Below are 55,928 nucleotides of genomic sequence, written 5' to 3' on the forward strand. Positions count from 1 at the left end.
AGCGAGGCCGAGGCGAATTGCAGGATGCGGAAGGCGCGGTCGACCGCGAACGGCGTCGAGCGTACCGAGGCCCAGGACACGATCGCGACCAGGATCATCGCCAGCACCAGCCCGACCAGCGGCGACAGCACGATCGCGAGCACGGTCTTGGACAGGCCGCTCCACACGGTGGCCGAGATGCCGGCCTTGGCGACCCCTGCCCCGACCAGCCCGCCGATCAGCGCATGCGAGCTCGACGACGGAATGCCGGCGGCCCAGGTGACCAGGTTCCAGACGATGGCGCCGACCAGGGCAGCGAAGATCACCTGCGCGTCGACGATGGCGGGATCGATGATGCCGGTGCCGATGGTCTGGGCGACGTGGAGGCCGAACACGCCAAACGCCACGAAATTGAAGAATGCGGCCCAGAACACCGCATATTGCGGCCGCAGCACGCGGGTCGAAACGATGGTCGCGATCGAGTTGGCGGCGTCGTGCAGGCCGTTGAGGAAATCGAAGGCGAGTGCGACGGCGATGAGGCCGACCAGGATCGGAAGGCCGAGTTGAGCGTCCACGGCGCGGCCCTACCCTAGACCTGTTCGATCATGATCGAATTGATCTCGTTGGCGACGTCGTCGAAGCGGTCGGCGACCTTCTCCAGATGGTCATAGATCTCGGCGCCGACGATGAAATCCATCGTGTTGGCGTTGCGGTGCTTGAGGAACAGCTCCTTCAGCCCGATGTCGTGGAGATCGTCGACCCGTCCCTCGAGCTTGGTCATCTCCTCGGTGATCGCGGTGATCATCGGCACGTTCTGACCGATCGCCTGCAACAGCGGCAACGCCTTTCCGATCAGGTTGGCGCAGTCGACCAGCAAGGTGCCCATCTCGCGCATGGTCGGCTCGAACTCCTTGACCTCGAACAGCACCACGGCCTTGGCGGTCTGCTGCATCTGGTCGATGGCGTCGTCCATCGAGGTGATCAGGTTCTTGATGTCGCCGCGGTCGAATGGGGTGATGAAAGTGCGGCGGACAGCGGTCAGCACTTCGCGGGTGATGTTGTCGGCCTCGTTCTCGAGCTGGCTGACGCGCTGGCAATGCCTGAGGATGTCGTCGCCGCCCTGCAGCATGTCCTGCAGCGCATGGGCGCCTTGAATCACCACCTTGTTGTGGCGGGCGAACAAATCGAAAAACCGCTCCTCCCGCGGGAGGACGGCGCGAAACCAGTGCAGCATGGGACGAGATCCATCCATTCCGAAACGGGCCAGGGCCGGCCAGTCACAGAACTGTCATACTCCGGATCGCGCACCAGCAGAAGCGGTGGCCGGATCATCCACCGCTTTCTGCCCTTTCAACGATCTCTTTTCAGATCAATGACTTAGAGGGATCGCTTGAACAGATGGGCGATTTCCCCGACGACGCCGCGGCGGAAGGTGAGCACGCAGGCGACGAAGATCACGCCCTGGATCACCGTCACCCACTGGCCGAAGCCGGACAGATATTGCTGCATGCCGACGATCACGAACGCGCCCACGACGGGGCCGAACACGGTGCCGAGCCCACCGACCAGGGTCATGAGCACGATCTGGCCGGACATCCCGACCTCGACGTCGGTCAGCGAGGCATTCTGGGCGACGAACACCTTCAGCGCACCGGCGAGGCCCGCCAGCGTCCCCGACAGGATGAAGGCGAGCAGCTTGTAATGGTCGGTCTTGTAGCCCAGCGAGATCGCGCGCTGCTCGTTCTCACGGATCGATTTCAGCACCTCGCCGAACGGCGAGTTGATGGTGCGGAAGATCAGCAGGAAGCCGGCGAGGAAGCCGACCAGCACGACGTAATAGAGCACCGTCGGCTTGGACAGGTCGAGGATGCCGAACATCCGGCCCTGCGGAATGCCCTGGATGCCGTCCTCGCCATGGGTGAACGGCGCCTGCAGATAGATGAAGTACAGGAGCTGCGACAGCGCCAGGGTGATCATCGCGAAATAGATGCCCTGGCGTCGGATCGAGATGTAGCCGGTGATCACCGACAGGACGAACGATCCGGCGACGCCCGTCAGGATGCCGAGTTCGGGCGGCAGCCCCCACACCTTCAGCGCGTGGGCACTGCAATAGCCGGCCGTTCCCAGGAACATCGCATGGCCGAACGACAGCAGGCCGCCATAGCCGATCAGGAGGTTGAAGGCGCAGGCCAGCAGCGCGAAGCACAGCGCCTGCATGACGAAGAACGGGTACAGCCCGGTCCACGGCACGATCGCCAGCAGCGCTGTCATGATGACGAACACGATCATCTCGTCGCGCATGGCGCGCGGGGTGATCGGAAGGGTTGCGTCGGTGATGGATGTCATGTCAGGCCGCCCGTCCGGTCAGACCCGTCGGCTTCACCAGGAGCACCAGGACCATCAGAACGAAGACCACGGTGTTGGAAGCCTCGGGATAGAAATATTTGGTCAGTCCCTCAATCACGCCGAGCAGGAAGCCGGTGATGATCGAGCCCATGATCGAGCCCATGCCGCCGATCACGACCACCGCGAACACCACGATGATGATGTGCTCGCCCATCAGCGGCCGCACCTGGTTGATCGGCGCCGACAACACGCCGGCCAGCGCCGCGAGCCCGACGCCGAGGCCGTAGGTCAGCGTGATCATGCGCGGCACGTTGATGCCGAACGCCCGCACCAATGTCGGATTCTCGGTGGCGGCGCGCAGGTAGGCGCCGAGCCGGGTCCGCTCGATCAGGAACCAGGTCGCCAGACAGACGACCAGGGAGAATATGACGACCCAGCCGCGATAGACCGGCAGATACATGAAGCCGAGGTTCATGCCGCCGCGGAGCTGATCCGGGATCGCATAAGGCAGGCCGGACGAGCCGAAGAAGTTCTGGAACACGCCCTGGATGATCAGCGCCAATCCGAACGTCAGAAGCAGTCCGTAGAGATGGTCGAGCCCGGCAATCCATTGCAGCATGGTGCGCTCGAGGACCATGCCGAAGATGCCGACGATGATCGGCGCCAGGAGCAGCGCCCACCAATAATTGATGCCGCCGAGGTTCAGCAGGAAATAGGCGCAGAACGCGCCCATCATGTAGAGCGCGCCATGGGCGAAATTGATGATGTTGAGCATGCCGAAGATGACGGCAAGCCCGAGACTGAGCAGCGCGTAGAACGAGCCGTTGATCAGTCCGACCAGGAGCTGTGCGTAGAGGGCCTGCATCGTCTTGTTTCTGTTTTCTCTCGGCGTTTCCCAGAAGATGGCGGCCCCGGCGACGTTCAGCCGCCGGAGCCACAGCGGTTCATTTCTTCAACAAGGCGCACGCGCTCTTGTCGAGCGGCGTGAAGGCCTGGTCGCCCGGTACCGAGCCGACCAGCTTGTAGAGATCCCACGGGCCCTTGGACTCCGAGGGCTTCTTGACCTCGAACAGATAGGCGGTGTGGATGGTGCGGCCGTTCGGCTGGATCTCGCCCTTGCCGAACAGCGCATCGTCGGTCGGGATCGACTTCATCCTGTCGACGATCTTGACGCCGTCATGCGGGTTCTCGCCGAGCGCCTCCAGCGCCTTGAAGTAATGCATCAAGCCGGCATAGACGCCCGCCTGCACCATGGTCGGCGGCGCGCCGTTCTTCATGCGCTTGGCGAAGCGCTCGGAGAAGGCGCGGGTCTGGTCGTTCATGTCCCAGTAGAAGGTCTCGGTGAAGTTGAGGCCCTGCGCGATGTCGAGCCCGATCGACTTGACGTCGGTCAGGAACAGCAACAGCGCGGCAAGCTTCTGGCCGCCCTTATTGATGCCGAACTCGGCCGCCTGCTTGATCGTATTGGTGGTATCGCCGCCGGCATTGGCGAGGCCGATGACCTTGGCGTTCGACGACTGCGCCTGCAGCAGGAAGGACGAGAAGTCGGAGGTGTTGAGCGGATGCTTGACGCCGCCGATCACCTTGCCGCCATTGGCGGTCACGACCGCCGTGGTATCGCGCTCCAGCGCGGCGCCGAAGGCGTAGTCTGCCATCAGGAAGAACCAGGTCGAGCCGCCCGCCTTGACCAGCGCCTGGCCAGTGGTGTGCGCGAGCATGTAGGTGTCGTAGGTCCAGTGCACCGTGTTGGGCGAGCACTGCGCGTTGGTGAGATCCGAGGTCGCAGCGCCCGAATTGATGTAGACGCCGTTCTTTTCCTTGACGACGTTGTTCACCGCCAGCGCCACGCCCGAGTTCGGCACGTCGACGATGACGTCGACCTTGTCGACGTCGAACCACTGCCGCGCGATCGAGGTGCCAATATCCGGCTTGTTCTGGTGATCGCCGGAGATGACGTCGATCTTCCAGCCCTTCGCGGTGAGGCCGGAATCCTCGATCGCCAGCTGCGCTGCGAGCGTCGAGCCGGGACCGCCGAGATCGGCATAAAGACCCGACTGATCGGACAGCGCGCCGATCTTGACGGTCTTGTCGCCGGCCGAAGCGACGCTGCCAGCGGCGAGAGTGAGTGCCGTTCCCAGCAGCAGCGACGCGATGAATTTGCTCTTCATTTCCAACTTCCAGAACTTTCCAAGAAAACTGCCAAGAGAACTGCCAAGAGATTCTACCAAGAAAACCGCGAGAAAACCGCGGAAGGAACTGCCAGGTCAGCGCCGCTAGCGCTGGTCAGACGCCGAGATAAGTATGCAGCTTGTCCATGTTGGCCGACAGATCGGCATTGGCGAAGCCGTCGATGACCTTGCCGTGCTCGACGACGTAGTAGCGATCAGCGACCGTCGAGGCGAAACGGAAGTTCTGCTCGACGAGGAGAATCGTGAAGCCTTCCTTCTTCAGCCGCGCGATGGTGTGGCCGATCTGCTGGATGATCACGGGCGCGAGACCCTCGGTCGGCTCGTCCAGCATCAGGAAGCTGGCACCGGTGCGCAGGATGCGCGCGATCGCCAGCATCTGCTGCTCGCCGCCGGAAAGCTTGGTGCCCTGGCTCTTCAGCCGCTCCTTCAGATTCGGAAACAGCTCGAAGATCTGGTCGAGCGTCAGCCCGCCCGGCCGCACAACCGGCGGCAGCAGCAGGTTCTCGCGGACATCGAGGCTCGCAAAGATGCCGCGCTCCTCCGGGCACAGCGCGATGCCGAGCCGCGCGATCTTGTCGGAGGTCATGCGGATCAGCTGCTGGCCGTTGAACTGGACCGAGCCGGTGCGCTTGCCGATGATCCCCATGATCGACTTCAGGGTCGTGGTCTTACCGGCGCCGTTGCGCCCGAGCAGGGTGACGACCTCGCCGGCATTCACGTTGAAGTTCATGCCGTGGAGAATGTGGGATTCGCCGTACCAGCTCTCGAGGTTGTTGACGTCGAGAATGGTGCTGGTCGCAGCCGCCTGCCCTGGCTTCGTGGCCGTCATCACCTCAGGCATGTCCGGCTCCCAGATAGGCTTCCTTGACGCGCTCGTCCTTGGAGAGCTCAGAATACGGCCCTTCCGTCAGCACCTGCCCGCGCGTCAGCACGGTGATGGTGTCGGAGAGGTTGGCGACAACGCTGAGATTATGCTCGACCATCAGGATCGTGTATTTGGCGGAGATGCGCTTGATCAGCGCTGCGATCTTGTCGATGTCCTCATGGCCCATGCCGGCCATCGGCTCGTCCAGCAGCATCATCTCCGGATCGAGCGCCAGCGTGGTCGCGATCTCCAGCGCACGCTTGCGCCCATAGGGCATTTCGACTGCCGGAATATTGGCGAACTCGCTGAGGCCGACGTCGTCGAGCAGCTCGAGCGCCCGGCTGTTGAAGCGGTTCAGAACGCTCTTGGAGCGCCAGAAATCGAACGACGAGCCATGCTGGCGCTGCAGGGCGACGCGGACGTTCTCCAGCGCCGTCATATGCGGAAACACCGCCGAGATCTGGAACGAGCGGACCAGGCCAAGCCGCGCCACGTCGGCCGGCGCGGTCGCCGTAATGTCCTGACCCTTATAGAGAATCTTGCCGGCCGACGGCGTCAGGAACTTCGTCAGCAGGTTGAAGCACGTGGTCTTGCCGGCCCCGTTCGGGCCGATCAGCGCGTGAATGGTGCCCCGGCGGATCTTGAGCGAAACATCGCGAACGGCAAAAAATCCCGCGAATTCCTTCGTCAATCCGTGGGTCTCGAGAATGAACTCGTCAGCCAAAGATTCCCCCCAAGCCGGCGCCGTCAGCGCCTGGCCCTCGCTTCTTCCTGTACGGCGGCTCTGCCGGACGGCTGGACGATTCCTCGTCGCCACCCGCGACCGCTTCGCGCCGGAATATGCCGTCAATCGAGGGAGTTAGGCAAGGCGGAAAGCTGGGCAACGACGTCGCAAGGCGGCCGGCGGACCTTGCGTTGAAATCGGCCGGTATTTCCCGCTGACATAGAAAATCATACCACCGGCATTTTCATGCACGCGCGCGGCGATCGCGGCTCCAACTACTTCGCAGCCTTCACGTCCTTTGCGTAGAGATCCGGCTTGAAGCCCACCACGCGGCGGCCGCCGAGATCGAGCACCGGGCGTTTGATCATCGAAGGCTGCGCCAGCATGAGCGCGATCGCCTTGCTCTCGGTGAGTCCGTTCTTGTCCGCGTCGGGCAACTTCTTGAACGTCGTCCCGGCGCGATTGAGCAGCACCTCCCAGCCGAGCTCGTCGCTCCATGCCTTGAGTTTAGCTTTGTCGATTCCGGCGGTCTTGTAGTCGTGGAATTCGTAAGCGACGCCGTGATCGTCGAGCCAGGCCCGCGCCTTCTTCATCGTGTCGCAGTTCTTGATTCCGTAGATCGTGATGCTCATGCCACGCGTCCTCAAACAATCGTGTCCGACCGCGGCGGATGTCCCGCGTTGCGACAATCGGCCGTGCATTTTGCAGCGCGATTCACCCGCTTTTGATGCAGCCGATGCCGCACGTTCCGCGGTCGGAATTCACTCCGACCTTTGCCACGAAACTGTCGGCTGAGCATTACATTTTCTTCGCATCCCCGGCGTATCTGGCCCACGAACAGGAGACCGCGAATGGGCAAGATCATGGTCCGTTGTCCGCAGACCGGCCGCAGCATCGAGACAGGGATGGAAATGGACGCCGCGCGCTTTCAGCGCATGCCCGTGTTCTTCTCGCGCGCATACTGCCCGCACTGCCGCATCTACCATGAATGGTTCGCCGCCCATGCCTGGGTCGAGGAGACGCGCGAGCGCATTGCACTGGCGTGACCGCACAAGATAACGAATGCCACGCGCAACGCATCTCCACACGCCGTCAGGACAGCAGCGCGGCGATATCCTCCTCCGTCAGCGCCTTGCCGACATTGCCCCTCGCGATCGAACGGTGAATCGCCAGCGCCGGCTTGCGCTCACCGATCTTCTCCTCGATCGTCCCGGCGGCGACCAACCGATGGACGAAGACCGTCTTGTCCCGGCCGATGCGGTGGGCTCGATCGATCGCCTGAGCCTCCACTGCGGATTCCACCAGGGGTGGTAGATGATGACGGTGTCGGTCGCCGCAGGTTCAGCCCGCCGCCGCCGGCCTTGAGACTGATCAGGAATGCCGGGCTGTCGCCCTTCTGGAACGCCGTGATCGCACGCTTGCGATCGCGCATATCGCCTGTCAGCCCCCGTCCATCGGATCGCTCTTCAGCGGCTTGTCGGAATCCCCCGGCATCAGGCAGGGATAGAGTTCGCCGAACGTGAATTCCGCCCCGCCGTCGGCGCGATCGAACCGCAGCACCACATCGAAGCGTTTGCCGGACCAGTGGGTCGGTAACTGGCTTTCATTGCTCACCGGCAGCCGCGGCAGGATGTCGGAGATGATCGCCTTGTGCTCCCACGCCACCAGCACGGTGCCGGACAGCGATAGCAGGGCTTCGACCAGCGCCGCCTCCTGCCCCTTCGCAAAGGACGTGTTCGGCTTGTCGAGGCCGACGCGCGCAGCCAAATCGAGCACCGTCTCATAGGGCCGGCGGCTCGGGTCGGAGCCGTCCTCGGCGCTGTCGGGATCGGCGGCATAGACCGCCTGCGGTGTCGGGTAATCCGTGCCGCCCAGTCCGCTGCCGAACAGCGCCGTCCAGGCCCCTGCCCGCTCCCAGCCGAAGATCACCAGCGACTTCGAGTCCGGCTGGCCCTCGTGGGTCAGGCCCGGGCCTGTCGCGTCGCCGTCGGGCTTCTCGGCATGGCGGATGATCAGCAGCGTCAGCGCGTTCATCGGCAAACCTCTCAGGTGGCATCATACATCCATCACACGCATTTGCTACTTGAGATTGCAATCGCGAGACCGCATCATGGCGCTTTTCCAACCAGGATTCATTTCAGATGAGCATGGGATTGCGACAGACCCGCCGGACATTCCTGGCGACGGCCGCGATGGCGGCAGCCTCCACCGTCATCTTGCCGAGGCCGAGCCGCGCCGCCGCGAAATATCGCCGCTACAGCGTCACCAGTGCGGAAGGCCAGAAGATGCTGGCGAGCTACGCCAAAGGCGTCGCCGCCATGCTGCAGCTTCCCGCAAACCATCCGCAGAACTGGTTCCGCAACGCGTTCATCCACCTGATGGACTGCCCGCACGGCAATTGGTGGTTCTATGTCTGGCATCGCGGCTATCTCGGCTATTTCGAGCAATCGATCCGCGCCCTCAGTGGCGACGACAATTTCGCGCTGCCCTATTGGGACTGGACCGAGCTGCCGGAGATTCCCGCCGGCATGTTCGACGCCGTACTGACACCGACCGACCGGGCGTATCAGCCGTTCACCGGGACTCTCGCGGTCTTCACCGCGTTCATCAAGCCGGCGCTGACGGATTACTGGAACAGCCTGTCGAAGGATCAGCGCGGCCAGCTCGAGATCCGCGGCTACAAGTCGATCGACGATCTCTGGAACGACGTCACCGGCTTCTCGCCGTCCGCCAATGCCGGCATCTCCGGCAATGAGGCCTTCGCGACCACCTGCGCCTCACGCTATCTGTCACGCGACAATCCGAAGCTCGACGCCAAGACCACCTACGACGTCTCGCCCTTCGTGATCATGGCGGGCCTGCTGCCGACCGACTTCTACAACCCCGACAACTATCTGAGCTTCACCAGCTCGAAGACCGCCTCGCACAACACCCAGCCGAATGGCGCGACCAAGTTCTCGACCCTGGAAGGCCTGCCGCACAACAAGGTCCACAACTACATCGGCGGCGTCGGCCCGCTCGATCCCGGCCCCTACGGCAACATGACCAACTTCCTGTCGCCGGTCGATCCGATCTTCTTCCTGCACCATTCGAACATGGACCGGCTCTGGGATGTCTGGACGCGCAAGCAGCAGCGGCTCAAGCTGCCCTATCTGCCGCGGGGCGCTGACCTGAAGACGTTCTCCGACGAGCCGTTCCTGTTCTATGCCGACGGCAAGGGCGGCTATGTCGGCCCCAGCAAGGCCGGCGACTACATCTCGACCGACCGCTTCGACTACGACTATGCGCCAGGCTTCGGCGAGGACATCGTCAATCCGCCCGCGGTCGCCGCGGCACCGCAGGCCAAGCCGCAGCAGGGCTCGGTCAAGGCCAATGTGGGCACGGTGAGGATCCCTGGCGATGCGCTCGAAGCGCATCTGGCGGCAGCGCGGCCGCAGCCGCTGATGGCGCAGATCACGCTGCCTCGCCCGAGCGGCTATTCGACCGTGCGCGAATTCGACGTCCTGGTCAACGCGCCCGCCAACGTCAGCAAGGTCACGGCTGACAGCCCCTATTATGCAGGCACCATCGCCTTTTTCGGATCGATGATGCCGGGCATGGCCATGACCACCGATGCGAGTTTCGCGGTGCCGCTGCCGACGAAGCAGGAGGCCTTCTCCGCCCTGCGGGCCGCACCCAACCAGCCGCTGAGCATCCGCGTCGTGCCCTCGGGCGGCGTCGGCACCGCGCCGACGCTGAAAGCGCTCTCGGTCGGACCGCTGCGCCGATGAACGGCAGGCGCGCCGCGCTGCGGACCTGCGCCGTGCTGCTCTGTGCCGTGCTGCGGCCGACCTCGTCCTTGGCCGCGGAGCCGTTCAGAGCCGTCGATCTGGTCGTGCCGCGGCCACTGGATGCGAGCGAGGCTCCCGTCGTCGAGATCAGCCTGGGCGCACTGGGGCGAGGCCAGGAGGTGACGGTGACGACGGCGTCCGGGATGCCGCTCGGGACCATCTCGCCATTCGGCCTTCGCACTGGCGCGGAGGCCGGCACCTACGCGCTTCCGGTGCCGAAGGAGGCGATCAAGAGTGGACGCCTGTCGATCCGTCTCAGCATCAGCCAACCCGGCGGCAGCCGCGCGCCGACGCCGCAGGAGGTTCGCGGCATCACGCTCAGGCTTGCTCCGCGGCCATGATCCGTCGTCTGCGCCGCAAGCGCGCCGGACTCAGACCGTCCCGCTCCGTGCACGTTCTCCGCGCTGCTCGAACGGGCTCGCCATGCTGGGCTGTCCGATCCAGACGCGGTTGAGCAGCCGCGTGAACGGCGGACACGTCGTCCCCTCGATACGCGCCATCGCCTCCTGATAGGGGCCGACGGTACGCAATCTCTCCGGCAGCATCGCATAGGCGCGCGGCAGAAACCGCCTGGTGCGCGCCGCGCTGCGGCGTTCGCGCTCGCCATAGGGCAGCGCGAACGCAAGCCGCAGCCGCTCCGGCAGCATCTCGGCCGTCAACGCCGTGAACCAGCGCGGCGGTCCGATAAGGGTCGCCTCGCCGGAGAAGATACGCTGCGCGATCTCGCGCGCCGCCGGGCCGACCGTGAGCGTCTCCGACGCCATCATCTCGGCCGTATAGGCCTTGAACGACGCCCAGTCCGGCGGCATGGCCTCGTGTGGAATTCCGAACAGGCCCGCGAACCGCGTCGCCTCGCGCCAATATTGCTCGCGCTCGGCATCGTCGAGCGGGCGGCACAGCAAGCCGTAGGACATCATCGCAGTCTCGACCAGCGTGGCATGGACCCAGCGCAGCGCGTCGACTTCATTGGCGCGATAGCGCGAGCCGGCCGTAAACGGTCCAACCGTCTCTGGCATCACGCCGTCGACCGCGGCGTGCCGCCGATACAGCCGCCGCGCCACAGCGACCGCCTGCGCGCGCGTGCCGAACACCATGGTGTAGACGATGCTGAAGGTGCGGTGGAAACGGCCGAGCGGATCGGCGAACACCTTGGACTGCTCGGCAATGCCCGCCGCCACCCAGGGATGGGCGAGCTGCAACAGCAGCGCGCGGCCGGCGCCGAGAAACAGCGCGGCCTCGCGATGCACGCGCCACATCACGCTGTCGGACGGCAGCACGGCATCGCCCGGCGTGGCCGGCGCGGACAGCACCTCGGCCAAGCACCGTTCGAAATCGGCATCGCTGACGATCACGGCCGCTGCGGGATCTCCAGCCCGCGCTGTACCGCCGGCCGCGCCAGCCCGCGTTCGAGCCAGGCCGGCACGTGCTTGAGCTCATCAAAGGCGACGATGTCGCGCGCGCCGTAGAACCCGATCAGGTTGCGCACCCAGCCAAGCGTCGCGATGTCGGCAATCGTGTAGTCGGCGTCCATGATCCACTGCCGGCCATCGAGCCGCGCCTCGAGCACGCCGAGCAGCCGCCTGCTCTCCGCGACATAGCGCTGCAACGGCCGCTTGTCCTCGTACTCGCGGCCGGCGAATTTGTGGAAGAAGCCGAGCTGCCCGAACATGGGACCGATGCCGCCCATCTGGAAATGCACCCACTGGATCGTCTGCCAGCGCCGCGCCGGATCGTTCGGCAGGAATTTTCCGGTCTTCTCGGCAAGGTACTGCAGGATCGCGCCGGATTCGAACAGGCCGAGCGGCTGGCCGCCGGGACCGTCGGGATCGATGATCGCGGGAATCTTGCCGTTCGGATTGAGCGAGAGGAATTCAGGGGTCTTCTGGTCGTCCTTGCCGAAATCGATCGTGTGCGGCTCGTAGGCCAGGCCGGTCTCCTCCAGCATGATCGAGACCTTCACGCCGTTCGGGGTCGGCAGTGAATAGAGCTGGATGCGGTCGGGATGCTGCGCCGGCCAGCGCGTGGTGATCGGAAAGCTGGAGAGATCGGACATCGTGGCTCTGGCTCGCTTTGTCGCTGAGGCCTCAATCTAAGCCCGTGAGCCGCCGCTGCAAGGTTCGATGCGGAACCGCATGCGGCCGACGGTCTTATGTTGCTGCATCGTGCAGAAAGCCAGCATGCCGAGCCCGACCTACCAGTTGATCATGCAGGCGATGATCACGCGCCAGCCGGTGCTGTGCCTGTATGGCGGCTTCGCCCGCGCGATCTGCCCGATCATCCTCGGCCACACCGTCGGCCGCGAGCGCGTGCTCGCGTTCCAGTTCGCGGGCGGCGCGAGCAGCGGCCTGCCGCCGGGCGGCCAATGGAAGTGCTTCGATGTCGCTGACATCAGCGAGGTCGAGCTGCGCCAGGGGCGCTGGCATTCCGGGGGCAGCCATCGCCAGCCGCAACACTGCGTCGCCGACGTCGACCTAGACGTCAATCCGGACAGCCCCTACGACCCGAAACGACCGATTACGCCGCAGCGCGGTGAGCTTCGGCGGAAGCGCTGACGCTATTGCGGCTCGCGCAGGCGCACGCGCAGCAGCGCCGGCAGTTTCGAGGTGGCATCATGCTGCGCGAGCTTCGCCGCGACCCTGCGCATCAGCGACGACGCGCCCTGCCTGGCAAACAGCTTCATGCCGCGATAGCTGAAATCCACCACCACCTCGTGATGGCGCATGCCCTTGCCGCCCTTGACCAGGCCAAGGTCGCGCACCAGGCAATAATGCCCGTCGCTCATGCGTGCCAATCGGGTGTTCTCGAACATGCAGCGAAGCAATGCACCGAGTCGCAAATCCGTCAAGATTGACAGGAACGACTCATGAACCGAGCACGTCTGCGACCGGCCGCCGCGGCGCGAACGGCAGCGTAGGACCATAGCCGAAACGCAACACGAGATCCGGCCGCCGTGTCGTTCCGATCACGCGCGCCAGTTCGGGACGCAGCGCAGCCACCTCTACCGGCTGGTTGATGAAGGCGAGCTTGAGGCCTAGGCGCGTCGCTTCGAGCGCAAAGCGCTGGCACGCCTGCCCGACCCTGATCCAGTGCGAGGGATCGGCGTTCTCGGCTGCGAACACGGCAAGACCGGCAGATGAGCCGATCTGGCGCGCATATTTGTCGTTCTCTGCCGCCGCATCGAAGAGGTGGTCGAACGCAATGCCGCCGAGCGCGGTCGGCAACGACGGATTGCCGCTCGCGGGTGCAAACAGGCCGTCACCCGTTGCCATCGCGCTGCGCGGATTGAAGCGCAGCCAGGACTTCAGCTCGCGCATGAACGCGACGTCGCGCATCTGGGCGTCGTTGCCGGCGACGACGAGGTCGCGGATGGCCGCAATCACAGTACGATCCGTAATGAGTATGAGATCGACGCCTCGCGTGGCTGCTGCCACCTGCAACGCCGCAAGATCGCCTGACGGCACGGCGCGTCCGTCGTAGTCGGCACGTGTCGACTGTCTGCGGACGATCGCAGGCAATAGCGGATCGTCATGCGGCTCGGCGTTCATAAAGCTGTAGCGCACCGTCTGCCCGTCGATGGCAACCTCGCCTCTTCGGCCGCTTGCAGCCGCCGCGATCGCGAGATTGGCGGCCGCGCAGCCCAGGCTGACGAACAGATGATGGTCGTCCGGATCGACCACCGGCGTGCGGCGTGACGGATCGGGCATGATCTCGATCGCATCCTGCGTCACGCGAAAGCGCCATGGCTGCGTGTTGTGACTGTTGGCTGCGAGTGTCGCGTAACGGATGACATCGGTGATCTCGGGCGACAGCGGTGCGCGCAACCGGGCGATATAGTCGTCATACGCGCGCATCGTGCCGGTCGCGGCGCGCCAGGTGCCGGCGCCGAGCGCGGCCACCGCAAGCGCGCTGCCGCCTCCTATCAGGACCTGCCGTCGGTTCATGACTCTGCGCCCGCAATTCTCGCCGCGACCTCGATATCCTCACGATAAGCATGTTCCGCATCGGCGCGTTGTTGCAGATCAAGGCCGCGGCAGCCGGCAAGAACATCGACTCCATGCTGTTGACAGCACCAACAAAGCGGCGTATGTCCCGCGGCCTCGCGAGCGACTGCGCCCGCGACAAACATGAGCGAGACGATGTCCTTCGGCTACGAACACTTCATCCGCACGTCCAACGGCGTCATGCCGGTGGATGGCGCACGCCATGCTCGGGGGAGCGATCTTGCTTGAGGCAAGATCAACAGTCCGCATCACACGGACCCTCCCGAGCCAGCCGCTCCGGAGGGTTTTTTGTTGCCCTCAGGCGAACCGGCTGCACGGCGAAACCAACGGAAGTCCCGGCCTTGGGCCGGAACGGGAGACCCGGATCCCGGGGCTCGCGCAGGTGATGCGCGCGGCCCGAGCGCGCGGGGCCTGTCGGAGGGAACGAGGCGGCAACGCCGGACACCGATGACAGAGCGAGCTTCGAGGAGCTCGCAACATGCGGCGCCGAAGAGCGCCGCAGACAAGCTATTTGAATTCCCGGCCGCTTGCGGCCGGGAGCTGCTGGTGGTGAAGGTGTCGGCTCCTTCGTACCATTGGTGATGCGGGTTCGAATCCCGCCTATGGCGTCACGTACCGTGGAGGCGGCCATGCGAGGGCCGTCGAGTCGCGGGTTGCGGTTGTTCTTCTTTCGGATGACCTGCGTTGGCGTCATTGATCGCCGAGACCGCCTGTTCCCCAGCATGCCATCAACGCCACTCGGTGACCGCCGGGCGGCCAAGGCGGTGGTGAAGATGTCTGTTACTTCGTTGAAACCGAGCGCCCCATTGGGGCAGCGACAGCATCGCTTATTCCCCGCCGAACGTATCCACGAGCCGTGGTGAAGACGACTGTTACTTCGCCTTGCACGCCAGAGGTCGCGGGTTCGACTCCCGCCCGGTGTCCTGCCGGTAGCTCAGAGGTCAGAGCGCTGTCCGGTCTCTCAGCGACCGGGTCTCAGTCGTCGCCTGTTCCCGGCTCGTGATCCATCTCAACCGCTGACCCTCATCGAACAGGCGGTCACGTCGTTACGGCGCAGCTACCTGCTGCGCCGCCTTCTTCCACGCGCCGTGGTGAAGAGTGCTGATACTTCGATTGCGGATCGAGAGGTCGTGGGTTCGACTCCCATCCGGCGTTCCATGCGCCGGTAGCTCAGCGGCAGAGCACTATCCGCTCCATGCCAGTGGAGCGGAACTCAGCATTCGCCCGTTCCCGGCGCGTGGTCCCCTGCCGCGCATGGTCTCCGAGACGAGATCATGCGTGACGGCCGGTGCTCCGGCCATTCCATCCATCATCAACCCAGAGAGGAGGCCATCATGGTCAGGCTCAACAAGTTCCTGCGCGCCTTCACCCATGAGGGTGCGCCGTCCCGGCAGCTCGCGCCCGAGCAGGCGCTGCAGCGCACGCTGATGAGCTGCCTGCTGTGGGAGGACCAGTTCTACGAGGACGGGATCGCGATCGCCGAGCGCATCAAGGCGCTGGTGCCGCTGGTCGAGCCGCGCGAGGTGGCTCAGCTCGCGGTCCGTGCACGCGAGGAGATGAAGCTGCGGCATGCGCCGCTGCTCGTCGCCCGCGAGATGGCGCGGCTGCCCACGCACCGTGCGCTGGTCGCCGAGACGCTGTCGCGCATCATCCAGCGGCCGGACGAGATGACCGAGCTGCTGGCGATCTACTGGGCGGATTCTCTGGGTCCGCAGCAGCAGCGCAAGCGGCAGCCGGTCTCGGCGCAGGTCAAGAAGGGGCTGGCGAAGGCGTTCGCCAAGTTCGACGCCTATCAGCTCGCGAAGTATGACCGCGAGGGACCGGTGCGGCTTCGCGACGTGCTGTTCCTGGTGCACGCTCGGCCCAGGGACGCCGCGCAGGAGGCGGTGTGGAAGCAGCTCGCCGATGGCGGGCTGCCGTCGCCCGACACCTGGGAGGTCGCGCTTTCGGCCGGTGCGGACAAGCGCGCGAGCTTCGAGCGGCTGCTCTCAGAGAAGCGGCTCGGAGCGCTGGCGTTGCTGCGCAACCTGCGCCTGATGCAACAGGCCGGGGTGTCGCGGGCGATTATCGCGGCCGCGATCGAGACGATGCGGACGGACAGGATCCTGCCGTATCGGTTCATCACGGCGGCCCGGCACGCGCCGGACTTCGAGCCCGAGCTCGAGGCCGCGATGCTCCGGTCGATCAAGGGCTACGCGCGGCTTCCGGGCCGCACGCGGCTGCTGATCGACGTCTCCGGCTCGATGTTCGCATCGCTGTCGGCGAAGTCGGAGATGACGCGCGCGGACGCGGCGTGCGGGCTGGCGATCCTGGCCCGCGAGGTCTGCGACGAGGTGGAGATCTTCACGTTCAGCGACAAGGTCGTGAAGGTGCCGCCGCGGCGTGGCTTTGCGCTGCGCGACGCGATCCTCGGATCGCAGCCGCATTCCGGGACCTATCTCGGGCGTGCGGTGGGCGAGGTCGACCGCAAGGGAGACCGCCTGATCGTCTTCACCGACGAGCAGAGTCACGATGCGGTGCCGGCGCCCAAGGCGCGCGGGACCATGGTCAACGTGGCGTCGTACCAGCACGGGCTCGGCTACGGACCCTGGACGCGGGTCGACGGCTTCTCCGAGGCCGTGATCGCCTGGATCGCGGCGCATGAGGAGACTCTGCGCGGCGCGACCCTGCACTGACGACAACGGACCCGGACGCGTCACGGACGCGCCCGGGTCTTCCGTTAACCAGGCACATTCGGCGCCGACTTGCGCTGCTTGCTTCAAGGCGTCTGCTTCAGCAGCGGCGCCACGGTTTCGATCTCGTCGGTCATGACGCCGCCGGTAAAGTTCTTGGGCAACCTGGCGATGTCGTCCGGTGTGTCCAGCCCGGCCGAGAACGCCTCACCACTATAGGAGCCGACGACGAAGACGCTGCTTTCGGCGCGCGTCATGCGCGCGAGGAATCGGTCCGGCCAGCCCCACAGCCACGGCGCGACATTGATCGGGACCAGCACCATCATGTTGGTGGCACGCGGACGGCACCAGGCCGGTCCAGCCATAGCCGAGATAGCGGACCAGGCAGCTCTTCAGCATGCCGCGCGACATGACCTTGAGATCCGGCAGAGACGCCCTGAGCGTCGCGATCGGCGCGTCGCCGCCATAGACCGTCAGTCGCGCCCGTCGCGCGCCAGGCAAGCGCGCCAGAGCATCCGCCAGCAGTCGGCCTTCCGCCGGATCATTGCTCTTGACGTTGATCAGGAAAGCCTTGTCCGGAAAGGCTGCGAGCACCTCGTCCAGCGACGGCATCAGGCCGACGCCCTTGCCGCGGAATGGAAAGGTGCGGCCGCCATCGGCAGTGTAGCCATAACCGATGTCGAGCTGCCGCAACGCCGTCATCGCATGCTCGCGCGTGACGCCCTTGCCATCGGTGCGACAGTCGAGCGTCCAGTCATGGAACACCGCGAACTGGCCATCGGTGGTTGGGTGCACGTCGAATTCCACGATATCGGCGCCGGCCAGAAAGCTGGCGCGCATCGAGGCGATGGTGTTCTCGAGATACTCATGCGTCGGCGGCAGCATCCGCGCCGCGGTGCAGGTTTCGCTCGTCAGGCCGGTGCGATCGAACTGCTGCGACACACCTCGATGAGCCAGGAGATGCAGCCGCCCAGCCTCCTTTGTCACCTGCAGATTGGCGTTGTTGAAAAACATGAAGCCGGCGCAGATCAGCACCAGCAGCCCGGCGATTTTCAGGACTCTGCTCATGCGATGTCAATTTCATGATGATTCGAGCCGAATTGCGTCCCTGCCCTCGTTCCCCGAAAGAGTTGTCCTGCGGAGATGGCGCACCTTTTGTCCAGCGCTCCCAGAGCCGATGCGAAAGCGAATGCGAGAAGGGCCACCGCCAAACTTTGGCTTCGAAGCACTGGATCGCTGTTTCTTCATCCGGTATCTGACCTCATGTTTCTGTCCATCGCCACCACCCATCAGCCTGCCACCGATCTCGGCTACCTGCTCAACAAGCATCCGGAGCGGCTGCACGAGCTCGAGCTCACCTATGGCAAGGCGCTGATCTTTTATCCCGAGGCCAGCGAGAGCCGCTGCGAGGCGGCGCTGGTGCTCGACGTCGACCCGATCGGCCTCGTCCGCGGCAAAGGCCAAAGCGACGGGCTGCTCGACCAATATGTCAACGACAGGCCCTATGCCGCGTCGTCGTTCCTGTCGGTCGCGCTGAACAAGGCGTTCCGGACCGCGATGAACGGCGTCAGCAGCGCGCGCCAGGAGCTCGCCGACAGCGCCATTGCACTCGAAGCGGTTGTGACACCCCTGCCCCTGCGCGGCGGCGAAGCCGTGCTGCGGCATTTGTTCGAGCCGCTCGGCTGGCAGGTCGATCTCACCGCGATCCCGGGACCGCAAGGCGATCCGTCGAGCCGCTACGTCCGGCTCACCTTGCGCGGCACCGCGCGGCTCAGCGCGCTCCTCAATCATCTCTACGTGCTGATCCCCGTCATGGACGACGCCAAGCATTATTGGGTCGGCGACGAGGAGATCGACAAGCTTCTCAAACGCGGCGAAGGCTGGCTCGACGCCCACCCCGCCAAGGAGCTGATCGTGCGCCGCTATCTGCGCCATCGCGGCGTGCTCGCGCGCTCGGCGCTGGCCCGGCTCGCGCCGGAGACGCAGGACGAGGCCATCGAGCCCGAGGCGCGCAGCGAGTCAGAAGAGACACTGGAGGCGCCGACCCGCCTCAACGACCTGCGCATGGCCGCCGTGGTCGAGGCGTTGCGGGCGAGCGGCGCCAAAATTGTCGCCGACCTCGGCTGCGGCGAAGGCAGGCTGCTGCAGCTCCTGGTCCGCGAGCGCTGGGTCGACAGGCTGATCGGGCTTGATCCCGCCGTCCGCGAGCTGGAGCGCGCGGCCAAGCGACTGAAGCTGGGCGCGCCCGGCGCACCGCCCGAGGGTCGCGTCATGCTGTTGCACGGTTCGCTCACCTATCGCGATGCGCGCTGGGCCGAGGCCGATGCGGCGGCACTGGTCGAGGTGATCGAGCACCTCGATCCCGACCGACTGCCGATGCTCGAGCGCGTGGTGTTCGGCGCAGCGCGGCCGCGCGCGGTGATCGTTACCACGCCGAACGCCGAATACAACGCACTGTTTCCGAGCCTGCCCGCCGGGCAGTTCCGCCACCGCGACCATCGCTTCGAATGGTCGCGCGCCGAGTTTGCGGACTGGGCGCAGCGGATCTGCGCAACCTTCAACTATCAGGCCGCCTTCTCCGGCATCGGTCATCACGACGAGAGCCATGGCGCGCCGACGCAGATGGCCATCTTCACCCGCTGAGCAATTCCATGAACATCGACATCCCCGATTTCGCGCTGATCGTGCTGATCGGCTCGACCGGCTCCGGCAAGTCGACCTTTGCTGCGAAGCATTTCCTGCCGACCGAGGTGATCTCCTCGGATCATTGCCGCGCGCTCGTCGCCGACGACGAGACCGACCAGGGCGTCTCCGCCGACGCGTTCGACATCGTCCGCGAGATCGCCGGCAAGCGGCTGAAGCACCGCCGGCTCGCGGTGATCGACGCCACCAATGTGCGCCCCGCCGACCGCAAGGGCTGGGTCGAGCTGGCGCGAAAATGGCATGCGCTGCCGGTCGCGATCGTGTTCGATCCCGGCATCGACGTCTGCATCGACAGAAACAAGTCGCGGCCTGAGCGCAGCTTCGGCGGCCCGGTCGTGCAGCGCATGGTCTCGGAGGTCCGCCGTGGCTTCGGTGGCCTGCAGCGCGAAGGCTTTCGTCAGGTGTGGAAGCTCGACAGCGTCGCGCGCATCGAGGCCGCCACCATCGCGCGGCAGCCGCTGTGGACGGACAAGCGGCAAGATCGCGGGCCGTTCGACATCATCGGTGACGTCCATGGCTGCGCTGATGAGTTGCAGGCGCTGCTGGCGAAGCTCGGCTATCAGGTCAGATGGCGCGATGACGACGGCCGGCGCGCCGTCAGCGTCACGCCGCCCGCAGGCCGCAAGCTCGTGTTCGTCGGCGATCTCGTCGACCGCGGCCCGCAATCGCCGGACGTGCTGCGCATCGTCATGGGCATGGTCTCGGCAGGCACTGCCTATGCCGTGCAGGGCAACCATGACCGCAAGTTCGGACGCTGGCTCGCCGGCCGCAAGGTCACGATCGCGCACGGCTTGGAGGCCACGATCGACCAGCTCACCGGCGAGGATCGAAGCTTCCGCGACAGCCTGCCCGGCTTCCTCGACGGCCTGCGCAGCCATGTCTGGCTCGATGGCGGCCGGCTCGCGGTGGCGCATGCCGGGCTGAAGGAGGAGATGATCGGCCGTGGCTCCGGCGCGGTGCGCGAGTTCGCGCTGTATGGCGAAACCACCGGCGAGATCGACGAGTTCGGCCTTCCCGTGCGCGCCGACTGGGCCGCGAACTATCGCGGACCGACCACCGTGGTCTACGGTCACACGCCCGTGCTCAATGCCGAATGGGTCAACAACACGCTGTGCATCGACACTGGTTGCGTGTTCGGCGGCCGGCTGACGGCGCTGCGCTGGCCGGAGCGTGAGCTCATCGATGTCGAGGCTGAGCGCGTCTGGTGCGAGCCGGTGCGTCCGCTCGCGCCCCGCGCCGGCAGCGCCTCCGCGCAGGCCGAGGCGGATCAGCTGCTCGATATCGATGACGTGAGCGGCCGCCGATGGATCGACACCAGGCTGCGCGGCCGCATGGTCGTGGCCGAGGAGAACGCGGCCGCTGCGCTGGAGGTGATGAGCCGTTTCGCGCTCGCGCCGCAGTGGCTGGTCTATCTGCCACCGACCATGTCGCCATCGGAGACCAGCGCGCGCGACGGCTGGCTGGAGCGCCCCGAGGAAGCGTTCGCGCATTTCCGCGCCCGCGGCGTCGAGCAGGTGGTGTGCGAGGAGAAGCACATGGGCTCGCGCGCCGTCATCGCGCTGTGCAGGAGCGCCGATATCGCCGGGGCCCGCTTCGGCGTCGCGGGCGGCGAGAGCGGCGCGATCTGGACCCGCACCGGCCGCGCGTTCTTCGACGATCCCGCAATGAGCGAGGCGCTGCTGGCACGGCTGCGCGATGCTGTCGACAGCGCCGGCCTCTGGCAGGAGCTGCAATCCGGCTGGCTGCTGCTCGACGCCGAGATCATGCCGTGGTCGGCGAAGGCCGGCAGCCTGATCGAGAGTCAGTACGCGCCGGTCGCGGCGTCATCGGTTGCAGGGCTCGAAGCGGCGGCAGACGCGTTGGCGCGCGCCGCCGCGCGCGGTCTTGATGTCGCGGCACTCGGCGATCACCTCCGCGATCGGGTGACGCGGGCGCGGCGATATGGCGAGGCATGGGCACCCTATGTCTGGCCGGTCCGCGGCATCGACGATCTCAAGGTCGCGCCGTTTCACCTGCTCGCCAGCGAGGGCCAGGTCTGGTTCGATCAGGACCATGTCTGGCACATGACGCTCGCCGATCGGCTGGCCGCCGCGTCAGCATCCGTGGTCACCCGCACGCAGTGGCGCACCGTGGCTCTGGCTGACGAAACGGCCATCGCCGACGCCATCGCATGGTGGGAGCAACTCACGGCCGGCGGCGGCGAAGGCATGGTGGTGAAGCCCAAGAACTTCGTCGCGCGCGGACCGAAGGGTCTGATCCAGCCGGCGCTGAAAGTGCGCGGCCCAGAATATTTGCGCATCATCTACGGCCCGGAATATGATGCGCCGGAGCACATCGCCCGGCTGCGCCAGCGCAAGCTCGACGGCAAGCGCAGCCTCGCTTTGCGCGAGTTCGCGCTCGGCCATGAGGCGCTGACCCGCTTCGTCGCCCGCGAGCCGCTGCGCCGCGTGCACGAATGCGTGTTCGCGGTGCTGGCGCTGGAGAGCGAGCCGATCGATCCGCGGCTGTGAGCCGCTCAAGAACCAACAAGGCCGATCTTCTGCGATGTACAAGCCGATCTTGCGTGATTGGATATGGGCCGACGGACGCGGACCAGAGCTGCGACGAGGGCACTTTTTTGGCCACGGATTGAACTTGATCGCCCTCGACTATCTGAACCCGGACTGGGCTTCCGAAGACGATATGCGACACTTGATTCTTCACAAGGCTCAAGTGCATCAAGTCACGCCAGAGGAAGTCCATGACTATTCCCGCGAAATAGTCAGTTGGGGGCCCACGATCGATCAAGCCGCCGTGGTGGACCTGGGAAAGTCGGACTGGCTGCTGAGCTTCGCCCAGCGGCATCTGGCCCGCTGCCGACATTTTCGCATCATGTTCTATGACGAATATGTCGACGTCATCTGCGAGAGTATCACAGCCGCCCATGGTGCCTACGCTCCGGGTTGCGGCACCCAGTGACGGGCGCTCTCAAGCCAAAACGTGACTTTGAGCAACCGAGTTGCGGAAGGAAGCCATGGGGTCGTTCATCACCAACCTGCACATTCGTGACGTCGCACCTCACGCGGTCATCGAGGCGCTCAAGTCTCTCCGCGTCGTTCCGGCCTATGTGCGTGGCTCGCCCGCCGATGCCTGGACCAGCATTTTCCCCCAAGCCGCGTTTCAAGATGAAGCGGGCCTGCGCGATGACCTCACCCTGGTCCGCACTGTCCATGCCAGACAGCTTCGAGTTCCCCATCCAGCGACGCACCAGACCAGCCCCACGCGGCCATGGACTCCCCCTTCGGCTTGATCCTGCGCAACGAACGGACGCACGACACACGCCACCGTGCCTACACCGCTCCCCAAGGAGGCTTGAATGAGGACGTCCGTGCAACTCGCCATCGTCATCGCCGCCACCGTGGCCATGCCCGCTTTCGCTCAGGGAACCGGGCCGGTGGCAACGCAATGCGCCGCTGACATCCAGAGCTTCTGCTCCGGCAAGCAGCACGGCGCAGGCCAGGTTCGCGCCTGCCTCGAGAGCAACCGCGAGAAAGTCTCGGCGGATTGCCGCCAGGCCCTCGACACTACGGGACCCGGCCGAGGCAAAGGCCCAAGACGCTGAGTATGCGCATCGGCTGGCCTGGCCCCGTTCCGGGTGCAAGCCAGCCGGCAACTTTCACAGCGATCGGGCCAGGCCCGGGCAAGATTGTCTGCGCCGAGACGATGCGATCTTCGGCGCCAAACGCAGAAGGTCGGCACCCGCCTGATCCCATGGTGACAATGAATCAGTCCGCGGCCGTGGCCGCGACCTCAGGGCAGCGCACCGCCGGCGGGAAAAGGCGCGCGGCGAAACACTCGTTTCAACAGCCCCTGCAATGCGATCGCGGTTCGCACGCCTGGTCCACGAAAATTTCGCTTTTGTTTTTCCGAATTCTGTGAAATACTCCGCCCGTCCCGCCTCGCCATGAGGGGCGCTTCGCGATCGTCACGAACGTGGAGGCGGGATGCGATGGGCGCAGCTCTGCCGCAGCATGGCCTTGCCGTGCGGACGAACGGCAGGATGCGCCGGCGAAATCGTGTGGTCCTGGCCTCCCGATGCTGAGGTCAAGCCGGCTGAGATGATGATCGGCCGGCGACGGGGGCAACAAAGCCCGGTCCCCGAGGAGAGCACGTATAAGCCGGAAAACCGTTGCGCAGGGAAGGCCGGGATCGTCCGGCTGAGCCTGTGGTTCCTGCCCCGTGCACTTCTTCACGCACGGGGGCCGCGGGTATCAGCGGATACCCGGCCTTCCCTGCGCCCTCTGTTCAAAGAGGGACACCGTACGATCATCACCCGGGCGCGCAACGCGCCGCGGGATCGCGATGACATGCTGTTTGACATTCATATCAGAACGCCACGCGCATGACCCCTGCACGTGAGCGTCACTTGCCGTCGTCGAGATGGACCAGCACCGCCGCGTTGGCGATGATGATGGCGTCGCTGCCGGCCTCGGCCGCAATCTCCAGCCCGCCTTTGACCGCGGTCACGGTCACCGTGCCATAGGGCAGCTCCTTGGCCACTGCAGCGGTGTCGACAGCCTCCGGGTTCGGCACGCCGATGGTGACGTCCACGAACATGTCCTGCGGCGTCTTGCCGACCATGCGGAAGAAGCCGAGGCTGGAATGGCGGATCGCGTCCGACACCGCGCGCTTGGCCGCCTTGGTGGCGTCGCGGCCGTGGACGTCGACGCCCATGCCCATCTCGGTGATACAGCGGACGCGCGCCATGTCGTGTTTCCCTCGGTTGCTTGCCTCGTACGCCATGCGACCTTAGCCAACGGCGCGGCCGACGCAAGCCGGGTGGACATCAAGCGCCCCCGCCACAGAAAATGGTCATCTGATGCCGACATATATCGTGCAAGATGATGCGCTGGACGAACCTGAGAACAAGGTCTTCGAATGATGTTCCTCCCCGTCTTTCCCGTGATGGCGATCCATCGGCCGGATCCGGCAGGCATGGCTGACCACGAGGAACATTGAAGGAGAACGCCAATGGGTTTTTCACACACGCTGGGCGGCACGCGCTACCGGTTCGACGACCTCAGAACCTTGCTTGCGAAGGCAACGCCGTTGCGCTCGGGCGACGTGCTGGCGGGCCTCGCCGCGGAGGATGCCGCCGAAGGCGTGGCGGCACGGATGGCGCTCGCCGAGCTGCCGCTGCGCCATTTCCTCAACGAGGCCGTCATCCCCTACGAGACCGACGAGGTCACGCGGCTGATCGTCGACCAGCATGACGGCAAGGCGTTCGCTCCCGTCGCAAGCCTCACGGTCGGCGACTTCCGCGAATGGCTGCTGTCGGATGCGGCCGACGCAGATGCACTCAGCGGCGTGTCGCCAGGGCTGACGCCGGAGATGGTTGCTGCGGTCTGCAAGATCATGCGGCTGCAGGACCTGGTGACGGTCGCGGCGAAATGCGAGGTCGTGACGCGCTTCCGCTGCACCATCGGCCTGCCGGGCCGGATGTCGACACGGCTGCAGCCCAACCACCCGCTCGACGATCCCAAGGGCGTCGCGGCCTCGATCCTCGACGGGCTGATGTACGGCGTCGGCGACGCGACGATCGGCATCAACCCGGCGAGCGACGACGTCGAGACGATGGTGCGGCTGCTCGACTTGATCGAGACCTTGCGGCTTGCCTCGCATGCACCGATCCAGTCCTGCGTGCTGGCCCATGTCACGACGGCGCTGAAGGCGATCGAGCGCCGCGCGCCGGTCGATCTCGTGTTCCAGTCGCTGGCCGGCAGCGAGGAGGCCAATCGCGGCTTCGGCATCACGCTGTCGCTGCTCGACGAGGCGCTCGCCGCGGCCGAAGGCCTGCAGCGCTGCCCCGTCGGGGGCAACGTGATGTATTTCGAGACCGGACAGGGCAGCGAGCTCTCCTCCGGCGGCCATTGCGGCGTCGACCAGCAGACCTTGGAGGCACGCTGCTACGCGGTCGCGCGGCGCTATCGGCCGCTGCTCGTGAACACCGTGGTCGGATTCATCGGTCCGGAATATCTCTACGACGGAAAGCAGATCATACGCGCGGGCCTGGAGGATCATTTCTGCGGCAAGCTGCTGGGGCTGCCGATGGGCTGCGACGTCTGCTACACCAACCACGCCGAAGCCGACCAGGACGACATGGATGCGCTGCTGACCCTGCTTGGCGTCGCCGGCTGCACCTACATCATGGGTGTGCCGGGCGCTGACGACATCATGCTGAACTATCAAAGCACCTCGTTCCATGACGCGCTCTATGTGCGCAAGGTGCTCGGCAAGCGCGCGGCGCCGGAGTTCGAGACCTGGCTCGCGGCCACCGGCCTCAGCGATGCCAAAGGCGAGCTGCGCTTCGAGCCGGCGCGGCTGATGCCGGCGCTGCCGCTGCTGGAGGCCAAGTGATGGGCGGCTCCGACAAGAGCGACTCGCCGGCAACGTCGTCATCGGACGATTGGCGCTGGCTGTCACGCTATACCGAAGCGCGGATCGCGTTGGGACGCTGCGGTCCTGGCCTGCCGACATCGGCACATCTCGCCTTCCAGGCTGCCCACGCCGAAGCGCGCGATGCCGTGCTGAAGCCGTTCGACGCCGAGCGCTTTGCCGCCGAGGCGACCGCGCATGGCTGGCCGGCCCTTGCCGTGCACAGCCGCGCTGCCGATCGCGCGACCTATCTGCAGCGTCCCGATGCAGGGCGCCTGCTGTCGCCGGCGTCGGAAGCGCTGTTGTCCGAGCCGCGCGCGCCGGCAGACATCGTGCTGGTGGTGGCTGATGGCCTGAGCAGCCGCGCGGTCCAGGTCAACGCCCTGCCCGTGCTCGACATGTTGATGCCGCGCCTGGCTGCAACCGGCAGACGGCTGTCGCCGGTGATCGTTGCTTCGCAGGGCCGCGTCGGGCTCGCCGATCATGTTGGCGAGCTGTTCGGCGCGTCGGCCTCGATCATCTTGATCGGCGAGCGCCCGGGCCTGAGCGCGGCCGATTCCCTTGGCCTCTATCTCACCTGGATGCCGCGCCGGGGCCGCGTCGATGCCGAACGCAACTGCATCTCCAACGTCCGCCAGGGCGGCCTCGCACCGGCGGATGCGGCGAGCCAGGCGGCCGAACTGATCCAGCGCATGTTCCTCCACCAGGCCGCCGGCGTCAGCCTCGCCCGGCTGCCGCAGCTGCCGGCGCCGGATGGAGATGGCGCGTCATGATGCCGGCGCAGTCCGAAACATCACACCGCGCAATAGCGGTCCTGGATATCCTTGTCGGCCAGCAGCGCCGCGGCGCTGCTCTCATGCACGACCTCGCCCTGGTCGATGATGACGGCGCGATCGGCGAGCCGCAGCGCCCATTCGACGTTCTGCTCGACCAACAGCAGCGTCTTGCCCTGGTCGCGCAATCGCCGGAACAGCACGCCCATCTCTTCGACGAGCACCGGCATGATGCCTTCGGACGGCTCGTCGAGCAGAACCATGCGCGGCCGCGCGATCAAGGCCCGCGCGATCGCCAGCATCTGCTGCTCGCCACCCGACAGCGTGACGCCCTCCTGATCCAGCCGCTCGTTCAATCGTGGAAAGGTCTCCGCAACCTCGGCGAACGCCGCGCGCTCCTCGATATCGGCGCTGGCGGCGACCAGCCCAAGCCGCAGGTTCTCGCGCACCGACAGGCCCGGCACGATGCGGCGCTCCTCCGGAACATAAGCGAGCCCGAGATGAAAGCGCTTGTGGGCCGCAAGCGGCAGCAGATCATGGCCGGCAAAGCGCACGCGCCCCGCGGCCCGGGGCATCAGCCCCATGACGGTGCGCAATGTCGTGGTCTTGCCGGCGCCGTTGCGGCCGACGAGCGCGACCACCTCGCCCTCGCTCACGCGCAGCGAGATGCCGTGCAGGACGTGGCTGGCGCCATACCAGGCCTGGAGGCCGTCGAGCTCGAGCAACGCGGTCTCAGCCATAGCCTTCACTCTGTCCCAGATAGACCCGGCGCACGTCGGGGTTGGATCGGATGTCCTCAGGACGACCGTCGGCGAGCAGCCGGCCGTGATGCAGCACCAGCACCCGCTGGCTCAGGCCGAGCACCATCTTCATCTTGTGCTCGACCAGCAGCACCGTGCGCTTCTCCGCCAGCCGCTCCAGCAGCGCCACCATCTCCTTGGTCTCTTCCGGCCCCATGCCCGCGGTCGGCTCATCGAGCAGCAGAAGCTCCGGTTCGGAGACCAGCGCAATGGCGATCTCCAGCGCGCGCTGCTGGCCGTGGGCGAGATACTTCGCGAGCTCGCCACACCTGCCGATCAGGCCGACCGCCATCAGGGCCGCATCGGCGCGTTCGCGGAGTTCGGCAAGATCGGCGCGCTTGCGCCAGATGTCGTAGCTTACCCGCATCGCCTGGGCGGCGACTCGGACATTCTCGTGCACCGACAAGTCGGGAAAGATGTTGGTGATCTGGTACGAGCGCGAGATGCCCTGATGCACGAAGCGATGCTGTGGCAGGCCGTTCAGCTCGCGGCCCTTGAACCGCAGGGTGCCGCTGCTCGGCGACAGCGTGCCGGAGAGAATGTTGAAGAAGGTGCTCTTGCCTGCCCCGTTCGGGCCGATGATCGAGGTCAGCTCACCGGCCGCGAACGCGACTGAGATGCCTTCGAGCGCGACGAAGCCGCCGAAGCGACGGCCGATCCCGTCCGCGCGCAACAACTCGGTGCTCATCGGCGTTGCCTCGCGATCGGCAGCACATCGAGGAACGTGCCCCAGATGCCCTTGGGCAGGAACAGCACGAACACGACGAAGATGGCGCCGACCACGATCTGCCAGTGCGGCGTCCACAATGACACGACGTCCTCCAGAATCAGGAAGACCGCGGCCCCGACGAACGGCCCGAAGAAGCTGCGTGCGCCACCGAGCAGCACCATCATCACGATCATGCCGGAGGTCTGGTAGTGCAGGATGTCGAGCGGCACGATCGACAGATGCAGCGCCGACATGCAGCCGCCGACGGCGGAGATGGCACCCGACAGCATGAACACGATCAGCTTGCAGCGCTCGACGTCGTAGCCGCACGCCCGCGCGCGCTGCTCATTCTCCCTGATCGCCTCGATGACCGCGCCGAACGGCGAGTTGAGGATGCGCGACTGAACCCAGATCGCGATCGCCGCGAGCACCATCAGCACGTAATATTTGTTCACGGGATCGAGGAAGTTGATCTGCGCACCGAACAGACCGATGTGGTCGACCGTGAAGCCGCGCAGTCCGTTCTCGCCGCCCGTGAAGGAGGAGGCCTGCAATGCCACGTAGTAGACAAGTTGCGCCAGCGCGAGCGTGACCATGGAGAAATAGATGCCGCGGGTTCGCGTCGAGATGGTTCCGATCAATGCGGCAAGCGCCGTGCTCGCCGCGATCGCCACCGGCACCGCGGCAAACCACGGCAGGCCCCAGCGACCGATCGCGATGCCGGTCAGATACGCGCCGGTGCCGAAGAATGCGGCGTGACCGAACGACAGCAGACCGGTGTAGCCGAACAGGAGATTGTAGCCCATCACCACGACGCCGTAGATCAGGACGTTCACGGCGAGCGCCTTCGACGGCAGCAGCCAGGGCAGCAGCGCCAGCGCGACCAGCGAGACCAGCACGCGGTGATCCGCGAGGAAAGCGAAGAGGCGCTGCGCCTGAGGGAGCGGCGGTGCTTCGCCGGTCGACTGCACCGTCATCACGCTCTCCCCTTGAGGCCGAACAGGCCCTGCGGCCGGACCAGCAGGACCGCGGCCATGAGCGCGAACATCACGATGGTGGCCATCTCGGGCGCGAACAGCGCGACCATACTGATGCAGATCCCCACCATCAGTCCCGCGACCACGGCACCGACGATCGAGCCGAGGCCGCCGATCACGGTGACGACGAAGGCTTCCGCCAGCACCAGCGTTCCCATCTCGGGATTGACGCTGCGCATGGGTCCCGCCAGCACCCCGCCGAGCGCGGCAAGGCCGACGCCGAGGCCGAAGATCGCGAGCCACACCTTGCCGATGTCGACCCCGAGCACCCGCATGATCAGGGGATCACGGGCGCCGGCCCGCACGATCAGGCCGACCCGGGTCTTCTCCAGCATCAGCCAGAGCACCAGCAGCACGACGGCGACCAGCGCGATCACGAACAGACGATATTTGGGGAAGAAGCCGACGCCGAGATCGACGACGCCGATCAATTGGGACGGTGTCGGAAACGGAATACCGTCGCTGCCGAACACGATGCGCACCCCCTCGACCAGGATGTAGCTGAGACCGAAGGTGAGCAGCAATGGATCATCGATCGACCGGCCATACAGGCGCCGGACCAGGACGAGTTCGATCAGCATGCCGAACGCGCCGACCAGAATTGGGGCGAGCAGCAAGCCCCACCAGAAGCTGCCGGTCAGCGATGCCAGATACAGACCGGCATAGGCCCCGATCATGAACAGCGCCCCATGGGCGAAATTGACCACGCCGAGCATGCCGAACACGATGGTCAGGCCGAGCGCAGTGATGACCAGCACCGCCCCAAGGGCGATGCCGGAAAACAGCTGCATGATGATCAGCGAGAGGTCCATGCGATCAGGATCAGGTGGCGTGGCCGAGTTCGCCGCAGCTGCGCAGCATCTCGTCCGCCCCGGGATCGCTGGCCACGATCGCGAACAGGTCGTTCTCGCTCGCCATCGCCGACTTCTTCTTGGATTCCAGCACAAGCACCGACTGCACCGACTGGTGGTCGCATTTGCGGTAATGCTGCGGGCCCTTGGTCAGATCGTATTGCAGCCCCTCCAGCACCGCGATGACCTTATCGGTGTCGGTGCCACCGGCGGCCTGCATCGCCTGCAGCAGCGAGCCGACGCCGGAGTAGCCATAGGCGCCGTAGTCGGTCGGGATCGCGCCGCCATTGGCGGCCCGGAACGCCTTGTTGAACTCGGCCGCGGTCTTGTTCTGTGTCTCAAGACCCCAATAATAGTTGGCGCCGCCGACGACGCCCTCGAACACGTCGGGCCCGACGGCGAGGCGCTGATTGTGCAGGATCACCGGCACCACGATCTTCATCTGCTGCTTGATGCCGAAATCCACCGCCTGCTTGATCGCGTTGGCCTGGTCGCGGCCGAAATTGCTGATGCACAGCACGTCCGGCCGCAGCGACATCAGCCGCGGCATGAAGGTCGAATAGTCGGCTGCACCGAACGGATGCAGGATCTCGCCGACGCTCTCGGCACCGATCGCCGTCTGCGCCCGCTTGAAGCCGCGCAGCATCTCATGGCCATAGGCATAGTCGGCCACGAGATGGGCGACCTTCATGCCCTTCTTGATGGTCTGGCGGGCCACGGCCGCCGTGGTCATGTGCGGGTTCAGCGCCTCGTGGAAGGTGTATTTGCTGAAATCCTTGACCTCGTTGATGGTGTCGGACTGGCTGATCGACACGTAGATCACGCCGCGAGCGCGCGTCACCTCGTTGACGGCAAGCTGGACGGCGCTGGAGAGCGCGCCGACGATAGCGTGCACCTTGTCCTTCTCGATCAGCTCGAGCGTCCGCGTCGCCGCCTCGCCGGCGTTGAGCTTGTCGTCGCGCACAAGCAGCTCGACCTTGCGGCCGGCGACGCCGCCTTTGTCGTTGACCAGCTTGACGGCGAGTTCGGCGCACTTGACCTGGTCACGCGCCTCGGCGGCGAACGGACCGGTCAGCGGCGTCGGAAAGCCGATGCGGATGGTGTCATCGGCGGCACGCCCCAGGCGCGGCATCGCGAGCGTGGCGACACCTGCCGACATCCCCATCAGCGCCGTGCGGCGGGATATTCCTGCGCGTCGCAACTTCGTCTCGTAGACTTGCATGATGTCCTCCCTAACCTTGTTTTCTTAGTATCGATTGAGCGTCTTGAGCACGCGCGCTGGCGTGATCGGAATGGTGTTGATGGAGGCGCCGAAGGGCATCAGCGCATCATTGACCGCATTCAGCACACAGGCCGACGCGGCCGCGGTGCCGGCCTCGCCGCAGCCCTTTGCGCCGAGAATGGTGTCCGCCGTCGGCGTCTCGACGTGATCGATGGTAATGTCTGGCATCTCCATCGCCATCGGCACCAGATAGTCGGCCAGCGATCCGTTGAGCAATTGGCCGGTCTCACTGTAACGGCATTCCTCGAACAGCGCAGCGCCAAGACCCTGTACGACACCGCCGCGCAACTGCTCGTCGACCAGCATCGGATTGATGATGCGGCCGCAATCCTCGACGACATAGTGCTTCAGCAGCTTGATGAAGCCGGTTTCGACATCGACTTCAAGGTAGCTGCCCTGGATGCCATTAGTGAAGGCAAAGGGGTAGCCCTGCGGCGCGAAATGATGGCTGACCGTCAGTTGCGCCTGAGTGCCCGGTGGCAAGGTGTCGGACCGGAAATAGGCGATGCGCGCGATCTCAGCGACCGGCAGACGCGGCTGCCCCGTCGCGACACTGACGATCTGGCCATCGATGACGTCGAGCGCAGCAGGCTGCTCCTGCAGCACCAGCGCGGCGATCTCCAGAATGTTCGCCTTGAGCTTTCGCGCGGCCTGCAGCGCCGTCTCGCCGCCGATGCCTGCACCGCGGCAGGCCCAGGTCGCACCACCATGCGGCGTGACCTCGGTATCGCCGGTGATGATCTTGACACGCTCCTGGGCGAGACCAAGCTGGTCGGCGACGATCTGGCTGATGATCGCCTCGGTGCCCTGGCCCTGCTCGGTCACGGAGATCGCACAGCGCAGCTCGCCCGACGGCGTCAGGCTGACGGTCGCGCCATCCTGCGAGGAAATGCGCGCGCCGCCGACGCCGTAGAACGCAGGGCTCGGGTTGGTGATCTCGACGAAGGTCGCAATGCCGATGCCGCGATAGATGCCGCGCCGACGCAGCTCGGCCTGCTCGGCGCGGAGCGCGTCATAGTCCATGATCCCGCGCAGCCGCCGCAGGCAGACTTCGTGCGACAGCGCCTCGAACCTGTAGCCGGTCGGCGATGCCGTCGGATAGGCGCTGTCGACAATCACGTTCCTGGCGCGCATCGCGAATGGATCGAGCCCGACGCGGGCAGCAGCGAGATCCACCATGCGCTCGGTGACCGCGCAGGCGATGGGATGTCCAACCGCGCGATACTGGCTGGTCTGCACCTTGTTCTGGAACACGACCTCGAGCGCGGCGCGGTAGGATTTGAAATCATACGGCGCACCGATCAGGCGGATGACCTGATTGCCTTCGACGACGCTGGTGCGCGGATAGGTCGAGAACGCGCCGATCGCCGTGGCATCGTGGACGTCCATGGCAAGGATCTTGCCGTCGGCGTCGACGGCCATGCGCGCGCGGACGTGGTGATCGCGGGCATGAATATCCGACACGAAGGACTCGATGCGATCGGCGACGTATTTGACCGGGCGCCCGAGCAGGATCGACAGCCCGACAACCGCCATGTCCTCGTGGTAGACATGCAGCTTCATGCCGAACGACCCGCCGATATCGGGCGCGATCACGCGCACGCTGGCTTCCGGGATGCCGTAGTGGCGAGCGTACAGATCCTGGAACTGGTAGGGCGTCTGCGTGGCGTGGTGCACCGTCAGCGCGCCGCTCTCGGAATCATAGTCCGCGACGATGGCCCGCGGCTCGAGCGTGACCGGGGTATGACGGCCGAAGCTGAATTCTTCCTCGATCACATGCGCGGCCGACGCGAAGGCCTCATCGACGCGGCCGCTGTCGAGCTGCGTGCGGAAACAGATGTTGGACGCCGCAACCGGATTGACCAGCGGCATCCCCGGCCGACGCGCGGCGTCGAGATCGACCACCGCCGGCAGCTCCTCGTAGTCGACCGAGATCAGCTCCAGCGCATCCTCCGCGATCGCCCTGCTCTCGGCGACCACGGCAATCACGGCCTGCCCAGCCCAGACGACGCGATCCAATGGCAACGGCAGCTGCGGCTCGGACATCATGCCCTTGAAATGATCGAGCGTCCCGGTCCACGGTGTGCAGATCTTCGCCAGATCGGCGCCGGTCGCAACCAGATGCACGCCCGCAAGCGCCCGCGCCGCATCGACCTCGATGCCGGTGATCCGTGCATGAGCATACGGGGTGCGCAGGAAGGCGGCATACAGCATGCGCGGCAGGCGAATGTCGGTCACATAGCGCCCGCGTCCGGCGAGCAGCCGCTTCGCATTCGGTCGCGGCACGGAGCGGCCGATATAGGAATTCGGGCGGTCCAGCGACGTCAGCGGCGGGCTCATGGCGACGAGCCCTCCGCGCCCTGCGATGCCGTTGCTGCCCGTGCCGCGGCGACCGCGGCGATGGCGTCGACGATCGCTTCATATCCGGTGCAGCGGCAGAAATTGCCCGAGAGCGCGTCGCGAATGGTCTCGCGACTCGGCCGTGCCACGTGGGTCAGCAGCTCATGAGCGGTGATCAGCATGCCCGGCGTGCAGAACCCGCATTGCAGCGCATTGCGCCGATGAAACTCGGCTTGCAGGTCGGCGATCACGCCGCTCTCCGAGAGCCCCTCGATCGTATCGATCCGCGCGCCATCGGCCTGCACGGCGAACATCAGGCAGCCATGCACGGCAGCGCCGTCGAGCTGAACCAGGCAGGCGCCGCAGGCCCCCATCTCGCAACCGGCATGCGTGCCGGTCAGCTCGAGCTGCTGGCGAAGACAATCCACCAGCGTGTCGCGAGGCGCGACGTCACACGCCACCTTGCGGCCGTTGACGATGAGGCGAATGCGGACCTGCTCCTCGGTCTCGATGTTGACCGGCGGGCTCATGCGGCTTCTCCGATCCGTCCCAGCAGCCGGCCGAGCAGAACGCGCGCCAGATGCAGACGCATCGCCGCCGGAACATCGTCGCTGTCAGCGGGCGAGAGATCGGCGTCGAGCGCAGCCTGCGCCGCCGCAATCCGTGCAGCATCGATCCGGTTGCCGGTGAGCGCTGTCTCCGCGTGCCTCGCACGGGTCGGGACGTTGCCGACCGAAAAGAATGCAATGCGGATGCGCTCGATCAGATCGCCCTGGCAGGTCGCGAGCAGGCCGCAACCGACCAGTGCATAGTCGCCGCGCCGGCGGGCCAGCTCATCGAACGCAACGCGCTGGCCGGCTTGGAAGAGAGGAACATGAACCGCGACGAGGATCTCGCCGGGCGCGATCGCCGTCTCGAAAAGATCGGTGAAGAAGTCATCGGCTTTGACGCGGCGCCGGCCGGACGCGCCGGCAATCTCAATCTCGGCGTCGAGCGCCAGCACCATCGCCGGAAACTCGGAGGCTGGGTCGGCCAGCGCGACACTGCCGCCAAAGGTCCCGCGATTGCGGATGGCAGGATGCGCAACGAACGGGGCTGCGGCGCGCAACAGCGGCGCAAACTCAGCGATCAGCGGATCGGTCAGCATCTCGCAGTGCCGGGTCAAGGCGCCGATCCGCAACCATTCGCCGTCCCGCGTGATGCCGCGCAGCTCTGCAATGTGGTTGATATCGATCAGAATTCGCGGGGCCTGAAGACGCAACGCCAGCGCCGGAACCAGGCTCTGACCACCAGCAATGAAGCGCACATCGTCGCCCGCGCCCGCATGAGCTTCGAGCGCCTCGCCGATCGTGTGTGCACGAAAATAGCTGAAAGCCCTCGCTTTCATCCGTTTCCTCACCGCCAGGGCTCGCCAGCCCGGATTCCCAAATTTGTGACCATCTGGTCTCAAAAGAGTTGCACGCAGCGGCACCGCGGTCAACCAGAAACGAACGATTGGTCACAAATCAGCTTTCGGCTATCAAGCAGGCTGTCGCCGCAATCGATAGAGACCATGGCTAGGACCCCGAAGACAGCGAGCGCTGAGACAACAGGCCGAGTTGATGGACGCCCGCGCAGGTCCGAGAACCGTCCTCAGGCGAGGCGCCGCAACATGCGCGCCGCCGACCGCGAGCGCGTGATCGTGGATGAAGCGATCCGCTTTTTCGCCGAGCGCGGCTTCGAAGGCCAGACGCGGGAGCTCGCCAAGCGCATGGGCATCGCGCATTCGGTGATCTACCGGCACTTCCCCAGCAAGGAAGCCCTGATCGAGCGCGTCTATCAGGAGGTCTATCTCAGCCGCTGGTCGCAGGACTGGGGCCCGCTGATCCGCGATCGCAGCCTTCCACTCAAGGCGCGACTGACCGGCTTCTATCTCGACTACGTGGCACGCGTGTTCGAATACAACTGGGTGCGGATCTTCGTGTTCTCCGGCATGAAGTCGTTCGGCATCACCGGCCGCTATCTCGACCTCGTCCGGCACGAGATCATCGAGCCTGCCGCGATCGAGCTGCGGCATGAACTGCAGCTGCCAGACGCCGCCACCTGCCCTCTCGGCAGCCGCGAGACGGAGATGTTCTGGGGACTGCACGGACGCATCTTCTATCTCGCGATCCGAAAGTTCATCTACGAGACACCGGTTCCATCAGATCTCGAGCAAACCGTGCGTGATGCGATCGACCTCTTCATGGACGGCGCCAGACTGGCGCTCCCTCGGCTCCTGCGCGACGATCAGGCCGGACCAGCACGATGATCCGGCCCGTCGTCGATGACCGTCACGCCGTCCGGCCGCGCCCGCCCTTGATCTTCGCGGCGACGAGATAGGATAGCGGCATGGCGACGACGAATCCGACCAGCGCCGCCAACGGCAGGTCTTTCATCGGACTCGCGACCAGCCCCTGCACCGTCAACAATGCCGTCACCGCGCTGCCTGCCAGCACCGTGCCCAGCATGACCCAGATGAGAATTGCGACCTTGAACATCTGTCTTTCTCCGTCAGTAGGAAAGCTTCCGATCCCTTGACGCGAGAATGCTCTGCCTGCGGCTTCCGAGCGGCATTGATTTGGAACAACCGGACTCGGCAATCGAGGGAGGAGCGACCTGCTCCTCCCTCGATCAGTCCGTATAAGCCAACGGCCTATCGCTGGCGCCTCGCAATCGGCGAACGACGATGGTCTATCGTGTCGCCGGAACGAAGTGATCGCGCTTGCTGACCGACGTCCCGGTCGCCGGATCCGTGATCTTGATCTCGATGTCCACCGGCGCGGAGGGAAGGTCGGCCCCCTTGGCCTCGATCGACATGCGGATCTCGCGGGTCTGATCCTGGCCGACGTCGATCACCATACGACCGTCCTGCTCGCGCGTTTCGCCGGCCACCGTCACCTTGGCGTTCGGAAGCCCCACGACGTCCAGCACGAAGTCGCGCGGCCCGCGCTTGTTGAGCAGACGAACCGTGTAGTCGTTGCGGACGCCGCCATCCGACAACTGCACGAACAGCGGGTTACGTTCATGCAGCACGTTGATGCCCATCGTGCCGCGCGTCACCAGCGAGTACAGCATGATCCCGCCGACGATCGCGATGAAGGTCGCATAGATGATCGTGCGCGGTCGGATGATCCGGTAGATCTCGGGCTTGCCTTCCTTGCGGCGCTGGACGTTGATGTCGGTGTCGTAACCGATGAGGCCCGTCGGACGGCCGATCTGGGTCATCACGCTGTCGCAGGCATCGATGCACAGGCTGCACTGGATGCAGCCGAGCTGGATGCCGTGGCGGATGTCGACGCCGGTCGGGCAGACGTTGACGCATTGATGGCAGTCGATGCAATCCCCGGCGGGTGCGCCCTGCAGCCGTGCGGCTTCCGCCTTCTTGACCGACATGCGCGGCTCGCCGCGGTCGCCCTTGTAGGTGACGTTGAGCGCCCACTCGTCGGTCAGCGCCGCCTGGATGCGCGGCCACGGGCACATGTAGATGCAGACCTGCTCGCGAGCGTGGCCGGCGAACACATAAGTCGTCGCCGTCAGGATGCCGATCCAGAGATAGGCGGTGAACGGCGCCTGGAAGGTGGCGAGGTCCTTCACCAGGGTCGGCGCATCGTCGAAATACAGCACCCAGGCGCCACCGGTCCACCAGCCGATCATGATCCAGAGGAAATGCTTCAGCGCGGCCTGGCGGATGTGGGTGAAGGTCCAGCCGCGCTTGTCGCTGAGCATGCGCTCACGGCGGTCGCCCTCGGCCCAGCGCTCGACGGCGTAGAACAGGTCGGTCCACACCGTCTGCGGACAGAGATAGCCGCACCACAGCCGGCCGGCGACCGCGTTCATCAGGAACAGGGCGACCGCCGCGATGATGAGCAGGCCGGTGAAGTAGTAGACCTCCTGCGGCCACAGCTCGATGAAGAAGAAGTAGAACCGGCGATGCGGGAAATCGACCAGCACCGCCTGGTTCGGCATGCCGGGTCCGCGATCCCAGCGGACGAAGGGCAGCAGGTAGTAGATGCCGAGCGTGATGCACAGGATCGTCCACTTGATGCGCCGGAAGCGGCCGTGCACGGCCGCCGGATAGACCTTGTCGCGCGCCTTGTAGAGCGGCCCGACGATATAGGTTTCGTCCGAGTCAGCCATGATATCCCCGCTTCATCTTGCCGTCCTTCCGACCGATTCAGGAGAACGCGTTGCCGCTTTTGAGCCCCAGCTTCTTGAAGACGATCGCCGCCGGGCAGAAGCCCGTGAACGAGGCCTGGATCATGTTCACGCCCGCAAAGGCCGCCAGCAAGAACCAGTAGGGACTGACGTACCAGCCCAGCGTCAGGCTGAGCAGGACGACGACGCCCGCGAAGGTGAGAACTGCTTTGTCGACGTTCATGACATACTCCTTCATGGTTGCATTTGAGCGTAATCAAGCAAGTGCCGGCCCGGCCGTACGGCTACTGCCGCAGGCCGGACAGTGTCCAGGCGACGATTCGTTACGAGTCCATCGCACCCGAGATTCGCGCCAGCTCCCGCCCCTGCTGCAGCAGCAGCATGGTCGGAATTCCGGAGATGCCGAACCGCGCCGACACCTCCGGCGCCTCGTCCGAGTTCAGCTTCAGAAGCTGCACACGCGGCTCCAGCTCTTGCGCAGCGCGCGCGAACATCGGCGCCATCGCACGGCACGGGCCGCACCACGGCGCCCAGACGTCGACGAGCAGCGGCAGACTGCTGTGCGCGACATGGCGTTCGAACGCGGCCTGGTCGACCTCGATCGGATGGCCGCTGAACAGCGGCGTATGACACTTGCCGCATTTCCCCTGCGTCGGCGCCCGGTCCGCGGGCAGACGGTTGATCTGCCCGCAATGGCCGCACACGATCTGCAAACCGTTGCTCATGTGCCGGTCCTGACTTCCTTGATCTTGGCGATGTTGAGCCGGTCGAGCAGGAACTTTTCGTAGAACGGCTCGGGCGTCCCGCGCCTCATCTTGCGCAGGAAGTACTTCTCGAAGGCGACCTTGGCATAGTGCACCCACTCTCCCTTCGACGACCAGTTGACGTTGCGCGGCGGGATCTGCGGCTGGGCCAGGAAGGCGACGCCGGAATCGCCGAAATCGGCAAGACAGATCGCGTTCCAGGTCGGCTCGGCCTTTGGCTCCTGGCCGCGCAGCAGCGCCCCGATGTTCAAGGCCGTCGCCGTCACCATCGATTCGATCATGAAGCCGGTCTTGGGCACGCCGACCGGCACCGGCGTCGGCCCGATCGGCGGAATCGCAACGCAGACGCCGATGGCAAACACGTTGGGGAAGGTCGGATTACGCTGATGCTTGTCCACGACGACGAAGCCGCGGGGATTGGTGAGCTTGTCGATGCCGCGGACGGCTCCCACGCCGCGAAAGGCGGGCAGCATCATCGAATAGGCAAACGGTAGCTCGTGCGTCTTGCGGACGGTGCCGTCGTCGGCGACCTCCTCCACGAACATGCGGCCATCCTCGACCTTGGTGACGCGCGCGCTGGTGATCCACTTGATGTGCTTTTCGCGCATCTCGCTTTCCAGCAGACCCTTGGTGTCGCCGACGCCGTCGAGGCCGAGATGGCCGATATAGGGCTCGGAGGTCACGAAGGTCATCGGCACCTGATCGCGCATCTTGCGCCGGCGCAGCTCGGTTTCCAGGATGAACAGGAATTCGTAAGCGGGGCCGAAGCATGAGGCGCCCTGTACCGCACCGACGATCACGGGCCCGGGTTTCTCGGCGAGCCTGTCAAAGGCCGCCTTGGCATGAGCGGCGTGGTCGACGTGGCACACGGATTGCGTATGCCCATCGGGTCCAAGCCCCGGGATTTCGTCGAAGGCGAGTTCGGGACCGGTGGCGACGACGAGATAATCGTATGCCACCATGCCGCCGTCCGTCAGCTCGACCTGGTTCTCGGCCGGATGCACGCGCTTGGCGCCCTGCGTCAGCAGCCGGATGCCCTTGCGCTGCATGACGTCGACCAGATCGATCTCGATCTCGTCGCGCTTGCGCCAGCCCACGGCCACCCAGGGGTTGGATGGCACGAAATGATAGGAGGAGCCCTGCGAGACGACGGTCACGCGATCCTCCTTCCTCAGTTGCGGCAACATTTCATAAGCCATCAGCGAGCCGCTCAGCCCCGCCCCGATCACCACGATTTCCGCCATTGGGATCCTCCATCCGCACTTGATTCATTCTTGCTTCATGTCACCGCGGCGCCGCCGCCGGCCTTGACTATATATTCGAATATCTGTATATACGCAACTATGAAAATTAACGCTGACATCATGGAGGCGGCGGCGGACCAGGCCAGCGACCTGCTGAAGGCGCTGTCGAACCGCCATCGCCTCCTGATCATCTGCCAGCTGGTCGACGACGAGCGGTCGGTCGGAGAACTCGCCGAGTTTCTCGGCCTGCGCGATTCGACCGTGTCGCAGCACCTGGCGCTCCTGCGCAAGGACGGCCTGGTCACCGCCAGGCGCGAGGGGCAGACGATCTACTATTCGATCACAAGCGATCCGGCCCGCGAGGTCCTCAAGACGCTCTATCAGGTGTACTGCGGGCCGAGACCGTTACCGAGACTATGAGGATGCCGGACCGGCATCTTGACCGATATCAAACGGGAACTCCCATCCAGGTGAGATGTCTGCAGCCGGCTGCGGACGGCTCGCCCGAACCTCACAAATCGAATCAAACCAGACAGGAATAGGCTGATGCGCAGATTATCGGTCCTGAGCTTGATCGCCGCGATGGCGTGGCAGGCAGCGCCGGCCCTTGCGGAGACGCTGACGGTGGCGCCGCGGCAGGTCGCCGACGAGAAGGCGGTGTTCGCGACGGTGGAGAGCATCAGCGTGGTCCCTGCCCGCGGCCGCATCGGCGGCACCATCGTGCAGCTTTCGGTGCGCGAAGGCGACCCGGTCAGGCGCGGCCAGCCCATCGCCTTGATCGGCGACGACAAACTGGCCCTGCAGATCAAATCGCTCGACGCCCAGATCGAAGCGCTGCAGGCGCAAGCTAACCAGGCGCAGATCGACTTCACCCGCACCGAGGGCCTCGTCGAGCGCGGCACCCTGCCCCGCATCAAGCTCGACGAGACGCGCACGGCGCTGAACGTCGCCGAGAACGGGCTGCGGGCCAAGACCGCCGAGCGTGCCGTGGTCAACCAGCAGATGACTGAGGGCCAGGTGCTGGCTCCCGATGACGGCCGCGTGTTGAAGAAGCTGGTTGCCGTCGGATCTGTGGTTCTGCCCGGCGATCCCGTGGTCACGGTGGCGCAGCAGAACTTCAAGCTGCGACTGCGCGTGCCCGAGCGCCACGCTCTCTTTCTCAAGGCCGGCGACAAGGTCCGGGTCGACGGTGCCGAGTTCGGCGACAGCGCCGACAAATGGGGGGTGATCGACCTGGTCTATCCGCAGATCGAGGAAGGCCGTGTCGTGGCCGACGCGATCGTCTCCGGTCTCGGCCAGTATTTCGTCGGCGACCGGCTCCGGGTCTGGATCTCCGGCGGCCAACGCGATGCCTACGTGATCCCGCAGCGCTACGTCACAACGCGGTTCGGCATCGATTATGTCCAGTTGCAGCAAGGGACGCAGAAGGTGAGCGTTCCGGTGCAGCGCGGCCGCGCTCTGCCGAGCGCCGATCTCCCCGATGGACTTGAAATCCTGTCCGGCCTGCGCGCCGGCGACCAGTTGGTGCAGCCGTGAAACTCGGACTCTCAGGCAAGCTTACCCAGGCGACCATCGCCTCGCCGCTGACGCCGCTGTTTCTGCTCGCGGCGCTCGTGGTCGGCCTCATCGCCGTCGTCGTGATCCCGCGCGAGGAAGAGCCGCAGATCAGCGTGCCGATGGTCGACATCCGCGTCAACGCCGACGGCCTGCGTGCGCCTGACGGCGTCGAGCTCGTGACCAAGCCGCTGGAGACCATCGTCAAGGCGATCGATGGCGTCGAACACGTCTACAGCCAGACCGAGGACGACCGTGTCATGGTCACCGCGCGGTTCCTGGTGGGGACCAAGTTCGAGGACGCGATCCTGCGCGTCCACGAGAAGCTACGCGCCAACCTCGACCGCATCCCCGTCGGCATTCCCGAGCCGCTGATCGTCGGCCGCGGCATCAACGACGTCGCCGTCACCGTGCTGACGCTGTCGCCGAAGCCGGAAGCCGCCGGGCGCTGGTCGGACAAGGACCTCTACGAGCTCGCCGACAAGCTGCGTGCGGAGCTGACCAAGGTCGACAATATCGGCCTGACCTATATCTCCGGCGGCGGCGCCCAGCAGATCCGGGTCGAGCCCGATCCGGAAAAGCTGTCGCTGTTCGGCGTGACTCTGCAGCAGCTCGTCGCCAAGGTGAAGGACGCGAACCGCTCGTTCCTGGCCGGAGACGTTCGCGACCGCGGTATCGTGCGCAATGTCGCCGCGGGCCAGACGCTTACGGGCATCCCGGACATCGGCCTGCTGCTGATCTCGACGCGCGACGGCCGTCCCGTCTATGTGCGCGACGTCGCCACCGTCGTCATCGGCCCCAACCTCGCAGAGCATCGCGTCTGGGATGACGCCCGCAACGACAAGGGCGACTGGCACCGGGTGCCGGCGGTGAGTCTTGCGCTCGCCAAGCGCGCCGGCGCCAATGCCGTGGTGGTGTCTCACGACATCGCGCAGCGCCTCGAAGGGCTGAAGGCCAGTCTCATTCCGAGCGACGTCGCAGTCACGGTGACGCGCGACTACGGCGAGACCGCCAACGAGAAGGCCAACGAGCTGCTGTTCCATCTCGGCCTCGCCACGATCTCGATCGTCGTGCTGATTGCGGTCGCCATTGGCTGGCGCGAAGCCCTCGTCACCTTCGTGGTGATTCCGACCACGATCCTGCTGACGATGTTCGCCGCCAATCTGATGGGCTACACGATCAACAGGGTCAGCCTGTTTGCCCTGATCTTCTCGATCGGCATCCTGGTCGACGACGCCATCGTCGTGGTCGAGAATATCGCGCGCCATTGGGGCATGCATGACGGCCGGCCGCGCCTGCAGGCCACCATCGAGGCGGTCGCCGAAGTCGGCAACCCCACCGTTGTCGCGACCTTGACCGTGGTCGCCGCCCTGCTGCCGATGCTGTTCGTGTCGGGACTGATGGGCCCCTACATGGCGCCGATCCCGGCCAACGCCTCGGCGGCGATGCTGTTCTCGTTTTTCGTCGCCATGGTGGTGGCGCCGTGGCTGATGCTGCGGCTGGCGCCGAGGTCCACCAGCGCCTCGGCGGACTCTCATGACGCGCATGGCGAAGGCCGTCTCGGACGCATCTACCGCAGCGTCGCGCGCCCGATCGTCGCCAGCAAGCGCTCCGCCTGGATCTTCCTGCTCGGCGTCGGCATCGCCACCTTGCTGTCGATGACGCTGTTCGCCACCAAGTCCGTCACCGTCAAGCTGCTGCCGTTCGACAACAAGTCGGAGATCGCGGTGATGGTCGATCTGCCCGAAGGCGCGAGCCTGGAGGATACCGAGCGCACGCTGTTCGCGGCCGCCGACATTGCGCATGGGCTGCCGGAGATCACGACCGTGCAGAGCTATGCCGGCACGGCGGCCCCGTTCAACTTCAACGGTCTCGTGAGGCACTACTATCTGCGGGAGCGGCCCGAGCTCGGCGAGCTCCAGGTCAATCTCGCCGCGCGCGGCGACCGCAAGCGCGCGAGCCACGACATCGCGCTCGAGCTGCGCCAGCGGCTGAAGAGCATCCCTGTGCCGGCCGGCACCAGCATCAAGGTGGTCGAAGTGCCGCCCGGGCCTCCGGTGCTCGCCACCCTGCTGGCGGAGATCTACGGTCCGGACGCGGCGACCCGGCGCGCCGTCACCACCGAACTCAAGAAGGTCTTCGCCGACGTTCCCTTCATCGTCGACATCGACGATTCCATCGGTCAGCGCCGGCCGCGGCTGCGACTGTCGATCGACCAGGACAGTCTCGAATTCTTCGGTGTCGAGCAGCGCGACGTCTACGACACGATCCAGACGCTGTTCGGCGGCGTCTCGGTCGGCTACTCGCATCGCGGCGAAGACCGCAATCCGATCGAGATCGCCGTGCGTCTGCCGAAGCACGACAAGAGCTGGAGCCAGGCCCTGGCATCGACGCCGGTGCCCGCCAACACGGTGCCCGGCAGCAAGACCGTCGTCGAACTCGGCCAAGTCGTGAAGGCCACGATGGAAGAGGGGTCGCCGATGATCTTCCGCCGCGACGGCCGCTTTGCCGACATGGTGATGGCAGAACTCGCCGGCCGCTTCGAGGCCCCGCTCTACGGCATGCTCGCGGTCGCCGACCGGATCGACGCCCATGACTGGGGCAAGCTGCCGAAGCCCGTGATCGGCTTCCACGGCCAGCCCAAGGACGAGTCCCGTCCGACGCTGCTGTGGGATGGCGAATGGGAGATCACCTACGTGACCTTCCGCGACATGGGCGCCGCATTCGGCGCGGCCATCCTCGGCATCTACGTTCTGGTCGTGGCGCAGTTCAAGAGCTTCCGGCTGCCGCTGGTGATCCTGACGCCGATCCCGCTGACCCTGATCGGCATCCTGCTCGGCCACTGGTTGCTGGGCGCGCCGTTCACGGCGACGTCGATGATCGGCTTCATTGCTCTGGCCGGCATCATCGTCCGCAACTCGATACTGCTGGTCGACTTCATCCGGCACAGTGGCGGCGAGGGCAAGACCCTGCGCGACGTCGTGTTGGAGGCCGGCGCCGTGCGCTTCAAGCCGATCCTGCTGACGGCGCTCGCGGCGATGATCGGTGCTGCGACGATCCTGCTCGACCCGATCTTCCAGGGGCTGGCGATCTCGCTGCTGTTCGGCCTGGCCTCCTCCACCCTGCTCACCGTACTCGTGATCCCCGCGATCTACATCGCACTGCGCGAGCCCGGCAAACCCACCACGAAGATGTCGTAGGAGCTATCATGACCAAGCTGTACAGCGAGATCTGCAAGGACATCTCGGGTAACCTGAAGACGCTGCGCAAGGACATTCCGGACGTCATGCAGGGCTTCTCTGCACTGGCGAGGGCCGCCGCCGCTGATGGCGCGCTCGACAAGAAGACCAAGGAGCTGATCGCGCTGGCGATCGGGGTTGCCGTTCGGTGCGACGGCTGCATCGGCTTTCACGCGGAGGCGCTCGTCCGTCTCGGTGCAAGCCGGCAGGAGGTCGAGGAGACGCTCGGCATGGCGATCTACATGGGCGGCGGACCGTCGTTGATGTATGCCGCCGATGCGATTGCGGCGTTCGAGCAATTCCAGCAACAGGCAGCCGCCGCCTGAGCGCGGGTTCAGCCGCAGATATCGAGAATGGCCAGCATGTAGATGCGGATCATGTCGAGATAGTCGGGAATGTCGACGCGCTCGTCCGGCATCGTGTTGTAGCGGCCGCCCGGTCCGCAGACGATGCCCTCCATGCCGCCATAGGTATAAAGATGGCCGGCATCGGTGCCATAGAAGCAGCTCGGCGTCACCGGGCCTGTCGGCTGGGCGGCGCCGCGCACGACACGATAGGCATTGTTGACCGCACGGACGATCGGGCTGTCCGGTGCGACCTCGAACGGCGGCATGGTCGGCACGCCGGCGCGGTCCTCCGACATCAGATGGGCCTTCAGGCCGGGAAAACGCCCCTCCAGCGCATCGAGCTCGCGCCGCATGTCCGCGAGCGCGCCCTGCTCGGTCTGCCCAGGAGCGTAACGACCGGAGCCCTTGATGCGGACGAAATCCGCGACCTGCGGCGTCCGCCATTCGTGCAACTCACGACCGAGCGCGCCGTGCACGACGCCGACATGGACGCGATTGATGGCCTCATGTGCCGGCAAACGCGCGCCGGAGAACCGCATCGCATTGAGGCGCGGAATGAGATCGCAGGCGGCGGTGATGGCGTCCACCGCCTCCTCGCGCTTCGACAGATGCCGCGTGTTGCCGACGAGCTCGATGATGAACATGAATGCCGCGGCATGCATCGTCATCGCCTTGAGGTCGGTTGGCTCGGAATTGATGAAATAGTCCGCGCGCAGCCCCTGCTCCAGCAACGAATAGGTGCCGACTCCGCCTTGCAGCTCGCCGACCACATAGGTCAGAACGACATCACCCCTCAGCCTGACGCCGGCCTCGATTAGCGTCTTGACCGCGCAGAAATAGGCGGCGTCGCCGGCCTTCATGTTTGACACGCCGATTCCGTAGACGAAGTCGTCGTCCACCTTCCCCGCCCAGGGATCGAGGGTCCAGCCCTCGGTCACCGGATTTGTATCGACATGGCCGTTGAAGAGCAGGCTCTTGCCGCCGCCGGTGCCGTGCCAGCGGCCGACCGCGTTGACACGGCCCTCGGCCCCGAACGGGGCGACCGCGGCATCCAGGCCGATCGCGCTCATCTGTTCAGCCATGAAGGTCGCGAGCTGCTTCTCGCCCTCGGTCTTCGAATAGCTCTTGTGCTGAACCATGCGCGACAGCAGCGCGAGCGAAGCTGGAATGTCGATGCGGGCGAGCAGGTCGTTGCGATCCATGGGGGCAATCCTTGCGGTCAGCCAACGGGCGCTGGCGAGGCCGCCATCAGCTCGCGGGTGTAAGGGTGAACGTCGTCTGCGCCGAAGGCATCGACGGCACGGCTGTCGACCAGCCGGCCGTGGCGCATCACGACGATGCGGTGCGCGATCTGCCTGATCAGGTTGAGATCGTGGGTGATGAAGAGATAGGCCGCACCCGTCTGGGCGCGCAAAGCCAGCAGCAGCTCGATGATCTGGGCCTGGACCGAGACGTCGAGCGGCGCCGTGATCTCGTCGCAGATCACCAGGCGCGGCCGCGCCGCAAAAGCACGCGCGATCGCGACGCGCTGCTTCTCGCCACCCGAGAGCTGGTGCGGCCAGCGCATGGCATACGACGCCGGCAGCCGGACCTGTTCGAGCAGGCGCGGCACGGCGGCGACGTCGCCGCCATAGAGCTTCAAGGGGCGCGACAGGATCTCACCGATCCGATGGCGCGGATTGAGCGAGGAATCCGGGTGCTGGAACACGATTTGGACATCGCGCCGATAGGCACGGTTCATATCACCGGCCCTGCGCAACGTTCGGCCGTCGAAGCTGATCGTGCCGTCGAAGCGGGCAAGCCCGGTGAGGGCGCTAGCGACGGATGACTTCCCCGAGCCGGATTCACCGACGAGGCCGACGATTTCGCCGGCACGGACGCGGACATCGACGGCCCTGGTCGCCGGTGACGGAGCCGCACGGAACAGCCCGCCCCTGCCGTAATGGACTTCGATGCCGCGTGCGTCCAGTACCAGGGCCGCGCCCGGCTGATCGTTCACGAGCCGCCGCTCCGGACGCGGCACGGCGGCGATGAGCGCCTTGGTGTAGGCGTGCTGCGGCGTCCTGAAGATATCAGACGCGGGCGCCTGCTCGACGATGCGGCCGTGCCGGATCACCGCGACACGATCGGCGACCCGGGTCATCATCGCGAGATCGTGCGAGATGTAGAGCGCAGCGACGCCCGTCTCCGCACGCAACCGCGCAAACAGCTCGATGATGCGGGCGCCGGTGATGACGTCGAGCGCCGTCGTAGGCTCATCGAACAGGATGACATCGGGCCGGCACCCAAAGGCCGTCGCGATGACTACCCGCTGCTTCTCGCCGCCGGAGATCTCGTGCGGATAGCGCCGCAGCACCGCCACGGGGTCGCGCAGCTCGACATGGCCGAGCAATTCGATCGCGAGGTTCCTGGCGGCCCGCGCATTCAGATCGCGATGACGCATCAGCGCCTCGGTGATCTGGCGGCCGATGGTCAATGTCGGATTGAGCGCGGTCGACGGATCCTGGAACACCATGCCGATGCGGCGGCCACGGACCGCGGTCAGTCGCTTCAGGCTGAGGGACCGCAGGTCGAGGTCACCCAGACACAGGGAGCCCGAGACCTCGCGGGCATTGGCCGGCAGATGCCGCATCAACGCCCAAGCCAGCGAGCTCTTACCGGAGCCGGATTCGCCGACGAGGCCGAGCACCTCGCCGGGCGCGATCTCGAGCGACACGTCACGCAGCACCTCCACAGCGCCCGCCGGGGTGACGTAGTCCAGCCCGTAACCAGTGATGGCGAGCGCCGGCTTCATCGATCGTCCCTCGGATTCAGCGCGTCGCGCAGGGCATCGCCGACGAGATTGAAGGCGATCGCCGACAGCGCGATCGCGGCCGAGGGCGCGATGAGGATCCATGGCGCCCGGTGCATGTATTGGCGCGCATCGGCCACCATCAGGCCCCATTCCGATGCCGGCGGCTGTGCACCCAGGCCGAGGAAGCTGAGCGTCGCGAACAGCATCACCGCAAATGACACCCGGATGGTGGCCTCGATGATGATCGGGCCCATCACGTTCGGAAGCATCTCGCGGAAAATGATCTGCGATGCCGCTTCGCCGCGCGCGATGGCGGCCTTGACGTAGTCCTGACTGCGCACAGCAAGCGCCACGGAGCGCGTGACCCGTGCCATGCCCGGCGCGAACGCAAAGGCAATCGCGATCACCGCGTTGACAGCCCCATTTCCGAGCGTGCTGACCAGCAGCAGCGCCATGAGGAGACCGGGAATGGCCATCACAGCATCGTTGGTGCGCATGATGAATTCGTCGGCCTTGCCACCGAGATAGGCCGATGCGACGCCGATCACGGCGCCCATCGCGCTGCCGGCGAGCGTCGCCGCGAGCGCCATCGGAACGGTGGCGCGCGCGCCGGACAGCAGCCGGCTCAGCACGTCGCGGCCGAACTGATCGGCGCCCAGCCAGTTCTGCCATCCCGGCGGGCGGAAACGGCCGAGAAAATCCATCTTCTCCGGCCCATAGGGCGCGAGCCACGGGCCGAGGATGCAGACGATGGCGAGGGCAACGAGCAGCATCACGCTGATCGCCCCCTGCGGCTTGCGGATCATCCTGCCGAGCAGCTCAGTCATAGCTGATCCGCCTGTCGAGCAGCGCGTAGACGACATCCGCCAGCGTGTTGGTGATCGCATAGGTGACCGCCATGATCATCGCGCCGGCCTGGATCGACGGCAGATCGCGGGTGGTGATGGCGATCATCAACGCCCGGCCGATGCCGGGAATGGCGAAAATCTCCTCGATGACGATGATGCCGCCCAGGAGATAGCCGACGTCGAGCGCGACGATGGTGATGACCGGCAGCAGCGCGTTGCGCATCACATGCCGCACCAGCACCGTCCGCTCGGGCAGGCCTTTCAGCCGCGCCGCGCGGACGTAGTCGGACTGCAGCACGTCCAGCGTCTCCGAACGCATCATGCGCATCACATGCGCGACGAGAATGACCGAGACGGTCAGGACCGGAAGGATCAGATGGCGCAGCGCCGGCCCGGCATCCTCCAGCGGCGACACGTAGCCGGTCGCCGGCAGCCATGGCAGAATGTCGGTCAGCAGCAGCGCGAGCACGGTTGCCGTGACGAACTCCGGCAGGGAGACCCCGAGATAGGCGACCACGCTGGTGGCCGTATCCGCCGGCCGCCCCTTGCGGAGCGCCGCGAAGATTCCGAGCGGGACCGCGATCAGGAGGGTGACGACGAGTGCGCCCGCTGCCAGCAGCAGCGAGCGCGACAGCGCCGTCAGCATCTCCGGCGCGACCGGCAGGCCGGTGCGCATGGAGACACCGAAATTGCCGATGGCCGCGTGCGCGACCCAATGCGTGAATTGCAGCCAGACCGGGTCGTCGAGCCCGAGCCGGCTGCGAATTGCGGCCAGCGCCTCCGGCGAAGCGTTCTCGCCAAGCAGCGTCTGCGCCGCGTCAGCCGGTAGCGCCTGTGTGATGGCGAACACCAGCACACTGACGACGACGACCGTATAGACCATCAGGAGCAGCCGCCGCAGCAGCCAGGCGAATGACACCGCTCGGATCCCCGCCTCAGCTGCGCCTGGGCGCGCCTGCGCCGAGCGAGACGAGATCGAGCCGAAACACCGATCCGCGCGGATGCAGCTGGTATCCTTCCACATAGGCGCGCTGCGCCGCCAGGATGTCGAAGAAGACCGGAATGACCGACGGCACCTCCTCGCTCATCATCGTCTGGGCCCGCGCATAGAGCGCGGCGCGATTGGCATCGTCGGTCTCGCTACGCGCCGCATTGACGATCTCGTCGAAGCGCGCATTGTTCCAGCGTGTCTCGTTCCAGGCGGCATCCGAGGTGTAGAGCAGCTTGAAGATCGCGTCGGCGGTCGATTGCATGTTGTAGAATCCGACGTAGAAATTGCCCTTCTTCCAGACCTGGTCGAGATAGGTCGCGTGCGGCATCGTCTGAACGTTGATGCGGAAGCCGGCCGGTGCCGCCATCTCACGGATCGCAACGCCAAGCTGCGTGCGCGTGTCCGGTTTGTCGGATGCCACCATCGTCAGGTAGATGCCGGAGGGATAGCCGGCATCGGCGAGCAATTGCCTGGCTTTCGCGATGTCGGGCTTCTTCAGCTTGCTGTCCTGATAGAACCGGTAGGCGGGGCTCAGCGGCGTGTCGTTGCCGGGCGTGCCGTAGCCGCCGGCCACGAAGCCGGCCATGGCCTCGCGATCGATGGTCAGCGCCAGCGCCTGGCGCACGCGAACGTCGTTGAACGGCTTCTGATCGCAGCCCATGTTGACGTTCAGAAACTGCCCCGAGGGGACCCGCACCGCCTTGACGCCGCTGGCCTTGCCGAGCCGCTCATATTCGCCGGGCGTGGTCGACAACATGAGATCGATGTCGCCCGAAATCAGAGCCGATGCTTCGGCGGTGCGGTCGGGATAGACGAGAATCTCGACGCGATCGAGCAAAGGCCGCGCCGGATCGTAATACGCCGGGTTGCGCTCGACGACGATCTTGCGGTCCGGCTCATAGGACACGAGCTTGAACGGCCCTGAACCATTCGCCTTTGTGGCGAGGCTGGCGAGATCGGCAGCAACGACTTTCGCAGGCACGATGCGCGCATTGTTGTAGGCGAGCGCGACCGGAAAATCGGCAAAGGCAACCGACAACGTGAACCGCACGGTCGACGCATCGACGGCAGCGACATCCTTGATCGGGCCGACATTGGTGCGCGCCGGTGATGCGGTCTTCGGATCGAGGATCGCCTTGAAGGTCGCGACGACATCCTCCGCCGTCAGCGGCGAGCCGTCGTGGAAGCTGAGATTGGGCCGCAGCCTGAACGTCCACTCGGTGAGCCCCGCGCCGGCCTGCCACGACAAGGCGAGGTCCGGCTCGACCGACATGTCCGGCTTCAACCGGGTCAAGTTGGAATAGAGCAGCTCGGTGATGAGGTATTCCGGATTGACACGCGCGAGCAGCGGATGAATGACCGCCGCGCCCTGGTCGACCGAGATCCGCAACACGCCGCCGTGCTTCGGCACCTCGGCAGAGAGAGAGACTTGCGGCAGAGCACCAAGCACGAGCGCGGAGCCGGCAAGGAAATGACGACGGGTCACGGACGGCATCAGGCGAAGTCCTTTTCAGGCGTGATGGCTTCGGGACAGAGTTCGGGACGGAACTCGGCTGCAAGATAGGCGAGCACCGATTTCGCCAATGCGACGATGTCGGCGAGCGTCGTGGATTCGCCCGGCGCATGAATGCGGCTATCGGGCCTGCCGAGGCCCGTGAGCAGCACCTCCTGCACGCCCGTGGCCTGCTGCACCCAGCCGAAATCGGAGCAGCCGGCCGCCCCCCAGCGAGCGAAGTCCTCCGCGGCATAGCCGAAGCCGGCCGACAGCGCCTGCTGCCAGCGCGGCCAATGCGGCCCGCCGGGATCGGATGTCGGCATCAGATGGCCGGTGAGGATGATCTCGACGTCGACGGCGCCGGCCGCCTGCCGGACGGCCGTTTCGATCTCGCGGCGTGCGGCGGCGAAGTCCTCCTCGGGCGCGTATCGGCGGCACAGGAGAATCTCGACCAGCGAGGGGATCTGTCCGCCGCATTGGCCGCCATGAATGGCTGAGATGTCGAGGCTCGCGGCGAGCGGTCCAGCCGCCTGCGGCGGTGGCGGCAACGCCGACGTCCGCTGCGCGATGACCGGCTCGAGGGCCGCGAGCGCATTGAGGATCGGCAGCGCCGCCTCGATCGCGTTGGCGCCGGCGCGGCGCTGCTCGCCGGCATGCGCTGCCTTGCCGTGAACCCGCACCGTGAGCGTGAACAGGCCGAAGCAGCCGGCCCAGATCCGCGGCATGGCGCTGCCGTTGAAATTCAGAATATGCCCTTCGAGACGGCCCTGCTCGGCAAGGTAACGCACGCCGGGATAGAGCCCTGCCTCCTCGTCCGTGCACAGCAGCAACATCGGATCATAGGCCAGCGGCAATCCGGTCTGCTGCGCGCCGCGGAGTGCGAGCAGCGCGGCCGCAATCGATCCCTTCATGTCGGCCGCGCCGAGTCCGATCAGACGGTCACCGTCGCGGCTCAGTTGCAGCGGATCGCTGGCCCAGCCGGGCGCCGCCGGTACCGTGTCCACATGGAAATAGAGCCCGAGCACCGGTCTGCCGGAGCGGCGCCGTGCGATCAGATTCGTCCGCGATCCGCGCGCGCCCGGTGCGCGCCATAGGTCCTCCGGAACGATCACGCGCTCGCTATCCAGTGCCAGCGGGGCAGCGAGCTGCTCCATCACGTCGGCAAATGCATCGTAGCCGGCCCCCGGAGGAAAGCTGGTGTCGACCGCCACCATCTTCCGCAGGTCCTCGACCGCCGTCTCGGCCATGGCGTCGATCGCGGCAAAAGCGCTGGCCAGGCTGCGCGCGCCCCGGTCCGCTGGAATGCCCTCAGAAATCATTTGCCGCCAGCTCTATCCTATATTCTATATAGAAATAAAATTCACAACGCGGCGTTTGTCAATTCCATGAAAAAGGCAGCTGTGGCCAGCAAAGCGGCAGACGGGGTGGGGGCGGGTCCAGGCGCGCTGCCGGTGCCGCTCTACGAGCATGTCAAGCGCCAGATCGCCGAGGCGATCCTGATCGGCGACATGCCGCCCGGCACAGTGCTGCCCGGCGAGGTCGCGCTCGCCAATCAATATGGCGTCGCCGTCGGCACTATCCGCCGCGCGCTGGCCGATCTCACCGCGGGCGGCATGCTGATGCGCCGGCGCAAGACCGGCACGGTGGTGACGGGCCGCGCGTCGCAGCATGGGCTCAGCTTCTTCTTCCGGTACTTCCGCCTGCTCGGCGCGGACGGCAGCCTGCTGCACTCGGAGGCCGAGGTGCTGTCGGTGACGACACGCGCCGCCGAGCCAGACGAAGCGGCGCTGTTCGCGATGGCCGAGGGCGAGCCGCTGCTGCATCTTCATCGCATCCGCCGCGTCGCTGGCGCGCCGGTGCTGCATTCGCGGATCTCGATGGTCGCGAGCCGCGTGGCGGGATTTCCGGCCGAGCCGAAGAAGGTCCCTGCCCTGATCTACCGGCATCTGCTCGAGGCCTATGGCATCCGGATCGCCGCGGTGCGCGAGAAGGTGACGGCGGAGGTCGCCACCAAGGAGGACCGCAAGCTGCTCGGCCTGCCCGCTCCGAGCGCCGTGCTGGTGATCGACGAGGAGGCCTACGACCAGACCGGCGCGCTGGCGATCCTCAGCCAGCACCGCGCCACGACGGCGCAACACTACTACTCGAACGAGATCCGCTGAGCACGTATCGCTTCAGCAGCCCCAGCGCAGCGCCGCGGTGTGCACCGGCGCGTCCCACAGTCCCAGCGATGCATCATCGAGCGCGGTCACGGTGAGCGAGCAGCCGGCCATGTCGAGCGAGGTGACGTAGGAGCCGACCAGCCCGCGCGCGATGGCGAGCCCGCGCCCTTCCAGGATGCGCCGCGCCGCATTGGCCATCACGTACAACTCCATCGCTGGCGTAGCCCCGAAGCCGTTGACCAGCAGCAGGCACGGAGTCCCGGGCTTCGCTGCAAGATCGGCCAGGATCGCGCCCATCATCTCCTCGGCGATGGCGTCCGCGGACGCCAGCTTGACCCGGCGCCTGCCGGGCTCGCCATGGATGCCGACCCCCATCTCCATCTCGTCCTCGCCGAGCGTGAAGGTCGGCTTGCCCGCGGCCGGCACCGTGCATGAGGTCAGCGCCACGCCCATCGAGCGGGTGCGCCTGTTGACGTCGTCACCAAGCGCCTTCAGCGCGTCGAGATCGCGGCCCTGCTCGGCCGCAGCACCCAGCATCTTCTCCACGATCAGCGTGCCGGCAACGCCGCGGCGGCCGGTCGAATAGGTCGAGGTCTCGACCGCGACGTCGTCGTCGGTAATGACGGTCGCGACCTTGCCCTCCATCATCTCCGCGGCCATCGCGAAATTCATCACGTCGCCTTCGTAGTTCTTGACGATGAACAGCGCGCCCGCGCCGGTGTCCACGGCCTGCGCGGCCGCGAGCATCTGGTCAGGCGTCGGCGAGGTGAAAACCTGGCCCGGACAGGCGGCATCGAGCATGCCCGGCCCGACGAAGCCGGCGTGGAGCGGCTCATGGCCGGAGCCGCCGCCGGAGATCAGCGCGACCTTGCCCGGTTTGAGGCTCTTGCGGCGAACGAACTTGTTGTCCTCGCCCAGCGTGACGATGTCGCCATGCACGGCGGCAAAACCCTGCAGGCTCTCGGTCAGCACGTCGGAAACGGCGTTGATCAGCTTCTTCATGGCTTCCCTCCCGGTTCGGCGTCGTCGTTGTTTTCGTTGGCTGAGATCAGCGCGGTGATGCCGCGCGCGACGCCGGTGATGATGCGGTCGGCATGGGCGTTGAGCGCGGGGTCGCCGAAGTCCGGCAGCTCGACCACGAGGCGCCGCATCGGCCGCTGCGCCTCGACCTCGTCCAGCCGGCCCGGATGGGCGGCGCGGTAGGCGGTCAGAAAAGCCTGCTGCTCATGCGGCGAGAAGTGACAGATGTGGAAGATGGTCTCGAGATGCTGCAGCGGGATCGGCGTCGCATAGGCCGGATTGACGATCTGCGAGATGAAGCTGCGATTCTTGCCGATCGCCTCCGCCAGCCGCTGCCGTGTACCGGAGGGACGGCTGTCGATCACCGCGCGCAGGATCGCCTTGTATTCGGCGAGCGGACTCGCGGCCCCCGATGCATCCTGGTCACTCATGCGCCCTCTTCCGCGGTCTTTTCCGTGCCCTTGGCGAGGTCAAGCTCGCGGATCGCCGCCTTCACCAGCGGCAGCAGGCCCGGCGCGACCGACAGCGCGCGCACACCGAGCTCAAGCAGCGCCGGCATGGCTCTGACATCACCGGCGGCGTCGCCGCAGATCGAGACTTCCACGCCCCGCGCGCGACCAGCGCGCACCACATGGGCAATCATCGCCAGCACCCCGGGATGCAGCACGTCAGCATAGTCGGCGACCTCGGCGCCGTCACGCGAAGCAGCGGTCGCGTATTGGGTCAGGTCATTGGTGCCGATCGAGAAGAAGTCCGCAGCGAAGTCATGCGCTGCCAACGCAGCAGCCGGCACCTCGACCATCATTCCGAAGGCCGGCGCGGCGAACGCGACGTTGCCGGCGGCCAAGTCGGCGAGCACGGCGCGGAGATGGCGACGCGCCACGTCCAGCTCCGCTGCATTGGTCACCATCGGCAGCATCACCTTGAGCGGTCCGAGCGCAGCGGCGCGAGCCAGCGCGCGCAGTTGAACGCGGAAGATCTCGGGGTGACGCAAGGACAGACGGAGGCCACGAAGGCCGAGAAACGGGTTGCTCTCGCCATCGATCGTGTAGCCCGGAATCGGCTTGTCGCCGCCGGCATCGAGCGTGCGGATCGTGACCGGCCGGCCTTCGGCCCAGCGCACGAGCTCGGCATAGGCGTGATATTGTGCCTCCTCGTCGTGAAGCAGGTTGCCGGTGAGAAACTCGGTGCGTGCCAGGCCGATGCCGTCGCAGGCTGCGGCCGGAAGCAGCGTCATGTCGGCAGGGCCGGAGATGTTGACGAGCACCGAGACGCGGGTGCCGTCGCGCGTCAGTGCCGGTTCGTGCTGGCGCGCGATCGCGTCCGCCTTGCGGCGCGAGGCGGTCGCATCCTCCGCCCGGGCGGCAGCGATACGCTGCGCACTGGGATCGGCAATGACGACACCGCGACCGCCATCGACCAGCAAATCCCCTGTCAGCTTGTCCCAATCGTGACCGAGCCCGACCACCATCGGCACGCCGCGGCTGCGCGCCAACATCGCGACATGGCTGGTCGGGCTGCCCTCGCCGAGCGCGATGCCCCCTCCATTCGTCCACTCGATGGCGAGGAAAGCCGATGGCGCCAGATCACGCGCAACGACGATCGCCCCCTTCGGCAACTTGCCGTTCTGCTGCAAGCCGAACAAGTGTCGCAGCACGCGATCCCGGATGTCGGCGAGGTCGCCGGCGCGGGCGCGGAAATATTCGTCCTCAGCGGACTCATACCCCGCCATCTCCTCCGCCATCGCCGCACGCCAAGCCGCATCCGCAGCGACGCCGC

The 55,928-nt window shown here is 65.9% G+C and carries 55 protein-coding genes, 1 tRNA gene and 1 pseudogene (2 of these 57 cut by a window edge); 19 read left to right on the top strand and 38 right to left on the bottom strand.

The genetic code is table 11. The features are described from left to right. The 8 genes from QW861_RS02425 to QW861_RS02460 form a co-directional block, all read right to left on the bottom strand. Positions 1 to 554, bottom strand: partial view of an anion permease gene (locus QW861_RS02425; protein WP_315749899.1) — the 5' portion only. The gene continues 454 nt to the left of window position 1, outside the view; the window shows 554 of its 1,008 coding nt (coding positions 1-554); the start codon lies at positions 552 to 554; its stop codon lies off the left edge, out of view. Between the two features lie 14 nt (positions 555 to 568). Further along, positions 569 to 1,213 (bottom strand): DUF47 domain-containing protein, encoded by a 645-nt coding sequence (locus QW861_RS02430; RefSeq protein WP_315712494.1) that lies wholly within the window; start codon positions 1,211 to 1,213, stop codon positions 569 to 571. Positions 1,214 to 1,356: 143 nt separating this feature from the next. Further along, a complete protein-coding gene (locus QW861_RS02435) occupies positions 1,357 to 2,325 on the bottom strand; it encodes a branched-chain amino acid ABC transporter permease (RefSeq protein ID WP_315712495.1) in 969 nt (322 codons plus the stop codon). A gap of 1 nt (position 2,326) precedes the next feature. After that, positions 2,327 to 3,190 carry a branched-chain amino acid ABC transporter permease gene (locus tag QW861_RS02440; RefSeq protein ID WP_315712496.1) on the bottom strand — a complete coding sequence of 288 codons (864 nt, stop codon included), beginning with the start codon at positions 3,188 to 3,190 and terminating at the stop codon, positions 2,327 to 2,329. Between the two features lie 79 nt (positions 3,191 to 3,269). Then, entirely contained in the window at positions 3,270 to 4,493 is a 1,224-nt protein-coding gene (locus tag QW861_RS02445; RefSeq protein WP_315749897.1) for an ABC transporter substrate-binding protein, read from the bottom strand. Between the two features lie 115 nt (positions 4,494 to 4,608). Continuing rightward, positions 4,609 to 5,355: an ABC transporter ATP-binding protein gene (locus QW861_RS02450; RefSeq protein ID WP_315712498.1), complete on the bottom strand. Its 747-nt coding sequence runs from the start codon at positions 5,353 to 5,355 to the stop codon at positions 4,609 to 4,611. Next, positions 5,348 to 6,103, bottom strand: a complete 756-nt coding sequence (locus tag QW861_RS02455) for an ABC transporter ATP-binding protein (protein ID WP_315712499.1) — start codon at positions 6,101 to 6,103, stop codon at positions 5,348 to 5,350. The genes QW861_RS02450 and QW861_RS02455 overlap by 8 nt, the downstream gene beginning before the upstream one ends. 275 nt (positions 6,104 to 6,378) lie before the next feature. Continuing rightward, complete coding sequence (locus QW861_RS02460; protein ID WP_315712500.1) at positions 6,379 to 6,735, bottom strand: ArsC family reductase; 357 nt, start codon at positions 6,733 to 6,735, stop codon at positions 6,379 to 6,381. A 219-nt stretch (positions 6,736 to 6,954) separates the two neighbouring features. Here QW861_RS02460 and QW861_RS02465 point away from each other — a divergent pair, with 219 nt between their 5' ends. Next, the gene (locus QW861_RS02465) at positions 6,955 to 7,149 is read left to right on the top strand and encodes a hypothetical protein (RefSeq protein ID WP_315712501.1); all 195 of its coding nucleotides are present in this window, start codon (positions 6,955 to 6,957) and stop codon (positions 7,147 to 7,149) included. A 46-nt stretch (positions 7,150 to 7,195) separates the two neighbouring features. Here QW861_RS02465 and QW861_RS33970 read toward each other — a convergent pair whose 3' ends face one another. Together QW861_RS33970 and QW861_RS02475 are read right to left on the bottom strand one after the other, a co-directional pair. After that, a complete protein-coding gene (locus tag QW861_RS33970; RefSeq protein WP_409998616.1) occupies positions 7,196 to 7,393 on the bottom strand; it encodes a hypothetical protein in 198 nt (65 codons plus the stop codon). A gap of 150 nt (positions 7,394 to 7,543) precedes the next feature. Further along, positions 7,544 to 8,137 (bottom strand): histidine phosphatase family protein, encoded by a 594-nt coding sequence (locus QW861_RS02475; RefSeq protein ID WP_315749896.1) that lies wholly within the window; start codon positions 8,135 to 8,137, stop codon positions 7,544 to 7,546. Positions 8,138 to 8,244: 107 nt separating this feature from the next. Between QW861_RS02475 and QW861_RS02480 the strand changes: the two genes are divergently transcribed. After that, on the top strand, positions 8,245 to 9,873 hold the full coding sequence (locus QW861_RS02480; RefSeq protein WP_315749895.1) for a tyrosinase family protein: 1,629 nt from the start codon (positions 8,245 to 8,247) through the stop codon (positions 9,871 to 9,873). Next, positions 9,870 to 10,274 (top strand): hypothetical protein, encoded by a 405-nt coding sequence (locus QW861_RS02485; protein WP_315749893.1) that lies wholly within the window; start codon positions 9,870 to 9,872, stop codon positions 10,272 to 10,274. The genes QW861_RS02480 and QW861_RS02485 overlap by 4 nt, the downstream gene beginning before the upstream one ends. Positions 10,275 to 10,304: 30 nt before the next feature. Here QW861_RS02485 and QW861_RS02490 read toward each other — a convergent pair whose 3' ends face one another. Next, entirely contained in the window at positions 10,305 to 11,285 is a 981-nt protein-coding gene (locus QW861_RS02490; protein WP_315749891.1) for an oxygenase MpaB family protein, read from the bottom strand. Continuing rightward, a complete protein-coding gene (locus QW861_RS02495; RefSeq protein ID WP_315749889.1) occupies positions 11,282 to 11,986 on the bottom strand; it encodes a glutathione S-transferase family protein in 705 nt (234 codons plus the stop codon). The genes QW861_RS02490 and QW861_RS02495 overlap by 4 nt, the downstream gene beginning before the upstream one ends. A 124-nt stretch (positions 11,987 to 12,110) precedes the next feature. Here QW861_RS02495 and QW861_RS02500 point away from each other — a divergent pair, with 124 nt between their 5' ends. Continuing rightward, a complete protein-coding gene (locus QW861_RS02500; protein ID WP_316172349.1) occupies positions 12,111 to 12,485 on the top strand; it encodes a hypothetical protein in 375 nt (124 codons plus the stop codon). A 2-nt stretch (positions 12,486 to 12,487) separates the two neighbouring features. On the opposite strand, the gene QW861_RS02505 is transcribed toward QW861_RS02500, so the two are convergent. Together QW861_RS02505 and QW861_RS02510 are read right to left on the bottom strand one after the other, a co-directional pair. Further along, complete coding sequence (locus tag QW861_RS02505) at positions 12,488 to 12,715, bottom strand: hypothetical protein (protein ID WP_315712510.1); 228 nt, start codon at positions 12,713 to 12,715, stop codon at positions 12,488 to 12,490. 79 nt (positions 12,716 to 12,794) lie between these two features. Continuing rightward, positions 12,795 to 13,874 carry an Acg family FMN-binding oxidoreductase gene (locus QW861_RS02510; protein WP_315749886.1) on the bottom strand — a complete coding sequence of 360 codons (1,080 nt, stop codon included), beginning with the start codon at positions 13,872 to 13,874 and terminating at the stop codon, positions 12,795 to 12,797. 1,143 nt (positions 13,875 to 15,017) lie between these two features. On the opposite strand from QW861_RS02510, the gene QW861_RS02515 reads away from it, so the two are divergent. Then, a tRNA-OTHER gene (locus QW861_RS02515) sits at positions 15,018 to 15,092 on the top strand. A gap of 176 nt (positions 15,093 to 15,268) precedes the next feature. Further along, positions 15,269 to 16,609: a TROVE domain-containing protein gene (locus QW861_RS02520; RefSeq protein WP_316192664.1), complete on the top strand. Its 1,341-nt coding sequence runs from the start codon at positions 15,269 to 15,271 to the stop codon at positions 16,607 to 16,609. Between the two features lie 83 nt (positions 16,610 to 16,692). Here the strand turns inward: QW861_RS02520 and QW861_RS02525 are convergent. Further along, a pseudogene (locus QW861_RS02525) lies at positions 16,693 to 17,674 on the bottom strand (glycerophosphodiester phosphodiesterase family protein). 195 nt (positions 17,675 to 17,869) lie between these two features. On the opposite strand from QW861_RS02525, the gene QW861_RS02530 reads away from it, so the two are divergent. The 5 genes from QW861_RS02530 (at position 17,870) to QW861_RS02550 (ending at position 22,910) form a co-directional block, all read left to right on the top strand. Further along, positions 17,870 to 19,249, top strand: a complete 1,380-nt coding sequence (locus QW861_RS02530) for a 3' terminal RNA ribose 2'-O-methyltransferase Hen1 (protein WP_316192665.1) — start codon at positions 17,870 to 17,872, stop codon at positions 19,247 to 19,249. Positions 19,250 to 19,257: 8 nt separating this feature from the next. Continuing rightward, entirely contained in the window at positions 19,258 to 21,819 is a 2,562-nt protein-coding gene (locus QW861_RS02535; RefSeq protein ID WP_316192666.1) for a polynucleotide kinase-phosphatase, read from the top strand. 34 nt (positions 21,820 to 21,853) lie between these two features. Further along, on the top strand, positions 21,854 to 22,267 hold the full coding sequence (locus QW861_RS02540; RefSeq protein ID WP_315749877.1) for a hypothetical protein: 414 nt from the start codon (positions 21,854 to 21,856) through the stop codon (positions 22,265 to 22,267). A 55-nt stretch (positions 22,268 to 22,322) separates the two neighbouring features. Further along, positions 22,323 to 22,598: a hypothetical protein gene (locus QW861_RS02545; protein WP_315749876.1), complete on the top strand. Its 276-nt coding sequence runs from the start codon at positions 22,323 to 22,325 to the stop codon at positions 22,596 to 22,598. A 78-nt stretch (positions 22,599 to 22,676) separates the two neighbouring features. Further along, entirely contained in the window at positions 22,677 to 22,910 is a 234-nt protein-coding gene (locus tag QW861_RS02550; RefSeq protein WP_316192667.1) for a cysteine rich repeat-containing protein, read from the top strand. 800 nt (positions 22,911 to 23,710) lie between these two features. Here QW861_RS02550 and QW861_RS02555 read toward each other — a convergent pair. Beyond that, positions 23,711 to 24,055, bottom strand: a complete 345-nt coding sequence (locus QW861_RS02555; protein ID WP_315712523.1) for a Lin0512 family protein — start codon at positions 24,053 to 24,055, stop codon at positions 23,711 to 23,713. A 264-nt stretch (positions 24,056 to 24,319) separates the two neighbouring features. Between QW861_RS02555 and QW861_RS02560 the strand changes: the two genes are divergently transcribed. Next, the gene (locus QW861_RS02560; protein WP_316184827.1) at positions 24,320 to 25,705 is read left to right on the top strand and encodes an ethanolamine ammonia-lyase subunit EutB; all 1,386 of its coding nucleotides are present in this window, start codon (positions 24,320 to 24,322) and stop codon (positions 25,703 to 25,705) included. Continuing rightward, the gene (gene eutC, locus QW861_RS02565; RefSeq protein WP_315749872.1) at positions 25,705 to 26,496 is read left to right on the top strand and encodes an ethanolamine ammonia-lyase subunit EutC; all 792 of its coding nucleotides are present in this window, start codon (positions 25,705 to 25,707) and stop codon (positions 26,494 to 26,496) included. Before QW861_RS02560 ends, eutC begins: the two co-directional genes overlap by 1 nt. 20 nt (positions 26,497 to 26,516) lie before the next feature. On the opposite strand, the gene QW861_RS02570 is transcribed toward eutC, so the two are convergent. From QW861_RS02570 to QW861_RS02605, 8 genes are read right to left on the bottom strand one after another with little or no spacing between them, the layout of a single operon-like run. Then, positions 26,517 to 27,236 carry an ABC transporter ATP-binding protein gene (locus tag QW861_RS02570; RefSeq protein ID WP_315712527.1) on the bottom strand — a complete coding sequence of 240 codons (720 nt, stop codon included), beginning with the start codon at positions 27,234 to 27,236 and terminating at the stop codon, positions 26,517 to 26,519. Beyond that, a complete protein-coding gene (locus QW861_RS02575; protein WP_315749871.1) occupies positions 27,229 to 27,984 on the bottom strand; it encodes an ABC transporter ATP-binding protein in 756 nt (251 codons plus the stop codon). The genes QW861_RS02570 and QW861_RS02575 overlap by 8 nt, the downstream gene beginning before the upstream one ends. After that, entirely contained in the window at positions 27,981 to 28,982 is a 1,002-nt protein-coding gene (locus tag QW861_RS02580; protein ID WP_316192668.1) for a branched-chain amino acid ABC transporter permease, read from the bottom strand. The genes QW861_RS02575 and QW861_RS02580 overlap by 4 nt, the downstream gene beginning before the upstream one ends. Beyond that, positions 28,982 to 29,854 carry a branched-chain amino acid ABC transporter permease gene (locus tag QW861_RS02585; RefSeq protein WP_316192669.1) on the bottom strand — a complete coding sequence of 291 codons (873 nt, stop codon included), beginning with the start codon at positions 29,852 to 29,854 and terminating at the stop codon, positions 28,982 to 28,984. Before QW861_RS02585 ends, QW861_RS02580 begins: the two co-directional genes overlap by 1 nt. 10 nt (positions 29,855 to 29,864) lie before the next feature. Then, entirely contained in the window at positions 29,865 to 31,115 is a 1,251-nt protein-coding gene (locus QW861_RS02590; protein WP_315712532.1) for an ABC transporter substrate-binding protein, read from the bottom strand. A 24-nt stretch (positions 31,116 to 31,139) separates the two neighbouring features. Beyond that, positions 31,140 to 33,515: a xanthine dehydrogenase family protein molybdopterin-binding subunit gene (locus tag QW861_RS02595; RefSeq protein WP_316192670.1), complete on the bottom strand. Its 2,376-nt coding sequence runs from the start codon at positions 33,513 to 33,515 to the stop codon at positions 31,140 to 31,142. Continuing rightward, the gene (locus QW861_RS02600) at positions 33,512 to 34,045 is read right to left on the bottom strand and encodes a (2Fe-2S)-binding protein (protein WP_315749867.1); all 534 of its coding nucleotides are present in this window, start codon (positions 34,043 to 34,045) and stop codon (positions 33,512 to 33,514) included. The genes QW861_RS02595 and QW861_RS02600 overlap by 4 nt, the downstream gene beginning before the upstream one ends. Further along, entirely contained in the window at positions 34,042 to 34,902 is an 861-nt protein-coding gene (locus tag QW861_RS02605) for a xanthine dehydrogenase family protein subunit M (RefSeq protein WP_316192782.1), read from the bottom strand. Before QW861_RS02605 ends, QW861_RS02600 begins: the two co-directional genes overlap by 4 nt. Positions 34,903 to 35,166: 264 nt before the next feature. On the opposite strand from QW861_RS02605, the gene QW861_RS02610 reads away from it, so the two are divergent. Further along, entirely contained in the window at positions 35,167 to 35,805 is a 639-nt protein-coding gene (locus tag QW861_RS02610; RefSeq protein ID WP_315749866.1) for a helix-turn-helix domain-containing protein, read from the top strand. A gap of 22 nt (positions 35,806 to 35,827) precedes the next feature. Here QW861_RS02610 and QW861_RS02615 read toward each other — a convergent pair whose 3' ends face one another. The 5 genes from QW861_RS02615 to QW861_RS02635 form a co-directional block, all read right to left on the bottom strand. Next, a complete protein-coding gene (locus QW861_RS02615) occupies positions 35,828 to 36,034 on the bottom strand; it encodes a hypothetical protein (RefSeq protein ID WP_315712536.1) in 207 nt (68 codons plus the stop codon). A gap of 193 nt (positions 36,035 to 36,227) precedes the next feature. Then, a complete protein-coding gene (gene ccoG / locus QW861_RS02620) occupies positions 36,228 to 37,673 on the bottom strand; it encodes a cytochrome c oxidase accessory protein CcoG (protein ID WP_316173881.1) in 1,446 nt (481 codons plus the stop codon). A gap of 37 nt (positions 37,674 to 37,710) precedes the next feature. Further along, positions 37,711 to 37,914 carry a DUF2892 domain-containing protein gene (locus tag QW861_RS02625; protein WP_315827454.1) on the bottom strand — a complete coding sequence of 68 codons (204 nt, stop codon included), beginning with the start codon at positions 37,912 to 37,914 and terminating at the stop codon, positions 37,711 to 37,713. A gap of 100 nt (positions 37,915 to 38,014) precedes the next feature. Beyond that, positions 38,015 to 38,416, bottom strand: a complete 402-nt coding sequence (gene trxC, locus QW861_RS02630) for a thioredoxin TrxC (RefSeq protein WP_316192671.1) — start codon at positions 38,414 to 38,416, stop codon at positions 38,015 to 38,017. Further along, a complete protein-coding gene (locus QW861_RS02635) occupies positions 38,413 to 39,699 on the bottom strand; it encodes an FAD/NAD(P)-binding oxidoreductase (RefSeq protein ID WP_315712541.1) in 1,287 nt (428 codons plus the stop codon). The genes trxC and QW861_RS02635 overlap by 4 nt, the downstream gene beginning before the upstream one ends. Positions 39,700 to 39,819: 120 nt before the next feature. On the opposite strand from QW861_RS02635, the gene QW861_RS02640 reads away from it, so the two are divergent. The 4 genes from QW861_RS02640 (at position 39,820) to QW861_RS02655 (ending at position 44,818) form a co-directional block, all read left to right on the top strand. Then, positions 39,820 to 40,119, top strand: coding sequence for a metalloregulator ArsR/SmtB family transcription factor (locus QW861_RS02640; protein WP_315750038.1), 300 nt, complete (start codon positions 39,820 to 39,822; stop codon positions 40,117 to 40,119). A gap of 126 nt (positions 40,120 to 40,245) precedes the next feature. Beyond that, entirely contained in the window at positions 40,246 to 41,235 is a 990-nt protein-coding gene (locus QW861_RS02645) for an efflux RND transporter periplasmic adaptor subunit (protein WP_315712542.1), read from the top strand. After that, positions 41,232 to 44,453 (top strand): efflux RND transporter permease subunit, encoded by a 3,222-nt coding sequence (locus QW861_RS02650; protein WP_316192672.1) that lies wholly within the window; start codon positions 41,232 to 41,234, stop codon positions 44,451 to 44,453. The genes QW861_RS02645 and QW861_RS02650 overlap by 4 nt, the downstream gene beginning before the upstream one ends. 8 nt (positions 44,454 to 44,461) lie before the next feature. Beyond that, a complete protein-coding gene (locus QW861_RS02655; RefSeq protein ID WP_315712545.1) occupies positions 44,462 to 44,818 on the top strand; it encodes a carboxymuconolactone decarboxylase family protein in 357 nt (118 codons plus the stop codon). 8 nt (positions 44,819 to 44,826) lie between these two features. Here QW861_RS02655 and QW861_RS02660 read toward each other — a convergent pair whose 3' ends face one another. Genes QW861_RS02660 through QW861_RS02685 form a run of 6 tightly spaced genes read right to left on the bottom strand, consistent with a single transcriptional unit; the run spans position 44,827 to position 52,286 of the window. Next, complete coding sequence (locus QW861_RS02660; RefSeq protein ID WP_316192673.1) at positions 44,827 to 46,041, bottom strand: M20 family metallopeptidase; 1,215 nt, start codon at positions 46,039 to 46,041, stop codon at positions 44,827 to 44,829. A gap of 17 nt (positions 46,042 to 46,058) precedes the next feature. Then, positions 46,059 to 47,633, bottom strand: a complete 1,575-nt coding sequence (gene nikE, locus QW861_RS02665) for an ABC transporter ATP-binding protein (protein ID WP_316192674.1) — start codon at positions 47,631 to 47,633, stop codon at positions 46,059 to 46,061. Further along, entirely contained in the window at positions 47,630 to 48,460 is an 831-nt protein-coding gene (locus QW861_RS02670; RefSeq protein WP_315712549.1) for an ABC transporter permease, read from the bottom strand. Before QW861_RS02670 ends, nikE begins: the two co-directional genes overlap by 4 nt. Continuing rightward, a complete protein-coding gene (locus tag QW861_RS02675) occupies positions 48,453 to 49,400 on the bottom strand; it encodes an ABC transporter permease (protein ID WP_315712550.1) in 948 nt (315 codons plus the stop codon). The genes QW861_RS02670 and QW861_RS02675 overlap by 8 nt, the downstream gene beginning before the upstream one ends. A 16-nt stretch (positions 49,401 to 49,416) precedes the next feature. Beyond that, positions 49,417 to 50,967, bottom strand: a complete 1,551-nt coding sequence (locus QW861_RS02680; protein WP_315749861.1) for an ABC transporter substrate-binding protein — start codon at positions 50,965 to 50,967, stop codon at positions 49,417 to 49,419. Then, positions 50,967 to 52,286, bottom strand: coding sequence for a M20 family metallopeptidase (locus QW861_RS02685; protein WP_315749859.1), 1,320 nt, complete (start codon positions 52,284 to 52,286; stop codon positions 50,967 to 50,969). Before QW861_RS02685 ends, QW861_RS02680 begins: the two co-directional genes overlap by 1 nt. 66 nt (positions 52,287 to 52,352) lie before the next feature. On the opposite strand from QW861_RS02685, the gene QW861_RS02690 reads away from it, so the two are divergent. Continuing rightward, complete coding sequence (locus QW861_RS02690; protein WP_315749857.1) at positions 52,353 to 53,129, top strand: GntR family transcriptional regulator; 777 nt, start codon at positions 52,353 to 52,355, stop codon at positions 53,127 to 53,129. Positions 53,130 to 53,141: 12 nt separating this feature from the next. Here QW861_RS02690 and dhaK read toward each other — a convergent pair whose 3' ends face one another. The 3 genes in view from dhaK to ptsP are tightly spaced (each overlapping or abutting the next) and all read right to left on the bottom strand, a layout consistent with a single transcriptional unit that may run on beyond the window. Continuing rightward, entirely contained in the window at positions 53,142 to 54,131 is a 990-nt protein-coding gene (gene dhaK, locus QW861_RS02695) for a dihydroxyacetone kinase subunit DhaK (RefSeq protein ID WP_315749856.1), read from the bottom strand. Further along, complete coding sequence (locus QW861_RS02700; protein ID WP_315712557.1) at positions 54,128 to 54,580, bottom strand: hypothetical protein; 453 nt, start codon at positions 54,578 to 54,580, stop codon at positions 54,128 to 54,130. Before QW861_RS02700 ends, dhaK begins: the two co-directional genes overlap by 4 nt. Further along, positions 54,577 to 55,928: the 3' portion of a phosphoenolpyruvate--protein phosphotransferase gene (gene ptsP, locus QW861_RS02705; protein ID WP_315749855.1), read on the bottom strand. It continues 268 nt past the right edge of the window; 1,352 of the gene's 1,620 nt are visible here — the last part of the coding sequence; its start codon lies beyond the right edge, outside the window; its stop codon occupies positions 54,577 to 54,579. Before ptsP ends, QW861_RS02700 begins: the two co-directional genes overlap by 4 nt.

The organism is Bradyrhizobium sp. SZCCHNRI1029 (assembly GCF_032487555.1).
In the GTDB taxonomy this organism is placed as follows: domain Bacteria; phylum Pseudomonadota; class Alphaproteobacteria; order Rhizobiales; family Xanthobacteraceae; genus Bradyrhizobium.

Coding starts and splice junctions, on each gene's coding strand:
- QW861_RS02430 (WP_315712494.1), bottom strand. CDS start 1,213: ATGCTGCACTGGTTTCGCGCCGTCCTCCCGCGGGAGGAGCGGTTTTTC.
- QW861_RS02435 (WP_315712495.1), bottom strand. CDS start 2,325: ATGACATCCATCACCGACGCAACCCTTCCGATCACCCCGCGCGCCATG.
- QW861_RS02440 (WP_315712496.1), bottom strand. CDS start 3,190: ATGCAGGCCCTCTACGCACAGCTCCTGGTCGGACTGATCAACGGCTCG.
- QW861_RS02445 (WP_315749897.1), bottom strand. CDS start 4,493: ATGAAGAGCAAATTCATCGCGTCGCTGCTGCTGGGAACGGCACTCACT.
- QW861_RS02450 (WP_315712498.1), bottom strand. CDS start 5,355: ATGCCTGAGGTGATGACGGCCACGAAGCCAGGGCAGGCGGCTGCGACC.
- QW861_RS02460 (WP_315712500.1), bottom strand. CDS start 6,735: ATGAGCATCACGATCTACGGAATCAAGAACTGCGACACGATGAAGAAG.
- QW861_RS02465 (WP_315712501.1), top strand. CDS start 6,955: ATGGGCAAGATCATGGTCCGTTGTCCGCAGACCGGCCGCAGCATCGAG.
- QW861_RS02475 (WP_315749896.1), bottom strand. CDS start 8,137: ATGAACGCGCTGACGCTGCTGATCATCCGCCATGCCGAGAAGCCCGAC.
- QW861_RS02480 (WP_315749895.1), top strand. CDS start 8,245: ATGAGCATGGGATTGCGACAGACCCGCCGGACATTCCTGGCGACGGCC.
- QW861_RS02485 (WP_315749893.1), top strand. CDS start 9,870: ATGAACGGCAGGCGCGCCGCGCTGCGGACCTGCGCCGTGCTGCTCTGT.
- QW861_RS02495 (WP_315749889.1), bottom strand. CDS start 11,986: ATGTCCGATCTCTCCAGCTTTCCGATCACCACGCGCTGGCCGGCGCAG.
- QW861_RS02500 (WP_316172349.1), top strand. CDS start 12,111: ATGCCGAGCCCGACCTACCAGTTGATCATGCAGGCGATGATCACGCGC.
- QW861_RS02505 (WP_315712510.1), bottom strand. CDS start 12,715: ATGAGCGACGGGCATTATTGCCTGGTGCGCGACCTTGGCCTGGTCAAG.
- QW861_RS02510 (WP_315749886.1), bottom strand. CDS start 13,874: ATGAACCGACGGCAGGTCCTGATAGGAGGCGGCAGCGCGCTTGCGGTG.
- QW861_RS02520 (WP_316192664.1), top strand. CDS start 15,269: ATGGTCAGGCTCAACAAGTTCCTGCGCGCCTTCACCCATGAGGGTGCG.
- QW861_RS02530 (WP_316192665.1), top strand. CDS start 17,870: ATGTTTCTGTCCATCGCCACCACCCATCAGCCTGCCACCGATCTCGGC.
- QW861_RS02535 (WP_316192666.1), top strand. CDS start 19,258: ATGAACATCGACATCCCCGATTTCGCGCTGATCGTGCTGATCGGCTCG.
- QW861_RS02540 (WP_315749877.1), top strand. CDS start 21,854: ATGTACAAGCCGATCTTGCGTGATTGGATATGGGCCGACGGACGCGGA.
- QW861_RS02545 (WP_315749876.1), top strand. CDS start 22,323: ATGGGGTCGTTCATCACCAACCTGCACATTCGTGACGTCGCACCTCAC.
- QW861_RS02555 (WP_315712523.1), bottom strand. CDS start 24,055: ATGGCGCGCGTCCGCTGTATCACCGAGATGGGCATGGGCGTCGACGTC.
- QW861_RS02560 (WP_316184827.1), top strand. CDS start 24,320: ATGGGTTTTTCACACACGCTGGGCGGCACGCGCTACCGGTTCGACGAC.
- eutC (WP_315749872.1), top strand. CDS start 25,705: ATGGGCGGCTCCGACAAGAGCGACTCGCCGGCAACGTCGTCATCGGAC.
- QW861_RS02570 (WP_315712527.1), bottom strand. CDS start 27,236: ATGGCTGAGACCGCGTTGCTCGAGCTCGACGGCCTCCAGGCCTGGTAT.
- QW861_RS02575 (WP_315749871.1), bottom strand. CDS start 27,984: ATGAGCACCGAGTTGTTGCGCGCGGACGGGATCGGCCGTCGCTTCGGC.
- QW861_RS02580 (WP_316192668.1), bottom strand. CDS start 28,982: ATGACGGTGCAGTCGACCGGCGAAGCACCGCCGCTCCCTCAGGCGCAG.
- QW861_RS02585 (WP_316192669.1), bottom strand. CDS start 29,854: ATGGACCTCTCGCTGATCATCATGCAGCTGTTTTCCGGCATCGCCCTT.
- QW861_RS02590 (WP_315712532.1), bottom strand. CDS start 31,115: ATGCAAGTCTACGAGACGAAGTTGCGACGCGCAGGAATATCCCGCCGC.
- QW861_RS02595 (WP_316192670.1), bottom strand. CDS start 33,515: ATGAGCCCGCCGCTGACGTCGCTGGACCGCCCGAATTCCTATATCGGC.
- QW861_RS02600 (WP_315749867.1), bottom strand. CDS start 34,045: ATGAGCCCGCCGGTCAACATCGAGACCGAGGAGCAGGTCCGCATTCGC.
- QW861_RS02605 (WP_316192782.1), bottom strand. CDS start 34,902: ATGAAAGCGAGGGCTTTCAGCTATTTTCGTGCACACACGATCGGCGAG.
- QW861_RS02610 (WP_315749866.1), top strand. CDS start 35,167: ATGCGCGCCGCCGACCGCGAGCGCGTGATCGTGGATGAAGCGATCCGC.
- QW861_RS02615 (WP_315712536.1), bottom strand. CDS start 36,034: ATGTTCAAGGTCGCAATTCTCATCTGGGTCATGCTGGGCACGGTGCTG.
- ccoG (WP_316173881.1), bottom strand. CDS start 37,673: ATGGCTGACTCGGACGAAACCTATATCGTCGGGCCGCTCTACAAGGCG.
- QW861_RS02625 (WP_315827454.1), bottom strand. CDS start 37,914: ATGAACGTCGACAAAGCAGTTCTCACCTTCGCGGGCGTCGTCGTCCTG.
- trxC (WP_316192671.1), bottom strand. CDS start 38,416: ATGAGCAACGGTTTGCAGATCGTGTGCGGCCATTGCGGGCAGATCAAC.
- QW861_RS02635 (WP_315712541.1), bottom strand. CDS start 39,699: ATGGCGGAAATCGTGGTGATCGGGGCGGGGCTGAGCGGCTCGCTGATG.
- QW861_RS02640 (WP_315750038.1), top strand. CDS start 39,820: ATGGAGGCGGCGGCGGACCAGGCCAGCGACCTGCTGAAGGCGCTGTCG.
- QW861_RS02645 (WP_315712542.1), top strand. CDS start 40,246: ATGCGCAGATTATCGGTCCTGAGCTTGATCGCCGCGATGGCGTGGCAG.
- QW861_RS02655 (WP_315712545.1), top strand. CDS start 44,462: ATGACCAAGCTGTACAGCGAGATCTGCAAGGACATCTCGGGTAACCTG.
- QW861_RS02660 (WP_316192673.1), bottom strand. CDS start 46,041: ATGGATCGCAACGACCTGCTCGCCCGCATCGACATTCCAGCTTCGCTC.
- nikE (WP_316192674.1), bottom strand. CDS start 47,633: ATGAAGCCGGCGCTCGCCATCACTGGTTACGGGCTGGACTACGTCACC.
- QW861_RS02670 (WP_315712549.1), bottom strand. CDS start 48,460: ATGACTGAGCTGCTCGGCAGGATGATCCGCAAGCCGCAGGGGGCGATC.
- QW861_RS02680 (WP_315749861.1), bottom strand. CDS start 50,967: ATGCCGTCCGTGACCCGTCGTCATTTCCTTGCCGGCTCCGCGCTCGTG.
- QW861_RS02685 (WP_315749859.1), bottom strand. CDS start 52,286: ATGATTTCTGAGGGCATTCCAGCGGACCGGGGCGCGCGCAGCCTGGCC.
- QW861_RS02690 (WP_315749857.1), top strand. CDS start 52,353: ATGAAAAAGGCAGCTGTGGCCAGCAAAGCGGCAGACGGGGTGGGGGCG.
- dhaK (WP_315749856.1), bottom strand. CDS start 54,131: ATGAAGAAGCTGATCAACGCCGTTTCCGACGTGCTGACCGAGAGCCTG.
- QW861_RS02700 (WP_315712557.1), bottom strand. CDS start 54,580: ATGAGTGACCAGGATGCATCGGGGGCCGCGAGTCCGCTCGCCGAATAC.